Here is a 52,245-nt window from a genome sequence, read left to right on the forward strand (position 1 = left end):
ATAGAACAGGGAGGCATCGTTCAGGCTCAGTTTGCCCAGCGCATCGCGGAAGGCTTCATAATCGTCTGAGCTGATCGGGAACAGACCGGCGTAAACCTGCGGCTTCACTTTTTTAAAGCCCGGCAGCGCTTTATCGGCTGAGTTGCGCGCTAAGGTCAGCGTATCGCCAACTGGCGCACCGAGGATGTCTTTAATCGCACAAACCAGCCAGCCTACTTCGCCGCAGTTCAGTACATCGCGATCAACACGTTTCGGGGTGAAAATACCCAGACGCTCGGCGTTATACACCTGGCCGGTACTCATCACTTTGATTTTGTCGCCTTTACGCATGGTGCCGTTTTTAATACGCACCAGCGAAACAACGCCGAGATAGTTGTCGAACCAGGAGTCGATAATCAGTGCCTGCAACGGCGCGGCCGGATCACCTTCCGGCGCCGGAATATCACGCACCAGGCGCTCCAGCACTTCAGGTACGCCAACACCGGTCTTCGCTGAGCAGCGCACCGCGTCAGTGGCGTCAATGCCCACGATATCTTCGATTTCCTGCGCGGCGCGATCGGGATCGGCTGCTGGCAGGTCAATCTTATTCAGTACCGGCACCACTTCCAGATCCATTTCCATGGCGGTATAGCAGTTCGCCAGGGTTTGTGCTTCCACACCCTGCCCTGCATCAACCACCAACAGCGCACCTTCACAGGCAGCCAGCGAGCGCGAAACTTCATAAGAGAAGTCAACGTGGCCCGGGGTGTCGATAAAATTGAGCTGGTAAGTTTCACCGTTTAGCGCTTTGTAATCGAGCGTCACGCTCTGCGCTTTGATTGTAATGCCACGCTCACGTTCTAAATCCATGGAATCCAGAACCTGCGCAGCCATTTCGCGCTCGCTTAAGCCACCGCAGATTTGAATCAGACGGTCAGAGAGCGTTGATTTACCGTGGTCAATGTGTGCGATGATGGAGAAATTTCGTATGTGCTTCATTATAGAGATTTTTCTGCCTTACAAATTCTGAAACTCTCACGACAGGTGTGCCACGGAGAGCGTAATTTCACAGGCGGACTTCCGTCCGAAAGGCTGCATTCTACACTACATATCAGAGTCGTGGAATCATCCACAGCAGGCGATGAACATAAGAAAAAGTGAGTGAGGGGAATTTCAGCAGGATTAAGCAACTATTTACCGCCATAAAACGGCAGACAGCCAGCGCCAGTGCACTCTGGCGCGCCAGCGTTAGCTTTCAACACGCAGCGCTTCAGGGGGCAAAGAGACGCTTAAAATAATCGGCTGGAAAGCTTCACGATCGCCAAAACGTGCGGAAATGCCTTTTGCGACGATAAAACCACCAATACCACCGAGCAATGCGCCCACCGCGGCAGCTAAATCGCTGTTAAACAGCGACTGGAACAGCGCGGAAAACAGAAACAGGCCAGCAAGCGGGGTCATATACACCAGCAGAGCGGAACCCAGCAGGCTGCTCTCTTTGATGCCCAGCTCAATACGCTGACCCGGTTGCAGCGGCTGCTCGCTGGCAATCTGCATCACATGGGCATTTTTTGCGCCAAGTTTATTCAGCATATGACTGCCGCAGCCTTTCCGCGCTGAGCAGCTGTTGCAGGAGGTTTTAATTTCGGAGTGCAGTGTCGCCACGCCGTTTTGCCACGAAACCACCGTGGCCCATTCTCTCATCATTTGCTTGTTCCGGTATCAATACTGTCAGCAATGCGTTTACTGGTCGATGGCGGAATCTCACCCACTATCGTAATTTCGCTATTATCGCGCACTACAGTCTGCACCGTACGACGTCCTGTGCGCAATAGCTGCGCAGAACTGCTTTTATCCGCCGGACTGATATTGATCGAGAAACTAAACAGACCATCAGAGTAAAGCCGTGATTCGACAGGCTTATTCAGTGAAGGGATATTGCGACGGCTTTGCGATACCTGCTTCATACCGCTCGGCAACCAGGTCGGCTTCCAGTTAAAACTCACTTTCTCCGCAGCGGGAACCGAAAGCGATGGCGGCAGATTGGCTTTAGTCAGCCCCTGCATCATATTCCGCACGCCTTCATCGACGGCGAAACTGACCACGCGATACTGCTCTAACGTCTCACCATCGCGATCCAGCAAATCGACGCGTAGCGGCAATTTAGTATCGCTGTCGAGCCAGACGATATAGCTGTAGCGCGTACCATCACGCGCCACGATGCGAATCACTTCACACAGCTGGTCAGCGATACGCGTACGGCCAACAGAGATAAAGTCATAGTTGCTGGTGAGCTGCTGGAAGTCAGCATTTACCACTGACGGCAGCGAGTCGACAATATAGCTGCCGTTGAGCGTAAAAGGTTCGAGGCCCGGTTCAAAATAGCTGATGTCATTACCACGCTGGATAATCTCACGTCGCGGGCCATCCATCTGCAACAACTGGGCGAACACTTTGTTGTCGACGATAGCATGACGATAGCGTAACGATTCGATCCCCAGCCTGGAGACGTTGATATAGGCGAGTTCATAATTGAGAGACTGACTAGCCTGCTCCATCTGCTGTAGTAACGCCCCGGAGGTGGTCTCCGCCGGGGCGACAGATGAATACATCAGGCTGCCAGCCATAAGGCTGACGGCACACCAGAGCTGCTTCATTACTGCTGCTGAGTTCCTAAAGACTGATTGCCTGGAACCTGAACCGCCGCCTGTTGTGGCGAGTTCTGTTCAAACTGCAGTTGTTCCGAATGCAAACGACGCTGCAGTTCGTAATCCTGCAACAATGCATTGACCCGACGGCGCTGCTCCTGCACCTGCTGTGGCGCATTCGTGGCGTTGGCGTTGTCCGCTGGCACGCCTAAACTCACCGGAGAAGCCTTGCCCATCATCGGTAAGGTGTTGAATACCGGTGAATCAGACTGCTGGCCGCCATCTTGCTGAGGCTGGTTATACTGCTGCACACCGACAATCACTGCCAGTGAGACGCAGGCTGCCACGCCAACTTGCGTGATCTGTGTGGCCCATGGACGCACTTTGTGCCAGAAAGGCATTTTCTCCCAACGTTCTGGCTTTGGCTGCACTTCCGGGATTAACGTAGTCACCTTGCGAACAGGTTCATTTTCAATAGCCGCAGCAACACGCGCCGCAATATCAAAATGCACAACCTGCTCAACATCACCACGCAATGTATCGCGGATCAGATGATAGCTTTCCCAGCTTTGCTGCAATGCGGCGTCTTTAGACAATGCGGATAAAACTTCGTTATCCAAAGCCTCACCGTCCATTAAAGCGGAAAGTTTTTCTTTCTGCATGCCTTAGTACCCTTCCTGTGTCCGTTATCGCTAACGTTGGATAAGCGGTTGAACTTTATTATCGATAGCTTCGCGAGCACGGAAGATACGTGAACGCACGGTACCAACGGGGCAATCCATAATGGCTGCTATCTCTTCATAGCTCAGGCCATCCAACTCACGCAGGGTAATCGCCATACGCAGGTCTTCAGGGAGTGACTCAATGGTACGAAAAACTATCTGTTTCAATTCTTCAGACAACATTAAGTTCTCAGGGTTCGAAATTTCTTTCAGCGCGCCTGCGCTTTCAAAATTTTCCGCATCGATCGCATCCACATCACTGGCAGGCGGACGACGCCCCTGAGCAACCAGGTAATTCTTTGCTGTATTCACCGCAATGCGGTACAGCCAGGTATAAAATGCGCTATCGCCACGGAATGATTCCAGTGCGCGGTAGGCTTTGATAAACGATTCTTGTACCACATCAGGCACGTCACCTGACGGAACGTAGCGCGAAACCAGACTTGCCACTTTATGCTGGTAACGAATAACCAGTAAATTGAATGACTTCTGATCTCCTTTCTGCACCCGCTCAACGAGAACCTGATCCGTTAACTGCTCGCTCATCCGAGGTAATGTCTCCCCAAATCTGTTTCCACGCGTAATTGAATAACCAGCAATGACTCAACTTTCTGAGCAAGCACTCGCTTAGAGGGGTCATTCTGTCGTTAGTTCAGTTACGCCATTATTTTTGTCTTAACGCCGGGCTGTTTTTACACTTCACATGGTTATTTTGCTTTCTGATAAAGTGTATGCCACCACCTTTCTTTCATATTCGCTTGCGATATGAATCCCGACGGACGCCCGCAGAGTAACGCAAGGAGCCGCGCTTTTCATCTCTAAAAGCCGTTTATTCGCTAAAGTTCGCAATATTAAACTTAGCATGACAAAAACCAACGCTAAGCCAATGATTTTCGGTTATCCCCCTGACAGAAACATGACAACATTGTGAGATCAGCGCAGAAAAAAGGCTTTTTCCCGGCAGAAATTGGCGCTATGCTCAGCAAACAACCTGTTTAGTATATTAAACATCATGACCCATTCGACCGATTACAGCTGTGACGTGTTGATTATTGGCAGCGGCGCCGCAGGACTCTCACTGGCGCTGCGACTGGCGGAGACCCAGCAGGTCACGGTTTTAAGCAAAGGGCCGGTGAGTGAAGGCTCGACATTCTATGCGCAGGGCGGCATCGCCGCGGTGTTTGATGAAACCGACAGCATTGAATCACATATCGAAGATACGCTGATTGCCGGCGATGGTCTTTGCGAGCGTGAAGCGGTATCGTTTATTGCCAGTAACGCCCGCCAGTGCGTGCAATGGTTGATCGACAATGGCGTACTTTTCGATAAAGAAACGCGCGCTAACGGCGAAGAGCACTATCACCTGACGCGCGAAGGCGGTCACAGCCATCGCCGCATTTTGCACAGCGCCGACGCCACCGGCCGAGCGGTCGAAACTACACTGGTCAGCCAGGCGCTCAGCCATCCGAATATCCGCATTATCGAGCGCAGCAACGCCATCGATCTGATTGTCTCGGACAAAATCGGTATTGCCGGCGCGCGTCGCGTGGTCGGTGCTTATATCTGGAACCGTAAACGCGAAAAAGTCGAAACCTGTAGCGCGCGCTCAATTGTGCTGGCCACCGGCGGTGCGGCGAAGGTCTATCAGTACACAACCAACCCGGATGTCGCTTCTGGCGACGGCATTGCCATGGCGTGGCGCGCCGGATGCCGGGTCGCCAATCTTGAATTTAACCAGTTCCACCCCACCTGCCTGTTCCATCCGCAAGCGCGTAACTTTTTGCTGACGGAAGCGCTGCGCGGCGAAGGCGCATATCTTAAACGCCCGGATGGCACGCGCTTTATGCCCGATTTCGATGCTCGTGGCGAACTGGCACCGCGTGATATCGTTGCCCGCGCGATCGATCACGAGATGAAACGCCTCGGCGCAGACTGCATGTATCTGGATATCAGCCATCAGCCCGCCGACTTTGTGCGCAGCCATTTCCCGATGATTTATGACAAATTGCTCAGCTTCGGTTTTGACCTGACGAAAGAGCCAATCCCCATCGTGCCGGCCGCCCACTACACCTGCGGCGGCGTGATGGTCGATCAGCATGGCCGCACCGATCTGGACGGACTGTATGCGATTGGTGAAGTGAGTTATACCGGCCTGCACGGCGCCAACCGTATGGCGTCTAATTCGCTGCTGGAGTGCCTGGTGTATGGCTGGTCAGCCGCCGAAGATATCAGCCAGCGCCTGCCGCAGCGTGAGATTGTCACGCAGCTGCCGGCATGGGATGAGAGCCGCGTAGATGATTCCGACGAGCGGGTAGTGATTCAGCATAACTGGCACGAACTGCGGCTGTTTATGTGGGACTATGTCGGCATCGTGCGCACCACGAAACGCCTGGAGCGCGCACTACGCCGCATCAGCATGCTGCAACAGGAGATCGACGAATATTATGCCAATTTCCGCATCTCCAACAATCTGCTGGAGCTGCGTAATCTGGTTCAGGTGGCGGAGCTGATTGTACGCTGCGCCATGCAGCGCAAAGAGAGTCGCGGACTGCACTTCACCCTCGACTATCCCGAACAGCTGCCGCAGGCGTTGCCGACTATCCTGCAACCAGGCGTTATCTGAATAAGTAGAAATCGCGGGTCAGACTGCAATGCGCTTCGGAATATTGCTGGTCTGGCCCGCGAATCACCATGCTGTCGACAAATTGCTCGCCCGCTTGTGGCGAAAGCGCCAGCATCACCCGATTGGGTGGGCGAGTTTCATTATCCGCCACATCCGTGCGATAACGTAAGAACCAGCCACGACTAATTGCCATCCCGGCAAAACGGTTGCCGACATCGGCCGGCAGCACCACGCAGAAAAAACCTTCTTCGTCGATAAGTTGCTCAGCGCAGCTCAACAGTGTCTGGTGATCGAGCGTATCGGTATAGCGGGCGGCCGCACGTTGCGGCGAAGCACAGGCGGAACCGGCGGCAAAGTACGGCGGATTACTGACAATCAGCGAATAGCGCGCCTGCGACTGTGCCGCAAACTGACGAATATCCTGCTGATGGATCGCCAGACGCGCTGCCCATGGCGACGCCGCGCAATTCTCTTGCGCCTGCGCGGCCGCTTCGGCATCCAGTTCGACGCCGTCCACCCGCACGCTGGCATCGGTGCGCTGCGCCAGCATCAGCGCAATCAGGCCGCTACCGCAACCGATATCCAGCACCCGGTTAATTCGCGCCACTGGCGCCCAGGCACCGAGTAGCACCCCGTCCGTCCCCACCTTCATCGCACAGCGATCGTGGGCAACAAAAAATTGTTTAAACGTAAATCCGTTGGCGCGCAAATTGGCCTTTTGTTGTGACATTACACTGACCTGAAAGGGAAACGGCGCTAGCATAGGACAAACTGAGACTTGAGAAAAGTCATCAACTGAACACAAACAGATGAAGATCGCGCTCAATCTGTCTATAATCAGCGCCCCAAACTGAGGTAGACCATGACTGTAACCACTTTTTCCGAACTCGAACTTGATGAAAGCCTGCTGGATGCCCTGCAGGAAAAAGGCTTCACTCGCCCAACCGCGATCCAGGCTGCAGCTATTCCGGCCGCGTTGGAGGGCCGTGACGTATTGGGTTCGGCGCCAACCGGTACAGGAAAAACGGCTGCCTTCTTGCTGCCGGCACTGCAGCATCTGATCGACTTTCCGCGTAAAAAATCGGGGCCACCGCGTATTTTGATCCTGACCCCAACGCGTGAACTGGCGATGCAGGTTGCCGACCAGGCGCGTGAACTGGCAAAAAATACGCATCTGGATATCGCCACTATTACCGGCGGCGTGGCCTTTATGAACCACGCTGAAGTATTTAGCGAGAACCAGGATGTGGTGGTCGCCACCACCGGTCGCCTGCTGCAATATATTAAAGAAGAAAATTTTGATTGCCGTGCGGTAGAGACGCTGATCCTTGATGAAGCCGACCGTATGCTGGACATGGGTTTCGCGCAGGATATCGAGACCATCGCGGCGGAAACCCGCTGGCGCAAACAGACCATGCTGTTCTCGGCGACGCTGGAAAGCGAAGCGGTTGCCGAATTCGCCAAGCGCATTCTGAATGAGCCGGTGGAAGTTGAAGCCGACCCGGCGCGCCGTGAACGTAAAAAAATCCTGCAATGGTACTATCGCGCTGACGATATCAAACATAAAACCGCCCTGCTGATTCACCTGCTGCAACAGGAAGAAGTGACACGCTCTATCGTCTTTGTGCGTAAACGTGAGCGTGTACATGAGCTGTGCGGCTGGTTGCGTGAAGCCGGCATCAACACCAGTTTCCTTGAAGGGGAGATGGTGCAGGCCAAGCGTAATGAAGCGTTTAAACGCCTGAGTGAAGGCCGGGTGAATGTGCTGGTTGCTACCGATATCGCCTCGCGCGGGATTGATATCGATAATATCAGCCACGTCTTTAACTTTGATATGCCGCGCACGGCTGATACTTATCTGCACCGCATTGGCCGTACCGGCCGTGCCGGTAAGAAAGGGACCGCCCTGTCGCTGGTTGAAGCGCATGACCATCTGCTGCTGGGGAAAATCGCCCGCTATATCGATGAACCGCTGAAATCTCGCACAATCGATGAGTTACGTCCGACCACGCGCGCTCCAAGTGAGAAGCTGAAAGGCAAACCATCGAAAAAAGCGTTAGAGAAGCGTAAAGAGAAAAAAGATAAAGAGAGCGAAGAGACCAAACCGCGGATTAAGAAGCGTCATCGCGACGCTAAAAATATCGGTAAACGTCGTAAGCCAAGCAGTGAAGTGAAAAAAGAGAGTACTGAATAATTACACTCACTGACCAAAAAAAGGAGCCATCAGGCTCCTTTTTTACTGCCGTAAATGTTACAGGCTTTCAGTAAACGTACGCGCAATCACATCACGCTGCTGTTCAGGCGTCAGTGAGTTAAAGCGCACCGCATAGCCGGAGACGCGAATCGTCAGCTGTGGATAATTTTCCGGGTGCTCAACGGCATCCATTAAGGTTTCACGACGCAGCACATTCACATTAAGATGCTGGCCACCTTCCACCCGCACTTCTGGTTTAGTTTCCAGGGGTACTTCGCGATACTCGATCTGTCCCAGATCGCTCAGATTAACCACCTGATCTTCACTGTAACCCGCTTTAGCACAGACGCAGCGCGCCTGCGCCTTATCCTCATCCAGCAACCAGAATGAGTTCAGCAGTCCGCTGTCACTGGCTTTGGTGATTTGAATTCCGGTAATCATATAATGCCTCCCAGGCTTGTGAAAAAGGGTGTTGCTCAGGTTTATATACCAACCCTGCCAACGGGAAGCTTTGATATATATCAATTATCCGCCCAGCCCCTCATGCAGCCAGTCCACAAGGTAATGATTTATATCAATATTCCCTGCCAATTTATTTGCGGTTATTTTTGTAAATTTCAATTATTTTTTAATGTTTTTCCTGCTGGCGATAAACGCTAAACTACGCCATTACACTGGACAGGCCCTGAAGGGAGAATGGAATGGTCAACACATTAACCTGGCACGACGTGCTGGCAGAGGAAAAACAGAAACCTTACTTTATCGAAACGCTCAACGCTGTCGCCAGTGAGCGGGCCGCAGGCAAGACCATCTATCCGCCGCAGAAAGATGTGTTTAATGCCTTTCGTCTCACCGAACTGGGGGCGATTAAAGTGGTGATCCTTGGCCAGGATCCGTATCACGGCCCGAATCAGGCGCACGGTCTGGCATTCTCGGTGCTGCCGGGTGTGGCGGTTCCGCCTTCGCTGGTGAATATGTACAAAGAGCTGGTCAGCGATATTGCGGGCTTTGAGCGGCCCGGTCACGGCTTTCTTGAGAGCTGGGCAAAACAGGGCGTAATGTTACTGAACACCGTACTGACGGTTGAAGGCGGCAAAGCCCATTCCCATGCGCGTTTTGGCTGGGAAACCTTTACTGATAATGTGATTGCGGCGATTAACCAGCACCGCGAAGGCGTGGTGTTTTTACTCTGGGGTTCGCACGCCCAGAAGAAAGGCAGCATTATCGATCGTCAGCGCCATCATGTATTACAGGCGCCGCATCCCTCGCCGTTATCCGCTCATCGCGGTTTCCTCGGCTGCGGGCACTTTTCCAAAACCAACGCTTACCTGAGTGAGCGCGGTGAAACACCCATCGACTGGACGCCTCACCTGCCCTGAGACAGCACCGGGAGCCATTATCGGCTCCCGGTCAGGTCATCAGTACGGGCGACGAAAACGCCGCTCCTGCGTACGCCCTGATTAGCCTTTAGCTTTCGCCACTGCCACCATCGCTGGACGCAACAGACGGCCGTTAAGGGTGTAGCCACTCTGCATCACCAGCATCACGTGATTCGGCGCTACATCCTCAGATTCCATCATCGACATCGCCTGATGGACATCCGGGTTAAACGGTACGTTAGTCTCGTTCACCACTTCAACACCGTATTTGCGCACCGCATCGAGCAGCGATTTCAGGGTCAGTTCGATACCCTCAATCATTGCGGTCAGTTCCGGATTCGCTTTATCAGCCAGTTCAAGTGCACGCTCCAGGCTGTCGATCACTGGCAGCAATTCGTTAGCAAATTTTTCCAGAGCAAACTTGTGCGCTTTCTCGACGTCCAGTTCGGTACGACGACGAATGTTCTCAATTTCCGCTTGCGCACGAAGCTGTGCTTCACGTACGCCGCCCTGAGACTGCGCCAGTTCGGCCTCCAGCTGAGCAATACGCTCATCACGCGGATCCACCTCGTTTGCTGTCTCCGCGTCCTGGTTTTGCCCTTGCTCCATCTCAATTTCGTCTGAGACTTGCTCGTTTGGTGTGTTCTGTTCTTTACTACTCATGAATTTCTCCGCGTTTTTGCACATTCATCTCGCTGGTTCGCTTATTATGGGGATCAGAATCGAGGTTTCAAGGGAAGCCAGTCACATTGTCGGGGCAGATTATCCCCAGGGGGAACACCAGCATAATGAACAATCATTTCAACTGCATTGGAATTGTCGGCCATCCGCGCCATCCAACGGCTTTGACCACGCATGAAATGCTCTATCGCTGGCTGACGGCAAAAGGCTACGAAGTCATTATCGAACAGCAGATCGCCCGCGAGCTGGGGCTGCATGATGTGGCAACCGGTACACTGGCGGATATCGGTCAGCGTGCCGATCTGGCGGTAGTGGTTGGCGGTGATGGCAATATGCTGGGTGCGGCGCGCGTGCTGGCGCGTTATGACATCAAAGTCATCGGCATCAACCGCGGCAACTTAGGCTTTCTGACCGATCTCGACCCTGACAATGCCCAGCAACAGCTGGCGGACGTACTGGAAGGCAAGTATCTGGTTGAAAGTCGCTTTCTGCTGGAAGCGCAGGTTTGCAAAAAAGCCTGCTCCCCGCGGATCGGCACGGCGATCAATGAGGTGGTGCTGCACCCCGGAAAAGTCGCACATATGATTGAGTTTGAAGTTTACATTGATGAAAACTTCGCCTTCTCCCAGCGTTCGGATGGCCTGATTATCTCCACGCCAACCGGCTCCACCGCCTACTCCCTCTCCGCCGGCGGGCCGATTCTGACCCCTTCGCTGGACGCCATCGCGCTGGTGCCGATGTTCCCCCACACTCTGTCGGCTCGCCCGCTGGTGATTAACAGCAGCAGTACCATTCGCCTGCGCTTCTCGCATATGCGCGGCGACCTCGAGATCAGCTGTGACAGCCAGATCGCGCTGCCGATCCAGGAAGGCGAGGATGTACTGATTCGGCGCAGCGACTATCACCTCAATCTGATACATCCACAGAATTACAACTATTTCAATACATTAAGCTCAAAATTAGGCTGGTCAAAAAAATTGTTCTAAAAATCTTCACCAGCTACTTTACTGTATATAAAACCAGTTTATACTGTATGAAAAACCATATCTGTGTATTCATACAGGAAATAATTATGCTGGCACAACTGACCATCAGTAACTTTGCTATCGTTCGCGAGCTGGAAATTGATTTTCAACGAGGCATGACGGCGATTACCGGCGAGACCGGTGCGGGTAAATCGATTGCTATCGACGCGCTTGGCCTCTGTCTCGGCGGTCGTGCCGAAGCAGATATGGTTCGCCAGGATGCGGCGCGCGCCGATATCTGCGCGCGTTTTGCGTTAAAAGACACCCCCTCCGCCCAGCGCTGGCTGGAACAGAACCAACTGGACGACGGCAATGAATGTCTGCTACGTCGCGTTATCAGCAGTGATGGCCGTTCACGTGGTTTTATTAACGGTACTTCAGTTCCTCTCTCTCAGCTACGTGATTTAGGCCAGTTGCTGATTCAGATCCATGGTCAGCACGCCCATCAGTTGCTACTGAAACCCGACCACCAAAAACATCTGCTGGATGCGTATGCCGATGAGAGCCAGCTGACTCAGGAGATGGCCGCAGGCTATCGCCTCTGGCACCACAGCTGTCGTGAACTGGCGCGCCATCAGCAACTGGCGCAGGAGCGTGAAGCGCGCAGTGAACTGCTGCAATATCAGCTGAAAGAGCTGAATGAATTTGCGCCGCAGCCTAATGAATTTGAAAGTATTGATGAAGAGTACAAGCGCTTAGCCAATAGCGGCCAGCTGCTATCTACCAGCCAGCAGGCTTTACAACTGCTGGCCGATGGCGACGACAGTAACCTGCAGAGTTTGTTATATCGCACACGTCAGATGATGAGCGAGCTGATTACCATGGATGACAAACTGAGCGGCGTATTCAGCATGCTGGAAGAAGCCGCGATTCAGATCAGCGAAGCCAGCGACGAGTTACGTCACTATTGTGATCGGCTGGATCTCGATCCAAATCGCCTGTTTGAACTGGAACAGCGCCTGTCGCGCCAGATCAATCTGGCGCGCAAGCACCATATCTCACCGGAAGAGCTGCCAGCCTTTCATCAGCAGTTGCTGGATGAACAGGAGCAGTTATCGCAGCAGGAAAGCGATCAGGAAACGCTGAGCAGTGCGGTCAATGCCCATTATCAGGCGGCGCTGGCCACCGCGCAGCAACTGCATCAGCGCCGCGCGCACTACGCCAGCGAGCTGAGCCAGTTAATCAGCACCAGTATGCAGGCGCTGTCGATGCCGCACGGAAAACTGGCGATTGATGTTCAGTTCAACCCGGATCAGCTCACCGCCGATGGCGCCGACCGTATCGATTTTCGAGTCAGCACCAACCCGGGTCAGCCGTTGCAGGCGCTGGCGAAAGTGGCGTCTGGCGGCGAACTTTCCCGTATTGCACTGGCCATTCAGGTAATTACCGCGCAGAAGATGGATACACCGGCGCTGATTTTCGATGAAGTGGATGTCGGTATCAGTGGACCTACCGCTGCAGTGGTCGGCAAGATGCTGCGCCAGCTGGGTGAATCAACCCAGGTAATGTGCGTGACCCACTTGCCACAGGTTGCCGGTTGCGGCCACTATCATTTCTATGTCAGTAAAGAAACTGATGGTGCAGTGACAGAAACCCATATGCAGCCGCTGGATAAGCGTGCACGTCTGCAAGAACTGGCGCGATTACTGGGCGGAAGCGAGGTCACACGTAACACCCTGGCCAACGCAAAAGAGCTTTTAGCAGCGTGATCCAGCACTTTTTTACATTCCTGTGGTCATATGCTTGCTCTGTAAAGGTTTCAAACTGCGGTAAGGTTGATTATCATCGGCAGTTGTTGCCATCGCCGCGGGCAGTTTGGCATGGCCAGCACAATTCGTCGCAGGGAGCCCGGCTCTTCTTATCGATGTGCGCAACCAGAGCTTAAAAAAGGCTTAGTGACCCGGGTGAAGTCGCCTCATACAAGGCGTCGAGCCCCAATAAGGAATCAATTAATGCGCTGTAAAACGCTGACTGCTGCTGCAGTGGTACTTCTTATGATGACCGCTGGCTGTTCCACTCTGGAGCGAGTGGTTTACCGTCCAGACATCAACCAGGGCAACTACCTGGTGGCTAACGATGTGGCAAAAATTCATACCGGTATGACGCAACAACAGGTTGCTTACACGCTGGGTACACCGATGATGCACGATCCGTTTGGTAACAACACCTGGTACTACGTGTTCCGTGAACAACCGGGCCATGAGCCGGTGAAACAGCAAACGCTGACGCTGACTTTCGACAGCAACGGCACGCTGACCAACATCGATAACAAGCCTAAGCTCACTACCACGAAAAAGTGAGTGTGAACTGCAGGTATAAAAAAGGCGCTCAACCGGCGCCTTTATTTTTTTGCAGCACGTTCTGCCCGCTGACGGCGTAGCTCTTTGGGGTCAGCAATCAACGGACGGTAGATCTCCACGCGATCGCCATCATGCACTTCGTCAGCCAGCTTTACCGGACGACTAAATACCCCAACTTTGTTTTCATCAAGATCGATTTCGCGGCGCAGCTCAAGAATACCTGACGCTTTGATGGTCTGCTCAACGGTACTGCCTTCAGCCAGTTTTACACTGAGCAGATACTGTTTATGCGGCAATGCATACACCACTTCCACGGCAATATCAGGCACGATAGACCTCTTTTGCCCGCAGGGTAAAGGCCTGCACCATGCTGCTGGCCAGTTCTTTAAATATGCGGCCAAAAGCCAGCTCGACCAGCATATTGGTGAACTCAAAATCAAGATTCAGTTCAACTTTACAAGCTTCTTCGCTAAGCGGGGTGAAATGCCAGCCACCGGTTAACTTACGAAACGGCCCATCAACCAGTTGCATATGAATACTTTGATTGTCGGTCAACGTATTGCGGGTAACAAACGTCTTACTGATGCCCGCTTTAGAAACATCGACCGATGCTGTCATCTGATTTTCCGCGAACTCCAGTACGCGGCTGCCGGTACAACCTGGCAGAAACTCGGGATACGCGTCGACATCGTTCACTAACTGATACATCTGTTCGGCGCTGTAGGGCACAAGCGCTGAACGGCTAATCTGGGCCATATCGATTCCTGTTATATCTCAAAACACATAAATAATATCATCCCCGGCGATCAAACAAAATTCTCTGGCGGCAATGGCGTGCTAAAATAGCGCATTTCCCCGCCAGGTATTGGTCAGGGGATGCCATTATTCACTGCTTGATGTAGACTAAGCCGCACTATGACAAAGAAAAAAGCACATAAACCCGGTTCCGCTACCATTGCCATGAACAAACGCGCCCGTCACGAATACTTCATTGAAGAAGAGTTCGAGGCAGGACTTTCGTTACAAGGATGGGAAGTAAAATCACTCCGCGCCGGTAAGGCTAACATCAGCGACAGCTATATCCTGCTGCGCGATGGCGAGGCTTATCTGTTTGGCTCAACATTCCAGGCGCTAAGCGTGGCTTCGTCGCATGTCGTTTGCGATCCGACCCGTAGCCGTAAGCTGCTGCTGAAAAAGCGCGAACTGGATTCACTGTACGGTCGTGCCAATCGCGATGGTTACACCATTGTGGCACTGTCCATGTACTGGAAAAATGCCTGGGCCAAACTGAAAATCGGCGTGGCGAAAGGTAAGAAAGAGCACGACAAACGCGATAGCGTCAAAGATCGCGAATGGCAGCAAGACAAAGCCCGTATCATGAAACATGCAAATCGCTAAGCTACTGGCATAGCGCAGGGTTTTTCTGATATACTGCTTAACAGTACTTGGGGCTGATTCTGGACTCGACGGGATTGTGTAGCCTTAGGAGCATGCCGAGGGACGGTTTGCCTCGTAAAAAGCCGTAAAAAAATAGTCGCAAACGACGAAAACTTTGCACCTGCTGCTTTAGCAGCGTAATCAGCCTAAGAAACTGAAGGTGTCCTCTCTCCCTAGCCTCCGCTCTTAGGACGGGGATCAAGAGAGGTCAAACCCAAAAGAGATCGCGTGGATACCTTGCCTGGGGTTGAAGCGTTAAATCCAATCAGGCTAGTTTGTTAGTGGCGTGTCCATCCGCAGCTGACCGGCGAATGTAAAGATTGGACTAAGCATGTAGTGCCGACGGTGTAGTAATTTCGGACGCGGGTTCAACTCCCGCCAGCTCCACCAAAATTCTTCAGCGGCGATACCAGAATCGTCCGCAGAAGTCCTGAAAGCCCGCACGGCGCAAGCCCTGCGGGCTTTTTTGTATCTTTAGTCTTACGGGACGATTCACCTGAATCCAGTGATTGCTGGCAGGCGAATGGGTAATTAAAATTTTATTCAGACTCTGCCATTTTTTCCAGTACCGCCGTCTTTGTTATTGATACGAAAAGCGGCTGAAATAAGGTATAAAGCCGCATGAAAATCCCAAACAGAATCCAGCCTCTGGTCGATGATGGCCTGATAGACGAAGTGCTTCAACGACTGAAAAGCGGCAAAGAAGCCGATGTTTACACCGTTTTATGCGGTGACAAGATCCATTGCGCCAAGGTTTACAAGGAAGCAACACAACGTAGCTTTAAGCAGGCTGTGCAGTACCAGGAAGGGCGCAAAGTCCGCAATAGTCGTAATACCCGTGCGATGCAAAAAGGCTCAAAATTCGGACGCAAGCAACAAGAAGAGTCCTGGCAAATGGCGGAGGTCGATGCGCTGTTCCGTCTGGCTAATGCCGGGGTTCGCGTACCCCAGCCCTATATTTGCATTGACGGTGTGTTATTGATGGAGCTGGTCACTGATGCTGAAGGTGCGGTTGCGCCACGCCTCAGCGATGTGACCCTGACGGAAGAAATCGCAGTGGCTGATTTCGCTACAATGATCCGCAATATCGTACGCATGTTGTGTGCTGGTATTGTACATGGTGATTTATCGGAGTTTAACGTGCTGCTTGATGCGCAAGGACCGGTAATTATCGACTTGCCACAAGCTGTCGATGCCGCTGCGAACAACCTTGCTGAATCGATGTTTGAACGTGATGTGAATAATATCACCGCTTACTATGGTCAGTTCGCCCCGCAACTATTGCAAACCCGTTATGCGAAAGAAATCTGGATGTTGTATGAAGACGGAAAATTAACGCCAGAAACACCGCTAACCGGTCTGTTCGTCGAAGAGTCTCATGAAGTGGATGTGGATTCTCTGATGGATGAAATCATTGCAGCCGAAGATGAATTTTACGAACGCCAGCGGGCAGCCAAAGAGCGCGACGATGAATAATGATGGTGCACGCCGGCACTCCAGACACAGGCCCCAAAACGGCCTGTGTCACCCGCTCTTTCATCCCGACCTTAAGCGCTAACGGCATCCGCCGGTATACGGGCAATCACCTTAATTTCAAAATCAAAACCTGCCAGCCAGGTTACGCCGATAGCCGTCCAGTTCGGGTAAGGCGGCTGGCTGAACACCTCTTTTTTAACCTCCAATATCGTCGCAAACTGATTTTCCGGATCGGTATGGAATGATGTCACGTCAATGATATCGTCAAAAGTACAGCCTGCGGCCGCCAGCGTGGCTTTCAGGTTATCGAATGCAAGCCTGACCTGACGGGCAAAATCTGGCTCAGCGGAACCGTCACTACGGCTACCGACCTGACCGGAAACAAACAGCAAATCCCCGGATCGAATGGCGGCAGAATAACCATGCTGTTCATACAGTGCATGGCGGTCTGCGGGAAATACAGCATCACGTTGCGTCATCGTGTTGTCCTCTTTATGGCAAAAAGTTCGATTGTGATTTCACTGGTTGCGTCGCAATTCGATATACTCTGCGTATGTCAATTAAACTCATATACGCCACGCATGTCAATTGAGATACGTAGTGTATATGAAAAAGGAGAGCACAGTAGTGGTAAAACGTCGGGCTGAAACGATGGAAGAGAATCGTAAAAAATTGATCTCTGCGGGGCGTAAAGCCTTTGCTGACAAGGGATTCGCAGCCGCGTCGATGGATGAACTGACTGCACATGCAGGGCTAACCCGAGGAGCTCTTTATCACAATTTTGGTGATAAAAAAGGATTACTGGCTGCCGTCGTTGCTCAGGTTGATGGCGAGATGGCCGCTCGGGCGCAAGACGCTGCAGTCCGGTACGAAGATGGCTGGGAAAAACTGCTTGCTCAGGGGGCCGCTTACATCGAACTGGCTACCGACCCTGAAATTCAACGGATTGTACTGTTGGATGGACCGGCATTTCTCGGCGATCCCTCGCAGTGGCCCAGTCAGAACGTCTGTCTGCATGAAACTAAACTGGCGCTTACCGCCCTCGCCTCCGACAATATTCTGCAGCCCGTCGATGTGGAAGCTGCAGCCCGGCTGCTCAATGGAGCTGCTCTCAATGCTGCCCAGTGGGTTGCCGCAAGTGCAGATCCGCAAACAACCTTACCAAAAGCGATTGCAGCGTTTAAATATCTGGCGGCAGGTATATTGAAGGTAAAACCGACGGCACTATAGCGCGTATTACGGCAGGCTGAGGACTACACTATCAGCCTGTCACTGGTGCTTGCGATATCAAAATAGTATCGCCCTGACGACCAGACAACATTAAATTCATTCAGTAAACTTATGGCGTGCAGTGTTAATTTTATTGATACCACTGACTTAAATAGCCGCGACCATAATGAGTACCTGTCGGGCATTTTTATAGCGAAATGCGATAATCAAACACGCCAGAAATTAAAAATAGCAATAAAATACGGGATAGATCGCAGCCCTGATGTTGTCTGTGCCAGAAAAATAAATAACCAACCGGACGATGCAGTAATTACCAGCCGTGATTCTTTCCGTCCAGCTCCCTCGCAAAACCAGAGACAGACCTCATTTTATTATCGATATCGGGAATAGTGTATGGACATCTTCCAAGAGGACATCACGATGAAAAGGTTACTGATATGTTGCATATATGGTAATACAGCGACTACGCTGGCAAAAAAATGCAAAAAGTGGCTAATGAGCGAGGTTATCAAATTCAGATAAGCGCAGTTGGCATTGATAACTTTGCCAGCGTAGCGCCGGCATTTGATTCCTTCCTGGTGGCCCCCCATATTCAATATAAAATGGCGGAGTTAAAAAGCGCCATCAAAGAAGGACAACCCATTGAGTTCATTGAAGGCTACCTTTACGCTTATATTGATGCGGAAAAAATACTGACATTTGCTGTTGAGCATATGGCGGAACTCACCGCATAGATCTGATTAACACCGCAGCGGAACAATGGCATCAACAGATGCCATTGTTATATACGCGCCAGCTAGCTGAGTTCTTCACCATTCGAAGCAATCACCCGCTGGTACCAGCTAAATGACTTCTTCTTATAGCGGTTGCCGGTGCCGGAAATGGTGTCATCCAGGTCGACATAAATAAAACCGTAGCGCTTGGACATCTCGCCGGTAGACATACTGACCAGATCAATACAGCCCCACGGCGTATACCCCATCAGATCAACACCATCAGCAATCGCATCGGCCATCGCTTCAATATGTTTGCGCAGATAATTAATCCGGTAATCGTCAGCGATAACGAAGTTTTCATCCGGCTTATCAATGGCACCCAGGCCATTTTCCACAATAAACAGCGGCTTCTGATAACGGTCATACAGCTGGTTCAGCGCAATGCGCAGGCCAACCGGATCAATCTCCCAGCCCCAGTCGCTGGCTTCCAGGAACGGATTACGCACGCCACCCAGCAGGTTACCTTCAGTGCTGCCAGCATCCGGGTTGGTTTCATTAACGGTGGAAGACATGTAATAGCTGAAGCCAATGTAGTCCACCGGATGTTCGGCAAACAGCGCCAAATCGCCTGGTTCGATAGCCAGTTCCACCCCGAGCTTCTGCCACAGGCTTTTTGCGTAGTAGGGATACTTCCCGCCCACCTGCACATCGGCGCAATAGAGGTTAAACGACTGATTATCCTGCAATGCTTTCAGCTGATTTAACGGGTTACAATCATAGCCATAGGTAGTGGCGTAAATGATCATGCAACCAATCTGGATCTGCGGATTAAACTCATGCGCGATTTTAACCGCAGTGCTGCTGGCGACAAACTGGTTATGCCAGGCCTGAAATTTAGCCTGTGGATCGAGCGCGCCGGTTTTTACCGTTAAACCCTGGCTCATAATCGGAAAATGAACCGCGCTGTTAATTTCGTTAAAGGTCATCCAGTATCTGACCTGCTTACCGAAACGTTCAATCACCGTGCGGGCAAAACGCTCAAAAAAACCAACCAGTTCGCGGTTTTTCCAGCCGCCATATTCGGTCGCCAGCTTAAGCGGCATCTCATAGTGAGAGAGGGTAATCACCGGCTCAATGCCGTGCGCCAGACACTCGTCGATCACCTGCTGATAGTGCGCCAGCCCTGCCTCATTGGCCGTCTGTTCAACACCGTTCGGGTAAATACGCGTCCAGGCGATGGAGAAGCGGTAACATTTAAAGCCCATTTCAGCGAACAGCGCGATGTCTTGTTTAAAACGGTGGTAGTGGTCAATGCCTTTATGATTCGGGTAGGTAAACTGGCTCGGGTCGACAGAGAAATCGAAGTCAGGTGATGCGACAATCTTTAAGCGCTGCTTACCACCAGGAAAGGCATCGGCAATCGACAACCCTTTACCCTCTGCGTTATACGCCCCTTCGACCTGGTTGGCGGCAGTTGCCCCACCCCATAAGAAATGCTGCGGAAACTTGTTACTCATTGACCTTACTCCTGTTGTAAACAATCAAAAGCTCGCTTGCAGAAGTGTATGCGATAACGCCAGCCAGAGACAATCAGAAGCGTGGATAATCAACCCTCTGTTTTTTAATGAAAAAAATAACCTTCCGTGAGTATCAATGAGCAAGCCTTTATAGAGAATATTATTAATTTAAATTAAAAATATTTAATAAATAATAAATCAATATGTTTTATCTATATTAATATGCTGACTAATTAAAAAGCGTTCGCTACTATATAAAAAGATTTTTCGCTTCGGGTTTAACTCATGAATCTCATCTATATACAACTTTTTATCGCCATCCTGTTTGAAGTGGTCGGTACTACATTACTTAAGTACTCAGAGGGGTTTACCCGTCCCGCTTATGGCGTCGCTACGCTGGCATGTTATGCCGTCGCGTTCTACTGCCTGTCGCTGACGTTGCAACATATCCCGACTGGTATCGCTTACGCTATCTGGTCAGGCGTCGGTATTGTGCTGATTTCGCTGGCAGCCTGGTTATTACAGGGGCAGAGAATTGATTTTGCGGGCATTATTGGTCTGGCTTTTATTATTATCGGCGTAATTATCGTCAATGTATTCTCTAAGACCATTCCGCACTAAGCCGACGCGCGCGAATTAATCTTTGCGGCTATCTGCAGCATTCAGCGTCGCAAGCACCGCCTGAACATATCGTAATTCATTGATTAAGAAAGTAAATTTAATTATACCGGGCGTCCCTTCCCTGCATTGCAGGGGCTGGATCCTGTGCTGGTCGTCTGTGAGATCCTGTTCCCGCCACAGCGTCTGGGCTACGCCATTGTACCCGCTCCGCTGGTTGGCACTTTTTGTGGCGCCAGACTACTGATGGACCATCACCCGCCGATCGACGCGAGGTGATCATTAATGCCATTAACCGCACTCTTCCACCGCAACTTCTGCTGGCGATACTCGCTGCACATCGGGGAACGTAACCATCAGGACGGCAAGACAAACCCTGAGGGTAAATTGCAACCCGAGTAATTATTACCTAATAAAATTCCGACGATACATTTTATGTTTGATGCGCTTTATTAAAAATTAATACAACAGTATTAAAATTGAAAGACAGCATGCAATTCTGCCATGAGCGGAAAATATAACACCAAAATAACAAAACAATCCTCAGTGGATTGAGAATTATATTTATATTGAAACTCATTACCGATCAGCATTATTTGAAAAAATTAACATTCATGCTACCCTTTAGCAAAATCAATATTTATTAAAGTGTTAAACATGTCGAAAAAAAAAGAGACTATCATCAACACCGCCACCACCTTATTTAACCGGGAGGGATTTCACTCGGTAGGCGTGGATAAAATAGCCGCTGCCGCCGGCGTATCTAAATTAACACTCTACCGCAACTTCCCCTCTAAAGAACGGCTTATCATTGAGGTACTTCACCGGTGCAAAGAAGATTTCCTGAACGACATCCGTCTCATTACGGAAAATCAGCCAACGCCTAAGGATAAGCTATTTTCTTTTTTTAACTATTATCATTACTGGTTTAAGAGCGTTAATTTCCGCGGCTGTATGCTGAGCCACTCGGTTGCGGAGTTGGGTTATAAATCCAATGCGATTATCGAAATGAACCAAAGCATGAAGAACAGTCTGATCCAGATATTATTGACGATACTATATCCCGTAGTAAAAGGTGAAAGAGCACAACGTATTGCTTATACCTTTATCATATTAGTTGATGGCTCAATTAGCGCCGAACTCACGTGGCGCCATCAGAATGAATACTCCCCTGCGTTAATTGCCTGGTCAACGGCGAAGACTATTCTGGAGTCTGAAGGGATCCCCCTTTAGCTGCCGGCACGGCGCTGACACTGGTGAATCGGCCCCCTCTCCCTGCTGTCACTCATGGTTTTCAGCTGGTTAACCAGCGTCACAAAAAACATTATTATTATTTATCAGATATCTGCCATTTTGACTTTGCGTCAGCAAACCAGCCAGTATCGCTAACAATAACAATTGTGACAGGAATCAAAAAACATACTTCATCAGATCAGACCCAATCAATACAAATCAACAAGATAGACTGGAAACTAACAAAATATCAATATTTCCATTGAAAAACAGATCTGTTTACTTTAATTTGTTTTTCAATCATAGCTTCAGGAATTGAATCATGGAAAGTTTAGTTAAACTTAATGCTATACGTTTTCCCGCATGCCATTATGCAATCAGTTCCGATAAATATAATTGCAAACTTCCCTATATTTCAACTGTTATTTCTGATGATGGCCGTGGCAACATGCATGCTGCAGAGCGCAGGCCTTGCCAGTTTTTTCCTCCGGCCCGAGGCAGAAAAATATCATACCACCTATTATCGACACGCCAACCGATTCAGGATTGATGCAAACCCGGTAATTAATTGCGTAAAAAGTTACCGCAACCACTTGCTAAGTAAACCATTAAAAATAGAATAATATTCAATGAATTTATTTTATTCACATCATAATAATTGAAGCTATTTTATATCACCCAGGGTTATGACTTTAGTCTTGCTCCAAAGGATCGGTGCGTTACGAATTGCGCGGCTATTGTTAATTAATACTGCGATCTCATTCGGGCGACACACATCAAAGCAGGAATATTGCTCTGCGGTATAAACCGTAGCTATTTTTCAGGTTTTCGCAAGAAATCCCTTTTTCGGCAACAATACAACTGAGAACGGACTCATGAATATTCAGGGACATCCCCAACAGAGTAATCTCAACAGTGCTTTAAACAGCAAACAACATTGTGCGCAACCTGCAACCACAGTTAGCGCATTTTCCACACAGCAGGATCTGGCGAAAACCCTGAGTATCCAGTTGCGTAAAGCCGTACTGGAGATCGCGGGTTGTAACAATCAATGGAGTGCTATCCCTTTGCAGGGCAGTGGCATCTTTGCGGTAGAAGCGATGCTATGTTCGCTACTTTCCCCGACCGACCATCTGTTAATTGTGGAGAATGGCGTTTCCGCCAGTCGGATGGCGGAAATTTGTTATATCCATCATATCCGTTACTCCATACTAAAGCTTGATACGCTCAGAGGTATCGAGCTGGCACAGGTCGCCGCGGTACTCGATCAGGATAGCTCCATCACACATCTCGCCGCTGCCCACTTCGAGGCTTCTCTCGGAGTGAAGAACGATATTGATGGCCTCGCCCGTCTGGCGGTGCAGTATGGCTGTCGGCTGCTGGTGGATGTGATCAGCACCTTCGGCGTTTTACCGCTGAACTTCGCCTCTCCGGCGCTGGCGGCAGTGGCTCTGTCCGCCAGTCAGTGTCTGCATGGCGTTCCGGGAATGGCATTTGTACTGGTATGTAAAAATGAACTGACGCAAAAAACGCCGCCGCGCACCTTTAGCCTTGATTTAAAAGCACAATATCGGGCGCTAAAATCCGATGGTCAGTGGCGTTTCACACCCCCGTTACAGGTCATGCTGGCGTTAAAACAGGCGATTGATGACTATCGCCTGCAGGGAGGGCGGGAAGCGCGCTTTCAGCTCTATTGTCAGCGCATGATCCATTTGCTGAAGGGGATGGCGGCTTTAGGGTTTCAGCCGCTGATTGAGCCACAGTACTGTGCGCCCCTGTTTGTTACGCTTGTCGGATGCCGCGGCCAGCACTTTGCCACCAGCAAACTCAGCGAATGTCTGCTGCCACGCCAGCTGGCTCTCAGCATCATCAGCAATGGCGTCGACACTTTTCGTATCGGTGTTCAGGGAGAAGTTAGCCTGAATGATATTGACGATCTGCTGACTGCCGTACGGGATTGTACCAGTCAGCAACAGCTTAATCACCTGAGTCAAATGCCGTCCGGCTGACCGCAATAAAAACAGCAATAATCGGCTACCATTTTTAACTCGAGCGCGTTGAAAAGGAGATCACCAATGCGCCTTGCTTGTCTTATGGCGGGTTCCGGCCATCGCCTTTTACCGTTAACAACGTCACTGCATACAAACTGTCTGATGTCCGGCAGATATCGCATGATTGACTATCAGCTCACGACTTTTGAACGTGCCGGTATTGGTCATAAAACCTTTGTTCTCGGCCATGGCGCGGCCGAGTACGCGAGTATCCTGTTTGATTCGCTACCACACAGCCATTTTGTCCTGCTGAATAATCCGTTGTATCAAACATTAAATCTCGACTGGAGCGCCTGGCTGGTGCTCAGCATGCATGACGAGCCGATCATCTATTATGAGAGCAATCTGCTGCTTCCGCCTTCCCTGCTGAAAGAAGTCAAAAACCACCCGGCAGAGATTTGTGTGGCGGTTGACTCTGCCCGCAAGCCAGCGGCCAGCAATCTGCGAAAACTTCCCTCTGCGCAACCGGCTGAAATAATAACAGAGGTGAGATTTCTGACCGACGATGCACCAGGAGAGTTTATTGCGCTGGTTAAGATGAATGCCGCGGCGCGCCGTTTTGTCGTCGAGCAATTGTCGACGCAATCCTATGAAGGCGAAGTTCAACTTTATACTATCCTGGGCCGCGCCTGCAGGCTGTTCTCCACCGCCTGGATTGATATGGCGGGTCGTCCGTGGCTCAGGGTCGATAATCCACAGGCGTTGCAACACGCCAGTTTACTGGCCGAGGAGATAGTTAACGCCTGAGAGCTGTTTCACCTGCGACACACCTCGCTTTGCGGGTGTGTTGTCTGCACTAATTTGTGGAACTCACCCTCAGGGATGATTTGTATCAATACCCGCCACACATCAGCACGTTAATGTTTATGCAGAGTCGATATCAGATCAAAAATGATGCCGACCGCTGACATATCATGCTGTATATGCGACGGGAAAGAGATGATGGCAATTTTTAGAACGCGTCTGGGGAAACTGTTACTTATTTTGTTAATTGGCGCCGGGATTTGGCTCAGTCCGGTTCCGCAAGGGGTAAAACCTGAAGCCTGGCATCTGCTGGCTATCTTCACCGCCACGGTGGTCGGACTGATCCTTTCGCCTTACCCACTGGGCGCAATGGCGATTTTCAGTTTAACGATGGTAGCCGCCTGCGGTTTACTGAGTGTTGATGCCGTACTGGCTGGTTTCGCCGACTCCACTATCTGGATGATTGCCTGCGCGTTCTTTATTTCACGCGGCTTTATCAAAACCGGTTTTGGTAAACGTGTCGGTTATTTGTTTATTCGCCTGCTGGGACATAACACGCTCGGTCTGGCTTATGGTCTGGTGCTAACTGACCTGATTTTCGCCCCGGCGATGCCCTCTACTTCCGCACGCTGCGGCGGCATTATTACCCCGCTGTTTCGCTCTATTGCCGAAGCCTATGAATCGACGCCGGAACGCGGCACTGAACGCAAAATTGGCGCATTTTTAGTCCAGTGCGTGTTCCAGTGTAACGCCATCACCTGTGCGATGTTCCTCACTTCGATGGCCGGTAATCCGATGGTGGCTAAACTGGCGGGCGGTATGGGCTTAACCATTACCTGGACCGACTGGGCGATTGCCGCCATCGTTCCCGGCCTGATCTCGCTGGCGGTGATCCCGTTACTGCTGTATCGCTTTTATCCGCCAGAATTAAAACGTACGCCGGAAATGCGCCAGATTGCTGCCGAAAAGCTGCGTGAAATGGGCAAACTGAGCCGTAACGAGTGGATTGTACTGTGTGTCTTCCTCGGCCTGGTGGGACTGTGGGTGCTGGGTTCTTCATTGCAGATTAACGCCACCCTGACCGCCTTCCTCGGCCTGAGCGTGTTGTTGCTCACCGGCGCGTTAACCTGGGATGATGTGATTGGCGAGAAAGAGGCGTGGCATACCGTGGTATGGTTCGCGGTGCTGCTGACGCTGGCCAATCAGCTGAATAAACTGGGCTTTATCTCATGGTTTGGCGGTCTGATCGCTGGCTATGTGCAGGGCATGCACTGGCTGCCGATGCTCGGTATCCTGCTGCTGGCTTACTACTACACCCACTATATGATGGCCAGCGCCATTGCGCATATCAGCGCCATGTACGCCATTTTTGTCTCGATTGCGATTGCGGCTGGCGCGCCGCCAATGTTAACCGTGCTGGTGTTTGGCATGTTCAGTAATCTGTATATGGCGACCACCCACTACTCTGGCGGCCCGGCACCGATTCTGTTTGGTTGTAACTACATTCCGCTGGCCACCTGGTGGAAAATTGGTTTCCTGCTGAGCCTGGTGGTGATCCCAATCTGGCTAATTATCGGCAGCAGCTGGTGGAAAGTGCTCGGCTTCTGGTAAACCGTGATTGCAGGGGGAGTGCAGTCAGTTGGCGGCAACTCTGGTTCAGACGGGAGCCGAAAACGGCTCCCCTACACTGTTTCAGATATTAGCCGCCCACAAAGGCTAACCGCGCGCACCCACCGGATTCATAATCACCTGCAGACCTTCCGGTTCGATGTAATACATACCGCCATAGAAAGGATCGACAATCAACCAGCCGATAAAGCCGCCAAGCGGGATATTACCGAGGCTGTACCACAGGCTGACGCGCTCTTCCAGCGCCAGCGTCTGCGGCACATAGCCCGGCGCTTCCAGCATCACACGAAAGTGTTTTTTACCGAAGTAACTGCCGTCAGATTTCTCCAGCGTCACCGTCAGTGGCGTATGTCCCTGCGCGACTGCGCGACCGGTTTCATCCTGCACGACCACGCTGGCGCCCTGCGGACGCGAGTCAATGCGCACTGCCTGGGTTTTATCACCAACAATGGTGGCGCAACCGCTCAGCATCACCAGAGAAATCAGTGCCAGTAAAATCGCTTTCATAAACCATCCCAAATCAACAAATGTTGTTGATAGTCTAAGCGCTGAGCGGCGGCTTTTCATTAATCATGCCCGATATAGCCGGGCGTAATAAGGCAAATTTTTAGTGGGTTATTGATGCTGGCAACATTTTACAATGGCCGCAATATCCCGCGGCGTGGTGCGGCAGCAGCCGCCAATCAGTTTTGCTCCTGCCGCCTGCCACTGCGGCAGCTTATCGCTAAGTGAACAGCCCGCTGCGGCATGACTCCAGCTTTTAGTGGTCGCATCATACTGTTCACCAGAATTGGGGTAGACCACCAGCGGCTTCGCACTCAGTGTCGCCAGCGTTTGCAGCGCGGCGGTGACATCTTCCAGCGCAATACAGTTGATCCCCAACGCCACGACTTGCGGACTCTGCTCCAGCAGCGCAATCACTGCCGACAACGATGTACCATCGCTCAGGTGCGTGCTGTCGCGCAGGGTAAAGGAGAACCAGGCTGGCGTCGCCGGGAATTCAGCCAGTAGCGTAACCAGCGCCTGAATCTCGGCAAAAGATGGCAGGGTTTCACATGCCAGCAGATCAACGCCCGCCGCCACCAGTGCGGCGATACGCGGACGGTGAAAATCCATCATCGCCGCTGGCGCTAACTGGTAGTCGCCGCGGTACTCGGAGCCATCGGCAAGATAAGCGCCGTAAGGACCGACCGAGCCGGCCACCAGCAACTTGCCGGCTTGCGGATGCTGCGCCAGATAGTCGGCACGCGCACTGCAGGCCAGCTTAACGCTGGTGGCGATCAACGCTTCTGCCTGCGCCGCATCCAGCCCACGCGCGGCAAAGCCCTGCGGCGTAGCCTGATAGCTGGCGGTAATCGCGCACTGCGCGCCAGCGTTAAAGTAATCATAATGCACCTGATAAATCAGCTCAGGATTTTCCATTAACACTTTCGCCGACCACAGGCTGTCGGCCAGATTGCAGCCACGCGCTTCCAGTTCGGTAGCCAGTGCGCCATCCAGCACCAGCGTGCCGCTCTGGTTCAGGATCTCAGCAACGGGATTATTCAGCGACATGTTCAGCATCCTTAGTGAGTTCGCGTCTCTTCAGCAGTTGCGTGACATAGTAAGCGCCATAGCAGATGGCGACAAATGGCAAACCGCACCACAGCGCAATACGCTGCCCGGCATCAAATGCCAGTCCGACGCAGGCCAGCAGGCAGAGTAAAAAGCCGAGGATCGGCGTCAGCGGGAACCATGGCGCGCGGTATTTCAGTTCAGACAGCGATCGACCAGACCGCAGATGATGACGACGGAAAGCGTAGTGCGAGGCGCAGATACTCAGCCATACCGCCACCACCGCAAAACCGGAAATCGCCGATAACGCGACAAATACCGTATCCGGCGCAATCACACTGGAGAACAGCGCCAGCAGCCCACCGAGCATACTGACTGAAATCGCCACCAGTGGAATACCGCGCCGGGTCATATGGGCGAAACAGCGTGGCAGCGTGCGCTGATTAGCCAGCGACCACAGCATACGGCCCGAGGCATAGAGGCCGGAGTTAGCCGCCGAAAGAATCGCCGTCAGAATGACAAAGTTAAAAATATCGGCGGCATAAGGAATACCGATTTTTTCAAACACCAGTACAAACGGACTTTTGACAATCCCGGCTTCATTCATCGGGATCAGCGCCGCCAGCACCACCACTGTGCCAATAAAGAAAATTACCAGCCGCGCTACCGTGGTACGAATCGCCATCGGTACCACCCGCTGCGGGTTTTCAGTTTCGCCAGCGGCAATACCAATCAGTTCGGTGCCGGAAAAGGCAAAGTTCACCGCGACCATGGTCATCAGAATCGGCAGCCCGCCATGCGGCAGCCAGCCTGATGCGGTCAGATTATGGAAAAACGGCGCGCTGGATCCATCTTTCAGCGGAATAAAACCAAAGATCGCACCGGCGCCCAGCAGAATAAACGCCAGGATAGTGACCACTTTGATAATGGAGAACCAGAACTCGCCTTCGGCAAAAAAGCGTGAGGAGATGACGTTTAACAGAAAGATCAGGGTGCAGAACAGCAGGCACCACAGCCACACCGGTGTTTGCGGGAACCAGTACTGCATACAGAAACCTGCGGCGGTGAGACTGGAGCCGAGCGCAACCGTCCAGGTCAGCCAGTAGAGCCAGGCGACGGTATAGCCGGTAGCCGGACTCAGATAGCGCGCCGCATAAACATGAAACGCGCCGGTCTCCGGCATCGCCACTGACAATTCGCCAAGACACATCATCACCAGCCACACCACCAGTGCGCCAATCAGATAGGCCAGCAGCGTTCCGGCCGCGCCGGTCGTGGAGATAATATAACCGGTATTAAAGAACAGGCCGGTGCCAATTACACCGCCCAGCGACAGCATCACCAGATGGCGTGCTTTCATGGTGCGTTTAAACTGCTCGGGAGGAGTGTTGTGCTCAGATGAGTGCATCGCGTTTAACCATATGGACGTCTAAACTTCTATATGGGAAAAACGTTATACAGGGCGTAGTGGCAGAAAGCAACGCTATAAAGCGTGGGCCATGAAGGCAAAAAAGCGGAGAATCGGTGGGATCGCGGTCACAGAAGCCCTTCCCCACCAGATAAGCGCATCCGTTGGGGAATCTCAGCTGGCTAATGTTTAGTCAAACAGGCGCTGCAGATACCGTTCCAGCGCCACGCGCGAACTAAAGCCGTGCGGAATACCGTAGTGATCCTGATTATCACCGACCAGGTACATCGGGAACTGCACATAATCATCGCAGGTTTTAATCTCCGATGACGGATAAGTAATATGCTGACTTTTCTCTTTCAGTGTCGGATGAATAATCAATGCGGTACGACCCATACGCGCTTCGCGATTGACATAAACATAGTTCTCACCGCGACGGTAACCGTAGATCTTGGGCGTCACCGCGTCCATCTCAAACCCGGCTTTTTCCAGTACGCGTGCTACCTCATCAGGTCGTAAATACATGCTCGATCCTCTTAGTCTTCTAAAGCACCGCAACCTTACAACAGGCCGGACGCTCAGGGCTTTCGGAATTATCCATAAAGGTACCGATCCTGCGTCATAACCACTGCGTTACGTGATGATGGTCTATGCTTAGTATTAGTTATTAACGCGAAGGGAGCGAAAAATGTTTAACAAAACGACGAAAAACGATGATGTGGATATCAATCAGGATGTTTCCCTGTTGGCAGATACCCTTGACGACCTGCTGAAATCTTACGGCAGCAAAACCAAGGATGAGATCGACTCCGCACGCGGTAAAGCAGAATCACTGTTAAAAGAGACGCGCGCTAAACTGCATGGTCGCAATCGCGTGACCCAGGTGGCGAAAGATGCCGGTGTGCAGGTTGATAGCTATGTACAAGACAATCCATGGCACGGTGTCGGTATTGGTACCGCAGTTGGTATTGTGATTGGTGCGCTACTGGCGTATCGCCGTTAAGCCTGGCCCTGAAGTTTAGATCGATCCCTGCCCTGCTGGCGGGGATTTTTTTGCCCTTTAGGAAATTTCTGACGCCCGCAAAAAAAAATATCTCCGTCGTAAAGCCCGTCAGATAAGGCTTTGCACTGCTGCGCCTTAAGAAATACAAAAACACTATATCTGGTACGGTTGATTTAATTAACCACTACATCTAGTATTAACCCCATCACCCCAACACAACATCTGGCGTACCGGCTGGCGCGAATCAGGAGTAAACGGTTCGTATAAAGCGGCGTTTCCAACAACAGAGGTAAATACGAATCATGCGCATTATTATTTACACTAAAGACAACTGTGTCCAGTGCAATGCAACAAAAAATGCCATGGATAAAAAAGGTATCGACTATCAGCTGATCAATCTTGATAGCGAACCGGCTGCCGTAGAAACCCTGAAATCCCTTGGTTACCGTCAGGTACCGGTGGTGATGGCCGCCGATGAACACTGGAGCGGCTTCCGCCCGGACAAAATTTCCGCGCTGGGTCAGTTAGCGATGGCACAGGGCTAATATCATGTTTCCACTGGTCTATTTTTCCAGCCAGTCGGAGAACACGCACCGATTTATCAGCCGTTTGGGCTTACCGGCGCGGCGTATCCCTCTGGACAACGCGCAGCGTTTACAGATCGATCGCCCCTATATTCTGGTGGTGCCAAGCTACGGCGGCGGCACCGCGCGCGGTGCGGTGCCCAAACAGGTGATTCAGTTTCTTAATGATGAAGCCAATCGCCGCCTGATCCGCGGCGTGATTGCGGCCGGTAACCGGAATTTCGGTACTGCGTTCTGCATGGCGGGCGACATTATCGCGCAAAAATGTCAGGTTCCTTATCTCTACCGCTTTGAGTTGCTGGGGACCGCCGACGATATTGCTAACGTAAAAGCGGGAGTAACCCAATTTTGGCAACAACAGACAGCACTCTCATAAAACCAGCTGCCAGTACGCTGGACTACCATGCGCTTAACGCGATGCTTAATCTTTATGATGCTGAGGGCAATATTCAGTTTGAAAAAGACCATGAAGCGACGCGTCAGTTCTTTCTGCAGCATGTTATCCCCAACAGCGTGCCCTTCGATTCGCTGGCCGATCGCCTGCAATACCTGGTGGCGGAAGGTTATTACGAGGCCGAAGTGCTTAACAGCTGGTCGTTTGATTTTGTCTGTGGTCTGTTTGCCCAGGCTTATCAGCGGCGTTTCCGTTTTAAAACTTTCCTCGGCGCCTGGAAGTTCTATACCAGCTATGCGCTGAAAACTTTTGATGGCAAACGCTATCTGGAGAACTTCGAAGATCGCGTCTGTATGCTGGCACTGACGCTGGCGCAGGGCGACGAGAAGCTGGCTACCGCGCTGATGGAAGAGGTGCTCTCCGGACGTTTCCAGCCTGCCACCCCGACATTCCTTAACTGCGGCAAACAGCAACGCGGCGAGCTGGTCTCCTGCTTCCTGCTGCGTATTGAAGATAATATGGAGTCGATTGGACGCGCGGTGAACTCTGCGTTGCAGCTGTCAAAACGCGGCGGCGGCGTGGCGTTTCTGCTCTCCAACCTGCGTGAAGCGGGTGCGCCGATTAAGCGTATTGAGAACCAGTCCTCCGGGGTGATCCCGGTGATGAAGATGCTGGAAGATGCATTCTCGTATGCCAATCAGCTGGGCGCACGCCAGGGCGCGGGGGCGGTCTATCTGCATGCCCATCATCCGGATATTTTGCGCTTCCTTGATACCAAGCGCGAAAACGCCGACGAGAAGATCCGCATTAAAACCCTGTCGCTGGGCGTAGTGATCCCGGATATCACTTTCCAGCTGGCGCGTGATAACCAGCAGATGGCGCTGTTCTCGCCGTACGACGTGGAACGCATCTACGGTCTGCCGTTTGGCGATATCAGCATCAGCGAAAAATATGCCGAGATGCTGGCCGACGACCGTATTCGTAAAACCTGGATCAATCCGCGCGAGTTTTTCCAGACGCTGGCGGAAATTCAGTTTGAATCCGGCTATCCCTACATTATGTATGAAGACACGGTTAATCGCGCCAACCCGATTAAGGGGCGCATTAATATGAGCAATCTCTGCTCCGAGATTTTGCAGGTGAATACGCCGACCGAATATAACGACGACCTCAGCTATCGTCAGATCGGCAAAGATATCTCCTGCAACCTCGGTTCGCTGAATATTGCCCATGCCATGGACTCGGAAGATTTTGCCCGCACCGTGGAGATCGCCATTCGCGGCCTGACGGCGGTGTCGGAAATGAGCCATATCGGTTCGGTGCCCTCAATTGCCGAAGGCAATGCACAGTCGCACGCTATCGGTCTTGGTCAGATGAATCTGCACGGCTACCTGGCGCGCGAAGGCATTATGTATGGTTCGGAAGAGGGCCTGGATTTCACCAACCTCTATTTTTACTGCATCACGTATCATGCGCTGCGCACCTCTAACCAGCTGGCGCGCGAACGTCAGCAGAGTTTCGCCGGCTTTAGCGAATCCCGTTACGCCAGCGGTGAATACTTTAACCAGTATGTGGAGCAGAGCTGGCAGCCACGTACCGCGCGCGTCGCCCGGCTGTTTGCTGACGCCGGTATCCCGTTACCGACGCAGGATGACTGGCGTGCGCTGCGTGAAGCGGTGATGACCAGCGGATTGTATAACCAGAACCTGCAGGCAATCCCGCCAACCGGTTCTATCTCCTATATCAATCACGCCACCTCCAGTATTCATCCGATCGTCTCGCGGATTGAGATTCGTAAAGAGGGGAAAACCGGTCGCGTCTACTATCCGGCGCCCTTTATGAATAATCAGAATCAGGCGATGTACCAGGATGCCTACGATATCGGCCCGGAAGCGATTATCGATACCTATGCTGAAGCGACGCGCCATGTCGATCAGGGGCTGTCGTTAACGCTGTTCTTCCGCGATACCGCCACCACCCGCGACATTAATAAGGCGCAGATTTACGCATGGAAGAAAGGCATCAAAACCCTTTACTACATCCGCCTGCGTCAGATGGCGCTGGAAGGCACCGAGGTGCAGGGCTGCGTATCCTGTTCTCTTTAATAGCAAAGGGAGCCGAAAACGGCTCCCCTGCATTGTAATTGTAGGGGCGGCGTTCTCGCCGTCCGCATGGCGATAAAGAAAAAATTATGACCAGACTAAAACGCGTACAAGCCATTAACTGGAACCATATCGAGGATGATAAAGATCTCGAAGTGTGGAACCGTCTGACCGCCAACTTCTGGCTGCCGGAAAAGCTGCCGCTCTCCAACGATCTGCCATCGTGGAACAGCCTGAATGCGCTGGAGCAACAGCTGACCATCCGGGTATTTACCGGACTGACGCTGCTCGACACCATCCAGAATACCCTTGGCGCCCCGGCGCTGATGGCCGATGCCCTGACGCCACACGAAGAAGCGGTGATGTCGAATATCAGCTTTATGGAAGCGGTGCATGCACGCTCCTACAGCTCGATCTTCTCAACGCTGTGTCATACCAGCGATGTCGATGCCGCCTATCAGTGGAGCGAAGAGAATCAGGCGCTGCAACGCAAGGCCGATATTATTTTGCAGCATTACCATAATGACGATCCGCTGAAGAAGAAAATCGCCAGCGTATTTCTCGAATCCTTCCTGTTCTATTCCGGCTTTTATTTGCCAATGTACTGGTCAAGCCGTGGCAAGCTGACCAATACCGCCGATCTGATCCGCCTGATTATTCGCGATGAAGCGGTGCATGGTTATTATATTGGTTATAAGTATCAGAAGGCGCTGGAAAAAGTCGACGATGCGCGCCGTGAAGAGCTGCAGCTATTTGCCTGTGATTTGATGCTGGCGCTGTATGAGAATGAACTGGCCTACACCGAAGATCTCTACGATGAGGTGGGCTGGAGTGAAGAGGTAAAAGCCTTCCTGCATTACAATGCCAACAAGGCGCTAATGAATCTGGGTTATGAGGCGCTGTTCCCGGCGGAAATGGCCAGCGTTAACCCGGCGATCCTGTCGGCGCTGTCGCCAAATGCCGATGAAAACCATGACTTCTTCTCTGGTTCCGGCTCTTCCTATGTGATGGGAAAAGCGGTCGATACCGAGGATGATGACTGGAACTTTTAACCGCTACAGAAGTGGCGCCGACCGGGTGCCACCTATTTCAAATTAATGCTGTTTTATTCCCTTAATTTCAGCCGATAAGCCAGACGATTTCACGATAATAAATTCGTCACATTCCCCCTTTCACATTAAATATCGTTACCTTTTGGCGTCAATATTTCCCGACCGGATGAGAAGATTCTGTAAGAAATATTCACTAATTTTCATCTTTTTTCATCCGCCGCAATCCCTTATGGACTCTGGCATTATCAGAGATTAGTGTCTCGCGGAATTCCCCCGCCGCGCCCGCCCAGGGTTGTCAGATAATCTCAGTGTGATAGGGTATATGCCGCATTTATTTAACCTGGGCAAAAGAAGAAATATAAGATAATTAACCACTAAACGGGAATTTAATTATTGCATGGCAATTAAACTAGAAGTTAAAAATTTATATAAAGTATTCGGGGAAAATCCTGATCGTGCGTTTAAGCACATCGAGAAAGGCATCAGCAAAGAAGCGTTGCTGGAGAAAACCGGCCTTTCCCTCGGGGTTAAAGACGCCAGTCTGGCCATTGAAGAAGGCGAGATATTTGTCATCATGGGATTATCCGGCTCCGGTAAATCCACCATGGTTCGCCTTCTCAATCGTCTGATAGAACCTACTCGCGGGCAGGTCATAATTGATGGTGTCGACATCGCGAAAATATCTGACAGCGAACTGCGTCAGGTACGTCGAAATAAAATCAGTATGGTATTCCAGTCCTTTGCGCTGATGCCGCATATGACGGTATTAAATAATGCCGCCTTTGGTATGGAATTAGCCGGTGTCCCGGTGGCCGAACGTCAGGAAAAAGCGCTGGATGCGCTGCGTCAGGTCGGACTGGATAATTATGCCCATGCTTATCCTGATGAGCTTTCCGGTGGTATGCGTCAACGCGTCGGTTTAGCTCGTGCGCTGGCAATTAACCCGGATATCCTGCTGATGGATGAAGCCTTCTCCGCACTCGATCCCCTGATTCGCACCGAGATGCAGGATGAGCTGGTGAAGCTGCAATCCAGACATCAGCGCACCATCGTGTTTATCTCCCATGACCTTGATGAAGCGATGCGTATTGGCGACCGTATTGCCATTATGCAGGGCGGCGAAGTGATCCAGGTCGGCACGCCAGATGAAATCCTGAATAACCCTGCCAATGATTATGTGCGCACCTTCTTCCGCGGTGTGGATATCAGTCATGTGTTTAGCGCCAAAGATATCGCGCGCCGCAGCGCCAGCGCCCTGATCCGCAAAGCACCCGGCTTTGGCCCACGCTCAGCGATCAAACTGCTGCAGGATGCGGACCGCGAATATGGTTACGTGCTGGAGCGGCAGAAATTTGTCGGTATCGTTTCCGTCGATTCACTGAAAGCCGCGCTGGCTGCCGGTGAAGGACTGGATGCGGCCCTGCTTGAATCACCTGCTGCGGTACAGGGTGATACCTCACTCAATGAACTGCTGTCCCATGTGGCGCAGGCGCCGTGCGCGGTGCCGATCGTCGGCGAGGAAAATCAGTACATCGGTATCATTTCCAAAGGCACGTTATTACAGGCATTAGATCGCGAGGGGGCAAACAATGAGTAAGCAAACCGCAAACCCGTGGGAAACCGCGCCAGCGCAAACCGAATCAGCACCCGCTCCCGCCGCTGACAGCACCAGCAGTGCAGCCAGCAGCAGCGATCCCTGGGGTACGCCTGCGGACAGCTCCGCTAATGCTGCGCCAGCCGATGGTGGCGCCAGCAGCAGTGGCGGCGCGGATGCCTGGGGCGCACCCGCCCAGTCCACCAGCGGTGGCCATGATGCGGCGGCCAGCAGTTCTGACTGGCTGAACAGCGCGCCAGCACCACAGGCGGAACACTTTAATATTCTCGATCCTTTCCACAAGACGCTGATCCCGCTGGACAGCTGGGTGACGGAAGGTATCGACTGGGTCGTTTCCCATTTCCGCCCGCTGTTCCAGGGCATTCGCGTGCCGGTGGATTATATTCTTAGCGCTTTCCAGCAGCTGTTGCTGGGTATGCCGGCGCCGGTGGCGATTATTCTCTTCGCCCTGATTGCCTGGCAGCTCTCCAGCGTAGGTATGGGCATCGCCACGCTGGTATCGCTGATTATTATTGGCGCGATTGGCGCCTGGTCGCAGGCGATGGTCACGCTGGCGTTGGTGCTGACCGCGTTGCTGTTCTGTATTGTCATCGGGCTGCCGCTCGGCATCTGGCTGGCGCGCAGCGAACGGGCAGCGAAAATTATCCGTCCGCTGCTGGATGCAATGCAGACCACGCCGGCGTTTGTCTATCTGGTGCCAATTGTGATGCTGTTTGGTATCGGTAACGTACCTGGCGTGGTGGTCACCATTATCTTTGCCCTGCCGCCGATTGTGCGTCTGACCATTCTTGGCATTAAGCAGGTACCGGCCGATCTGATCGAAGCCGCCGAGTCGTTTGGCGCCAACCCGCGCCAGATGCTGTTTAAAGTTCAGCTGCCGCTGGCGATGCCAACCATTATGGCCGGTGTGAACCAGACGCTGATGCTGGCGCTGTCGATGGTGGTTATCGCCTCGATGATTGCTGTCGGTGGTCTGGGACAGATGGTTCTGCGCGGCATTGGTCGCCTTGATATGGGCCTCGCCACCGTTGGCGGCGTCGGTATCGTTATCCTCGCGATTATCCTTGACCGTCTGACGCAGTCACTCGGCCGCGACAGCCGCACCCGTGGCACCCGCAGCTGGTATGCCAGTGGCCCAATCGGCCTGCTGACCCGTCCGTTTATCAAAAAGTAATTTTTCAGGCGGTGCGCCAGATGCACCGCCTGCTAATACTCACAAGAAAAGGAATCACTATGCGCAAGACAGCAATTTTGGCAGCCGCCTTAGCCACTCTGGCCGCGACACAGGTTTCCGCAGCGGAAATGCCGGGTAAAGGCGTTACCGTTACTCCAGTACAAAGCTCGATTGCAGAAGAGACTTTCCAGACGCTGCTGGTCAGCCGCGCGCTGGAGAAGCTCGGTTATACCGTCAATACCACCAGCGAAGTGGATTACAACGTCGGCTACACCACCATTGCGGCTGGCGATGCCACTTTTGTCGCCGCTAACTGGCAGCCACTGCATGACGATATGTATAAAGCCGCAGGCGGTGATAAGAAGCTTTATCGTCAGGGAACCTACGTTGAAGGCGCCGCTCAGGGTTATCTGATCGATAAGAAAACCGCTGAGAAATACAAAATTACCAATATCGAACAGCTGAAAGATCCGAAGATCGCCAAACTGTTTGATACCAATGGTGATGGCAAAGCCGATCTGACTGGCTGTACGCCAGGCTGGGGCTGTGAAACGGTGATTAACCACCAGATGCCCGCTTACGGCCTGACTAAAACGGTTGAAGCGAATATGGGTAACTACTCAGCGATGATCGCCGATGTAATGGCGCGCTTTAAGCAGGGTAAACCGGTGATCTACTACACCTGGACCCCTTACTGGCTGAGCGACGTACTGGTTCCGGGCAAAGATGTGGTCTGGCTGCAGGTGCCATTCTCTTCACTGCCGGGCGAACAGAAAGATGTGGATACCAAGTTGCCAAACGGCGCTAACTATGGTTTCCCGGTGAATACCATGCACATCGTCGCCAACAAAGCGTGGGTTGAGAAAAACCCGGCGGCAGGCAAGCTGTTTGCTGAGATGAAGTTGCCTATCGCGGATATCAATGCGCAGAATGCACGTATGCATGCTGGTGAAGCCTCTGAAGCGGATATCAACCGTCATGTCGATGGCTGGATCAAAGGTCACCAGGCACAGTTTGATAAGTGGGTTTCTGACGCTGCAGCCGCAGCGAAGTAACCCCATACACGGACGGCGAGAACGCCGTCCCTGCGAAAAAGCGGCCTATGGCCGCTTTTTTTACTGGTTTGTCCTGTTAACTATAACAACATTGAAATAGTTATTTGAGTTACTATTAGCTTATCCCTGTTATCAACGTTGTTAACTGATTATGAAATCTGCCCCTCAAGGACTGAATACACCGCTGGTAGCCCTTATGTCACTGGCAACCGGTCTCTCCGTTGCCTGTAATTACTATGTCCAGCCGTTGCTGGAAACCATCGCCCGCAGCTTCGATCTCTCCATTAACCAGGCCGGTTTTATCGTCACCACGGCACAGCTGGGTTATGCCGCAGGTTTACTGTTGCTGGTGCCGCTTGGCGATATGCTGGAACGACGCGGCCTGATCGTGGTGATGAGCCTGCTGGCGGCGGGCGGAATGGTGGTCACCGCCCTGTCATCCAGTCTGGCGATGATGCTGGCGGGTACCGTGTTAACCGGTCTGTTTTCGGTGGTGGCGCAAATTCTGGTGCCGCTGGCTGCCACGCTGGCCGCCCCGGAAAAGCGCGGTAAAGTGGTTGGCACCGTGATGAGCGGCCTGCTGCTGGGCATCCTGCTGGCGCGTACCGTCGCCGGTGGTTTGGCGCAGCTGGGCGGCTGGCGCACGGTGTACTGGGTCGCCAGTGTGCTGATGGTGCTGATGTCACTGGCGCTGTGGCGCTACCTGCCGCGCTACCGCCAGACTACCGCACTCAACTATCCGCAACTGCTGGCGTCCATTTTCCAGCTGTATGCCGGTAACCGCGTAATTCGTACCCGCGCCATTATTGGCTGCCTGTCATTTGCTAACTTTAGTGTGTTGTGGACCTCAATGGCCTTTCTGCTGGCCTCACCGCCCTATAACTACTCTGAAGGGATGATTGGCCTGCTGGGACTGGTTGGTGCGGCGGGCGCGCTGGCAGCGCGTCAGGCGGGTAGTCTGGCGGATAAAGGCAAAGCACGTCTCACCACCACGGCCGGACTGCTGATTATGCTGGTCTCCTGGGCCATCACCGCAGTTGGCGCTCACTCACTTATTGCGCTGATCGTCGGGATTATCCTGCTTGATCTGGCGGTACAGGGAGTGCATATCACCAACCAGAGCGTGATTTATCGGCGGATGCCGGAAGCGCGGAACCGTCTGACATCAGGCTATATGACCAGCTATTTTATCGGTGGCGCGGTCGGTTCGCTGGTCTCGGCCAGCGCTTTTCAGCATGCGGGCTGGTATGGCGTATGTGGCGCCGGTGCGGTGCTGACATTACTCAATTTGCTGAGCTGGTGGTGGGGATTCCGTCACGAAGACCGCAGCAATTAGCCTGCAAATAGTAAATTGAGGGATTTTCACCGGCTGCGGGGTATTAAGCCCTTACGCAGTCTGGTATTGTTTAACGTTACTTATTCAGGCTGGTTATTTTTACGCATGCAACTAATAAGCAATCGGAAAGGAATAGCGTCCAGCAGTGTGATCCACACCACACTGGCGCAACCTGCCCCCTGCCTGCCTGCCAGAGATAACCGCCGCCAGACCGTTTCCCGGTCTTCCCATTTTGCCACGGTAATCTGCAGCCGCCGTCAGTATTCCTCCGGCACAGTTACGCGTAGCCCAAACGCTGCTCATTTATTGCCTTGTTACGCCAGGCCTTGCCGTTCCGGGCCGTTTACAAAGTACCTTTTAACAGACCAGCAGCACCGGACTTTCCACGCTGTTGCGTATCCTGGGTTATGGACTGACCTGGACATTGTTGATGATGATTTTGTGAGCCTGAAAACAATCCCTGCTCCAAAAGTACCTATACTTTATAAGTCACCATCGTTACTATACCAGTTGCAACTAATGAGGTTCCCCCAAGATGGAAAGTTCGTTTACTCCCATTGAACAGATGCTAAATTTTCGCGCCAATCGCCAGAAAGATTTCCCTTTGCAGGAAATTATGCTGACGCGCTTGTGTATGCATATGCAGAGCAAGCTGCTGGAAAATCGCAATAAGATGCTGAAAGCTCAGGGGATTAACGAGACACTGTTTATGGCGTTGATCACACTGGATGCGCAGGAAAACCACAGCATTCAGCCGTCAGAACTGAGCTCTGCACTTGGCTCATCGCGCACCAATGCCACGCGTATCGCGGATGAGCTGGAAAAACGCGGCTGGATTGAGCGTCGTGAAAGCGACAACGACCGTCGTTGCCTGTACCTGACCCTGACCGAGAAAGGCAATGAATTCCTGCGCCAGCTGCTGCCACCGCAGCATCAGAGTTTGCAGCATTTATGGTCTTCACTCAGCACCTCAGAGAAAAGTCAGCTGGAAGGCATCACCCGTAAGCTGCTGAATCGCCTCGATCAGATGGATGAGGAACAAGTTATCTCGTCCCTGTCGCGTTAATAGCAATATCTGCGACACAATCACGCTTAGAAACCGCTATTTTAATCCCCCATTTATCCATGCCAGCGCTTACCCCGCTGGCATTTTAGGCTCGGGACCTTGCGTACAAGGATGCACGCAACCCCGTAATACGTGAAAAACGTGGAGAACACCATGAGTGCAAATGCGGAGATGCAACCGCAGCAGCCAAACAATAAAAAGAAAAAGCGCAAAACCGCGCTTATTTTTTTGGCTGTCGTGTTTATCGTGATTGGAATCGCATATCTGACTTACTGGTTTTTAGTGCTGCGTCACTATCAGGAGACCGACGACGCTTATGTCGCCGGTAACCAGGTACAGGTGATGGCGCAAGTGTCGGGCAGCGTGAATAAAGTATGGTTCGATAATACTGACTTTGTGAAAAAAGGGGATGTGCTAATCACCCTCGACAAGACCGATGCTGAACAGGCGTTCGAAAAAGCCCAGACCGCACTGGCCACCAGCGTGCGTCAGACGCATCAGCTGATGATTAACGGTAAACAGTATCAGGCATCTATCGATCTGCAGAAAACCGCGCTTACCCAGGCAGAAGCGGATCTTAAACGTCGTGAGCCGCTGGGCAGCGCCAATCTGATTGGTCGCGAAGAGTTACAGCACTCGCGTGATGCGGTGGTTACCGCTAAAGCCCAGCTGGATGTCGCTATCCAGCAGTACAACGCCAATCAGGCGATGATTCTGAATACCGCGCTGGAAAATCAGCCAGCGGTGAAACAGAACGCCGCCGCACTGCGCGATGCCTGGCTGGCGCTGCAGCGTACCGAAGTCGTCAGCCCAATAGACGGTTTTGTCTCGCGCCGCAGTGTACAGCCGGGTTCGCAGATCACCTCCACTACCCCACTGCTGGCGGTGGTGCCGGCAAAAAATCTGTGGATCGACGCCAACTTTAAAGAGACTCAGCTCGCCGGTGTGCGTATTGGTCAACCGGCAACGGTGATCAGCGATATTTATGGCGATGATGTCGAATATCACGGCAAAGTGGTCGGCCTCGATATGGGCACCGGCGGCGCGTTCTCACTGCTTCCGGCGCAGAATGCCACCGGTAACTGGATTAAAGTGGTGCAGCGTCTGCCGGTACGTATCGAACTGGATGCCGCTGAAGTGGAAAAACATCCACTGCGTATTGGTCTTTCAACGCTGGTGAAAGTCGACACCCAGAATAAAGACGGGATGGTGCTGGCTAACAGCGTGCGTCAGTCGCCGGCTTATGAAACCAATGCGCTGGCACTGGATTTAGCGCCGGTTAATCAGCTGATTGCCGATATTATTCGCGCCAATGCGGGCTAAGAAAGCGGGAGGCTGTTATGGCACAAAAACCGCTTGAGGGAGCCCCGTTAGTCCTGATGACTATCGCCCTGTCGCTGGCGACATTTATGCAGGTGCTGGACTCCACTATCGCTAACGTGGCAATCCCGACGATTGCCGGTAACCTCGGTTCCTCGACCTCACAGGGCACCTGGGTTATCACCTCGTTTGGCGTGGCCAATGCGATCTCGATTCCGATCACCGGCTGGCTGGCGAAACGGGTCGGCGAAGTGCGGCTGTTTCTCGGCTCAACCATTGCCTTTGTGATCGCTTCCTGGCTGTGCGGCATGTCCAACAGCCTGAGCATGCTGATCTTCTTCCGCGTGATTCAGGGCGTGGTCGCCGGGCCGCTGATTCCGTTATCACAGAGTCTGTTGCTGAATAACTATCCGCCTGCCAAACGCAGTGTCGCCCTGTCGTTATGGGCGATGACGATCATTGTTGCGCCGATTTTAGGCCCAATCCTCGGTGGCTGGATCAGCGATAACTATCACTGGGGGTGGATCTTCTTTATCAACGTGCCAATTGGTGCGGTGGTAGTGATGCTGACGCTACAGACGCTGCGCACGCGCGAAACCAAAACCGAAATCAAGCCGATTGATACCGTCGGTCTGGTACTGCTGGTGGTGGGGATCGGTTCCCTGCAGATTATGCTGGATCAGGGTAAAGAGCTGGACTGGTTTAACTCGACGGAAATTATTGTGCTAACGGTGGTCGCCGTCACGTCGCTACTGGTATTACTGGTATGGGAGCTGACCGACGACCATCCGATAGTCGATCTGTCGCTGTTTAAGTCGCGCAACTTTACCATCGGCTGCCTGTCGATCAGCCTTGCCTATATGCTCTACTTCGGCTCGATAGTGCTGTTGCCGCAGTTGTTGCAGGAGGTGTATGGCTATACCGCCACCTGGGCAGGTCTGGCCTCGGCGCCGGTGGGGATTATTCCGGTGATCCTGTCGCCGATTATTGGTCGCTTTGCCCATAAACTTGATATGCGTAAGCTGGTGACCTTCAGCTTTATTATGTATGCAGTCTGTTTCTACTGGCGTGCTTATACCTTTGAACCGGGAATGGACTTTGCCGCGTCGGCCTGGCCGCAGTTTATCCAGGGCTTTGCTATCGCCTGCTTCTTTATGCCACTGACCACCATTACCCTGTCGGGCTTACCGCCGGAGCGAATGGCGGCAGCATCCAGCTTGTCCAACTTTACGCGTACCCTCGCGGGTTCGATTGGCACCTCGATCACTACCACCATGTGGGTCAATCGCGAGTCGATGCATCACAGTTATCTCAGCGAGTCGGTGACGCCCTTTAATGTCAACTCGCAGGAGATGTACCGTCAGCTGGAGCAGGCAGGTATGACTCAGCAGCAGGCCTCGGCGTATATCGCGCAGCAGATCACCAATCAGGGGCTGATTATTTCCGCCAATGAGATCTTCTGGCTTTCCGCCGGTGTGTTCCTGGTGCTGCTGGTACTGCTGTGGTTTGCCCGCCCGCCATTTGGCGCTGGCGGTGGCGGTGGCGGTGCCCATTAAAAAAGGCGGCGAAAACGCCGCCCCTGGATTAATTTCACCCAGGGGCGGCGTTCTCGCCGCCCGTCACTTTTTAACGATTAACTATTCTGACGCCACCATTCGGCTAACAGTACGCCGGTCGCCACCGATACGTTCAGGCTTTCAACCTTACCCGTACCGCCAATCGACACGCTCAGATCGCCCTTTTGCCAGGCGCTGTCTGACAGACCATCGCGTTCCTGTCCCAGTACCAGTACCACTTTCGCTGGCAGCTCAACGCGCGCCAGTGGGGTACCTTTATGACTGGAAGTGGTGACAATGGTATAGCCTGCTTTACGGAATGCATCCAGACCGGCGACAAAGCTCTCGCCGCTAATTGCCTGTACATGTTCCGCGCCGCCTTCAGCGGTACGCACTGCTGCACCGGACTCCAGCAGTGAAGCATCGTCAACCAGTAAACCTTTAGCACCAAAGTGCGCACAGCTGCGCATAATGCCGCCAAGGTTATGCGGGTTGCCGATATCTTCCAGCGCCAGCACACAATCTTTCTCGCCCGCGTCAGCAAGCCATTCACTGACTGGCATCCCTGAACGCTTCTTAATCAGGAAGCAAACACCACCGTGGTGCTCAGTGCCCGAGGCTTTGGCCAGTTCAGCTTCATCGACTACATGATAGGCCTTACGATTAGCCGCCATCCAGCGCAACGCTTCACGAAAACGTGGCGTAACCTCCTGCACAAACCATGCGCGGACAATACATTCCGGACGGCTCTGAAACAGTGCCTGACAGGCATTTTCGCCGTAGACACGTGTTTCTTCCAGGCGCTGACGACGCAGCTGCTCTGGATCGATATAACTTTTCCCGCTGATACCACCGTGATCGGGTTTGCTGTCATCTGCTGCTGCAGCTGGAGCACGTGAAACCGTACGCCATGGCGAGTCACTATGACCGCTATCGCGCCCGCCGCGAGGCTTATCATCAGCATTTCGGGAAGGACGACGATTGCCATCCTGACGAGCTGCGGCCGGACGGCCACCTTTACCGGTACGTGGATTTTGTCCACGCTTGTCATTCTCGTCATCACCGCGGACATACATCACTTTGACTTTGCCGCTTTTACCTTTAAATTCGTCGTTCATCTTTTCCTCCACCTGGCTGAGCGCGAAGCGCGCAGATTACCTGATGTGACCACGCTAAGCTATTAACTTCCACCAAAAGCTATTAACTATTATACCCATTGGGGATTCCACGTTGTTGATGTGGCAAGGTCGTCCGATAATTAGCCTCAGGAAATGCGCCGGGCGGTAAGTAAACGCTCACCAATAACCCAGATTTTGAGGTGAACAATGAATACGGTTTGTGCATCATGTCAGGCGACGAATCGCGTTCCGGAAGATCGTATTACTGACAGTGCGAAATGCGGTCGTTGCGGCAGCCAGCTATTTGACGGCGACGTGATCAATGCCACTACGGCAACCTTTGATAAATATCTGCAGGATGATCTGCCGGTAGTGGTGGACTTCTGGGCGCCATGGTGCGGCCCTTGCGTTAACTTTGCGCCGGTTTATAAAGATGTGGCGGAAGAGCGCAGCGGCAAAGTGCGCTTTATCAAGGTTAACACAGAAGCGGAACCAGAGCTGAGCGCGCGCTTCCGTATCCGCAGTATCCCTACCATTATGCTGTTTAAGCAGGGCCAGATGGTCGATATGCTGAGTGGCGCGATGCCTAAAGCGCCATTTTCTGAATGGCTGGATGAATCAATATAAGCAAGATGTCCCCGGTCAATCAGATAATATCACCGCAGGCAACCCAATACGCCTGATTGAGGGGAAACATCACGATGGCTCCGCAGCAGCTTGTCTGCGGAGGACCTCGTGATGGTCGCCCCGGCTATCTCGATCCGCCAGACGACTTCCCCGATGATTTCCGCTAATATGGCGTTTTCATTTTAATAGCCTTTTATGATCGAAAATGCTGTTCTTCGTCTGCGCGCAGAGCGCCTTGCCCGCGCCACCCGTCCGTTTCTGGCGCGCGGAAATCGTACCATTCGTTGTCAGCGCTGCCTGCTGCCAGAGAAAAACTGCCTGTGCGTGACAATATCACCGCAGCTGGCGCGCAGCCGTTTCCTTCTGGTGATGTTTGATACCGAGCCAATGAAGCCAAGCAATACCGGCCGCCTGATTGCCGATATTCTGCCGGATACCCGGGCTTTTGGCTGGTCGCGCACCGAACCCGATGCGGCGCTGCTGGCGGCGGTGCAGGATCCCGCAGTGCAGCCGATGGTGGTGTTTCCCGAATCCTATGCCGATGCCGGCCGGCCAGTGCTGAACACGCCGCCGCTCAGTGGTAAGCCGCCGCTGTTTATTATGCTGGATGGTACCTGGACCGAAGCACGCAAAATGTTTCGCAAAAGCCCGTGGCTTGACGCGCTGCCGGTGATGTCGCTGTCGCTGACCACCGTATCTGAGTATACCCTGCGCGAATCGCATGGCGCCGGACAGCATTGCACCGCGGAAGTGGCCGCCGAGCTACTGGCCCAGGCCGGTGACAGTGCCGCCGCCGGGGCGCTGACGCAGCATTTCAGCCTGTTCCGCCAGCGTTATCTGGCGGGAAAACCTCATCATCCAATCCATCTCACGGCAGAAGTCGCAGAAAGCGTTTAGAATCAGGCTTATCACTTTCTACGGGAGCCGGAAATGAGCCAACGCGGCCTGGAAGCACTGTTACGTCCTAAATCGATTGCGGTGATAGGTGCATCGGTAAAACCTCAGCGCGCAGGTTATCTGATGATGCGCAATCTGCTGGACGGCAACTTCAATGGCCCGATACTCCCGGTCACGCCGCAATATAAGGCGGTGTGCGGTGTACTGGCCTTCCCGGATGTCGCCAGTCTGCCACTGGCTCCCGACCTGGCGATAATCTGCACCAATGCCAGCCGCAATCTTAGTTTACTGCAACAGCTGGGCGAACGCGGCTGTAAAGCCTGTATTATCCTCTCCGCACCTGACAACCAGCTGGCTGAACTGAAAGCCTGCGCCAGTCAGTGGCAGATCCGTCTGCTCGGTCCCAACAGTCTCGGGCTGCTGGCGCCGTGGCAGGGGCTGAACGCCAGCTTTTCACCGGTGCCGATTGAGAAAGGCAAACTGGCGTTTATTTCGCAATCGGCCGCAGTATCCAATACCATCCTCGACTGGGCGCAGCAGCGACAGCTGGGGTTCTCATGGTTTATCGCCCTCGGTGACAGCCTCGATATCGACGCCGATGACCTGCTTGATTTCCTTGCGCGCGATGGCAAGACCAGCGCTATTCTGCTGTATCTCGAGCATCTGAGCGATGCGCGGCGTTTTGTCTCCGCCGCGCGTAGCGCTTCGCGTAATAAACCGATTCTGGTGATCAAAAGCGGTCGCAGCAGTCAGGCGCAGGCGCTGTTAAAAACCCACCCCGGCCTTGATGCCGCCTGGGACGCCGCCATCCAGCGCGCCGGTTTGCTGCGCGTACAGGATACCCATGAACTGTTTTCGGCGGTAGAAACCTTAAGCCATATGCGCCCGCTGCGCGGTGAGCGTCTGATGATTATCAGTAATGGCGCGGCACCGGCGGCGCTGGCGCTGGATGCGCTCGACGCGCGCAATGGCAAACTGGCTACGCTCAGTGAAAACACCATTAACGCTTTGCGCGCGGCGCTGCCGTCGACCGTGACTCCCGGTAACCCACTGGACTTAAAAGATGATGCCTCACCCGAGCACTATCTGACTGCGGTCAGGCTGTTGCTGGACAGCCATGATTTCGATGCGCTGATGATTGTCCATGCCCCGAGCGCAGTAGCGCCGGCGAGCGCCACCGCACAGCAGCTGATTGCCGCGATTAAACAGCATCCGCGCGGCCAGGCGGTTACCATGCTGACGAACTGGTGCGGCGAATTCTCCTCTCCCGAAGCCCGTCGCGCCTTTAGCGATGCCGGTATTCCGACCTATCGCACGCCGGAAGGCACCATAACCGCTTTTATGCATATGGTGGAGTATCGTCGTAATCAGAAACAGCTGCGCGAGACGCCTGCCCTGCCAGCGGATTTGCAACAGGATACCGCACACGCGCATCTGCTGATCCAGCAGGCGCTGAGCGCCGGACCAACCAGCCTTGATACTCACGAAGTGCAGGCGATTCTGCAAGCCTACGGTCTTAATACCCTGCCGACTTGGATTGCCAATGACAGCGTCGAAGCGATGCATATCGCCGGACAAATTGGCTATCCGGTGGCGCTGAAGCTACGCTCGCCGGATATCCCGCATAAATCGGAAGTTCAGGGGGTGATGCTCTATCTGCGCACCGCCAGTGAGGTGCAGCAGGCGGCCGATGCCATTATTGACCGCGTTAAGCTGGCCTGGCCGCAGGCGCGCATTCATGGCCTGCTGGTGCAGAGCATGGCTAACCGCGCCGGGGCGCAGGAATTACGCATTGTTGTTGAACAGGACCCGCTGTTTGGCCCGATTATTATGCTGGGGGAAGGCGGCATCGAGTGGCATGCCGACCGCCAGGCAGTGGTCGCCTTACCGCCGCTGAATATGACGCTGGCGCGCTATCTGGTGATCCAGGCGATTAAAAGCGGCAAGATCCGTGGCCGCAGCGCCTTGCGTCCGCTGGATATTGCCGGTATCAGCCAGGTGCTGGTGAAAGTTTCTAACCTGATTGTCGATTGCCCCGATATCCGGCGCCTCGATATTCATCCGCTGTTAGCGGTCGGTGACGAGTTTACCCTGCTGGATGTCACCATGGAGCTGTCGCCCTTTAGCGGCGATGCGGAAGCACGGCTGGCGATCCGCCCCTACCCGCATCAGCTGGAAGAGCGGGTCGGGCTGAAAGATGGTCAGCACTGCCTGTTCCGGCCAATCCTGCCTGAAGATGAACCGTTGCTGCAGCGTTTTATTGCTCAGGTGACCAAAGAGGATCTTTACTATCGCTATTTCAGTGAGATCAATGAGTTCACCCACGATGACTTAGCGAATATGACGCAGATCGACTACGATCGGGAAATGGCGATCGTCGCGGTACGCCAGTATCAGGGAGAGAGCGAGATTATTGGCGTCACACGCGCCATCTCGGATGCCGACAATATTGATGCGGAATTCTCGGTACTGGTGCGCTCTGACCTGAAAGGGCTGGGCTTAGGCCGCCGTTTACTGGAAAAAATGATCGTCTATACGCGTGAGCATGGTCTGCAACAACTTAACGGCATCACCATGCCGGGTAATCGTGGCATGATCACGCTGGCGCGCAAACTGGGGTTTGCCATCGATATTCAGCTGGAAGACGGCATTGTCGCTCTGGCGTTACCCCTTGCCGCAACCAGCAGCTAACCTTGTAGAGAAAGGTAAAATTAACGCCTTCCGCTGCAGTTGATGTTAATATTGTTGGTTACAGTCATGATTTAATGGCAAAAGGCCATTCAATGAACAGAGAAGAAGCGCACTGTGATGTTGTCCAAATTTAAGCGCAATAAACACCAACAACACCTTGCACAACTGCCAAAACTGTCTCAGTCAGTAGCTGATGTGACAACGCTGTTTTCACCGAACGATTTTCGCGAGACATTGCTGGAAAAAATCGCCGGTGCGACACGTCGCATCTGTATTGTGGCACTCTATCTGGAAAATGATGATGCCGGTCGCGGCATTATGTCAGCGCTGTATGCGGCGAAGCGCGCCCGTCCGGAAGTTGAGATTAGCGTACTGGTTGACTGGCATCGTGCTCAGCGTGGGCGTATTGGCGCCGCAGCAGCGGCCACCAATGCGGACTGGTATTGTGAGATGGCGGCGAATAATCCCGAGATCGCCATTCCGGTGTACGGCATTCCGGTCAACACCCGCGAAGCGCTTGGCGTATTGCATCTGAAAGGCTTTATTATTGATGACTGCGTGCTGTATAGCGGTGCCAGCATCAATGATGTCTATCTGCATCAGCATGATAAATACCGTTATGACCGCTATCAGCTGATCCGCAATCCGCAGCTGGCGGACACCATGCTGACATGGATCGATAATAATCTGAAGGCGGCCGAAGCGGTTCATCGTCTCGATCGCCTTGAGCGACCAAAAAGCCCTGAAATCAAAAATGAAACCCGTCAGTTCCGCCAGGATCTGCGCGGCTTTGATTATCAGTTTACCGGTAATGCCAACAATGAAGAGCTGGCGGTAACGCCGTTGGTCGGTCTCGGCAAACGCAGCCTGCTGAATAAAACCATCTACCATCTGATGCCTTGTGCCGAGCAGAAGCTGACGATCTGTACGCCATACTTCAACCTGCCTGCTCTGCTGGCGCGCAATATTATTTATTTGCTGCGTCAGGGCAAAGAGGTGGAGATTATCATCGGCGATAAGACCGCCAATGACTTCTATATCCCGGAAGATCAGCCATTTAAGATTATTGGCGCACTGCCCTATTTGTATGAGATTAACCTGCGCCGTTTCCTTAGCCGCCTGCAATACTATGTCACCAGCGGACAGCTGACGGTCAGATTGTGGAAAGATGGCGAAAACAGTTATCACCTGAAAGGTATGTGGGTGGATGACGAATGGATGCTGATTACCGGTAATAACCTCAATCCACGTGCATGGCGGCTGGATCTGGAAAATGCTGTATTGATCCACGATCCGCTGCAGCAGCTGGCAGAGCAACGCGAACGCGAACTGGCGTTGATCCGTACCCATACTTCCGTGGTAAAACATTTCCGTGACTTAGACAGTATTGCCGATTATCCGGTTAAAGTTCGCAAGCTGATCCGACGCTTACGCCGTATTCGTATCGATAAGTTGATCAGCCGTATTCTTTGATCCATTCCCCTCCCCCCTCTGTGGGGGAGGGTCGGAGCGGTTAATCTTATGGTGAAATACCTGCTGCTGCTGCCGCTGCTGCTCTGTTCTGGTTGTACTCATATGGCGCAGGATAACTGGACCGGCGAGGACAAAGCACAGCACTTTATCGCCTCTGCAGTGTTTTCTGCGGCGGGTAATGAGTATGGGCAAAAACAGCACTGGAGCGATACGCGCAGTAACAGCTTTGGGCTGATGTTCGCTATTAGCCTCGGCGCGGCGAAAGAGTTATATGACAGTCGCGCCGCAGGCACTGGCTGGAGCTGGAAGGATTTTAGCTGGGATATAGCCGGTGCTGCCACCGGCTACGCATTATGGAATATCGGCCAGTAATCAGAGCTTGATCCCTTTCCCCCGACGGTGCAGCAGCAACGAAACAATAAATGCCACCGCCGCCATCACCGAGACATACCAGAAGAAGCTGGTTTCATGCCCTGCCGCCTTCAGTGATAACGCCACATACTCCGCAGAACCACCAAAAATCGCATTCGCTACCGCATAGGACAGTCCGACACCCAGCGCACGTACTTCCGGTGGAAACATCTCTGCTTTCAGAATACCGCTGATCGAGGTGTAAAAACTGGTGATCAACAGTGCGACCATTACCAGCGCAAAGGCGATCCAGCTATTATCAACACTTTGCAGGATCGTCAGGATCGGCACCGTCAGCACCGCGGCAAAACCGCCAAAGATCAGCATTGAACTGCGACGGCCAATTTTATCGGACAGCGCACCAATTAACGGCTGCACCAGCATAAACACAAACAATGCACCGGTCATCAGCGCGCTGGCACTTTTCGCATCCATACCTGAGGTATTCACCAGATATTTCTGCATATAGGTGGTGAAAGTGTAGAAACTTAGCGAACCACCGGCGGTAAAGCCCAGCACCATAATAAACGCCCGACGATGTTTCCACAGGCCACGCAGGCTGCCAGCATCTTTATGTGCGCGGGTTTTATTGTCGGAAGTTTCATCCAGTGAACGTCGCAGAAAAAGCGCGACTACCGCCAGTACCGCTCCCAGGGCAAACGGAATACGCCAGCCCCAGCTATGCAGATCTTCATCCGACAGGATCTGTTGCAGGATCACCACCGTTAACAGCGCCAGTAACTGCCCGCCAATTAAGGTGACATACTGGAACGAGGCATAGAAACCTTTGCGCCCTTCCACCGCCACTTCACTCATATAGGTGGCGCTGGTGCCATATTCGCCCCCGACCGACAGCCCCTGGAACAGACGCGCCAGCAACAGCAATACCGGCGCCCAGATACCCAGCGTGGCATAACCTGGCAGGCAGGCGATCACCAGCGAGCCAAAGCACATCATGCAGACAGAGATCAGCATCGATGTTTTACGACCATGTTTATCCGCGATATAACCGAACAACCAGCCGCCAATCGGACGCATCAGAAAGCCGGCGGCAAATACCCCGGCCGTTTGTACCAGCTGGGTAGTGCTGTTGCCTGTAGGGAAGAAGATATGGGCAAAATAGAGTGAGCAAAAAGAATAGACATAGAAATCGAACCACTCCACCAGATTTCCAGAAGAGGCGCCAACGATGGCCCAAATACGTTTCCTGGTCTGTTGCGCGGTTTCAGCCTGCGGTTGATCTTGTTCTGTTATCAGGTCGGCCATTAAATACCCTCTTTTCCTTGCTGATAAAATCAGCACCAAAGAGATCAGTAAAGCACTTCGGCGATCACTAAATCAAATTTTTTGCATTATGATTGCAACAATATGATTTAGGTAACGTTTTGACGAATTTTAGCGAATAAATGGCGGCTATTTTCAGGGGTTATTGCTGATTTTTGACAATATCAAGACGCAAAAAACCCTCATGCTTTCGCATGAGGGTTATCGCAATTTGATGCCTGGCAGTTCCCTACTCTCGCATGGGGAGACCCCACACTACCATCGGCGCTACGGCGTTTCACTTCTGAGTTCGGCATGGGGTCAGGTGGGACCACCGCGCTAAA

At 52.7% G+C, this 52,245-nt stretch carries 49 protein-coding genes, 1 rRNA gene, 1 other RNA gene and 2 pseudogenes (1 of these 53 running past the window's edge); 34 read left to right on the plus strand and 19 right to left on the minus strand.

Annotated features, from left to right (window positions below):
- The 5 genes from lepA to rpoE all read right to left on the minus strand — a co-directional run.
- On the minus strand, positions 1–978 hold the 5' portion of the coding sequence (gene lepA / locus N5923_RS07555) for a translation elongation factor 4 (protein ID WP_267143239.1). It extends 822 nt beyond the left edge of the window; the window shows 978 of its 1,800 coding nt (coding positions 1–978); the start codon lies at positions 976–978; its stop codon lies beyond the left edge, outside the window.
- A gap of 249 nt (positions 979–1,227) precedes the next feature.
- Positions 1,228–1,686: a SoxR-reducing system protein RseC gene (gene rseC / locus N5923_RS07560; protein WP_267143238.1), complete on the minus strand. Its 459-nt coding sequence runs from the start codon at positions 1,684–1,686 to the stop codon at positions 1,228–1,230.
- Complete coding sequence (gene rseB, locus N5923_RS07565) at positions 1,683–2,636, minus strand: sigma-E factor regulatory protein RseB (protein WP_267143237.1); 954 nt, start codon at positions 2,634–2,636, stop codon at positions 1,683–1,685. Before rseB ends, rseC begins: the two co-directional genes overlap by 4 nt.
- Positions 2,636–3,289, minus strand: a complete 654-nt coding sequence (rseA, locus tag N5923_RS07570; RefSeq protein ID WP_267143236.1) for an anti-sigma-E factor RseA — start codon at positions 3,287–3,289, stop codon at positions 2,636–2,638. Before rseA ends, rseB begins: the two co-directional genes overlap by 1 nt.
- Positions 3,290–3,319: 30 nt before the next feature.
- Positions 3,320–3,895 carry an RNA polymerase sigma factor RpoE gene (rpoE, locus tag N5923_RS07575; protein WP_267143235.1) on the minus strand — a complete coding sequence of 192 codons (576 nt, stop codon included), beginning with the start codon at positions 3,893–3,895 and terminating at the stop codon, positions 3,320–3,322.
- Positions 3,896–4,361: 466 nt separating this feature from the next.
- Here rpoE and nadB point away from each other — a divergent pair, with 466 nt between their 5' ends.
- Positions 4,362–5,972: an L-aspartate oxidase gene (nadB, locus tag N5923_RS07580; protein WP_267143234.1), complete on the plus strand. Its 1,611-nt coding sequence runs from the start codon at positions 4,362–4,364 to the stop codon at positions 5,970–5,972.
- Here nadB and trmN read toward each other — a convergent pair.
- Positions 5,965–6,702 carry a tRNA(1)(Val) (adenine(37)-N(6))-methyltransferase TrmN gene (gene trmN, locus N5923_RS07585; protein ID WP_267143233.1) on the minus strand — a complete coding sequence of 246 codons (738 nt, stop codon included), beginning with the start codon at positions 6,700–6,702 and terminating at the stop codon, positions 5,965–5,967. The two genes, nadB and trmN, sit on opposite strands and share 8 nt — an antisense overlap.
- Before the next feature lie 132 nt (positions 6,703–6,834).
- Here trmN and srmB point away from each other — a divergent pair, with 132 nt between their 5' ends.
- Positions 6,835–8,166: an ATP-dependent RNA helicase SrmB gene (gene srmB / locus N5923_RS07590; protein ID WP_267143232.1), complete on the plus strand. Its 1,332-nt coding sequence runs from the start codon at positions 6,835–6,837 to the stop codon at positions 8,164–8,166.
- A 57-nt stretch (positions 8,167–8,223) separates the two neighbouring features.
- Here srmB and grcA read toward each other — a convergent pair whose 3' ends face one another.
- Positions 8,224–8,607, minus strand: a complete 384-nt coding sequence (grcA, locus tag N5923_RS07595) for an autonomous glycyl radical cofactor GrcA (protein WP_267143231.1) — start codon at positions 8,605–8,607, stop codon at positions 8,224–8,226.
- Between the two features lie 260 nt (positions 8,608–8,867).
- Here grcA and ung point away from each other — a divergent pair, with 260 nt between their 5' ends.
- On the plus strand, positions 8,868–9,545 hold the full coding sequence (ung, locus tag N5923_RS07600; protein ID WP_267143230.1) for a uracil-DNA glycosylase: 678 nt from the start codon (positions 8,868–8,870) through the stop codon (positions 9,543–9,545).
- 81 nt (positions 9,546–9,626) lie between these two features.
- Here ung and grpE read toward each other — a convergent pair whose 3' ends face one another.
- A complete protein-coding gene (gene grpE, locus N5923_RS07605) occupies positions 9,627–10,208 on the minus strand; it encodes a nucleotide exchange factor GrpE (protein WP_267143229.1) in 582 nt (193 codons plus the stop codon).
- Between the two features lie 125 nt (positions 10,209–10,333).
- On the opposite strand from grpE, the gene nadK reads away from it, so the two are divergent.
- The 3 genes from nadK to bamE all read left to right on the plus strand — a co-directional run bounded on the left by nadK (position 10,334) and on the right by bamE (position 13,551).
- A complete protein-coding gene (nadK, locus tag N5923_RS07610; RefSeq protein ID WP_017803129.1) occupies positions 10,334–11,212 on the plus strand; it encodes an NAD(+) kinase in 879 nt (292 codons plus the stop codon).
- Positions 11,213–11,298: 86 nt separating this feature from the next.
- A complete protein-coding gene (gene recN / locus N5923_RS07615; RefSeq protein WP_267143228.1) occupies positions 11,299–12,960 on the plus strand; it encodes a DNA repair protein RecN in 1,662 nt (553 codons plus the stop codon).
- A gap of 243 nt (positions 12,961–13,203) precedes the next feature.
- Positions 13,204–13,551 (plus strand): outer membrane protein assembly factor BamE, encoded by a 348-nt coding sequence (bamE, locus tag N5923_RS07620; RefSeq protein WP_267143227.1) that lies wholly within the window; start codon positions 13,204–13,206, stop codon positions 13,549–13,551.
- A 41-nt stretch (positions 13,552–13,592) separates the two neighbouring features.
- Here the strand turns inward: bamE and N5923_RS07625 are convergent, their stop codons facing one another.
- Both N5923_RS07625 and N5923_RS07630 read right to left on the minus strand, forming a co-directional pair.
- On the minus strand, positions 13,593–13,880 hold the full coding sequence (locus tag N5923_RS07625; protein ID WP_267143226.1) for an RnfH family protein: 288 nt from the start codon (positions 13,878–13,880) through the stop codon (positions 13,593–13,595).
- Entirely contained in the window at positions 13,873–14,307 is a 435-nt protein-coding gene (locus tag N5923_RS07630) for a type II toxin-antitoxin system RatA family toxin (RefSeq protein WP_267143225.1), read from the minus strand. The genes N5923_RS07625 and N5923_RS07630 overlap by 8 nt, the downstream gene beginning before the upstream one ends.
- 159 nt (positions 14,308–14,466) lie before the next feature.
- Here N5923_RS07630 and smpB point away from each other — a divergent pair, with 159 nt between their 5' ends.
- The 3 genes from smpB to N5923_RS07645 all read left to right on the plus strand — a co-directional run bounded on the left by smpB (position 14,467) and on the right by N5923_RS07645 (position 16,464).
- Positions 14,467–14,949: an SsrA-binding protein SmpB gene (smpB, locus tag N5923_RS07635; protein ID WP_267143224.1), complete on the plus strand. Its 483-nt coding sequence runs from the start codon at positions 14,467–14,469 to the stop codon at positions 14,947–14,949.
- 49 nt (positions 14,950–14,998) lie between these two features.
- Positions 14,999–15,378: a transfer-messenger RNA gene (gene ssrA, locus N5923_RS07640) on the plus strand.
- A 231-nt stretch (positions 15,379–15,609) separates the two neighbouring features.
- Complete coding sequence (locus N5923_RS07645; RefSeq protein WP_267143223.1) at positions 15,610–16,464, plus strand: PA4780 family RIO1-like protein kinase; 855 nt, start codon at positions 15,610–15,612, stop codon at positions 16,462–16,464.
- Positions 16,465–16,535: 71 nt separating this feature from the next.
- On the opposite strand, the gene N5923_RS07650 is transcribed toward N5923_RS07645, so the two are convergent.
- Positions 16,536–16,943 carry a RidA family protein gene (locus tag N5923_RS07650; RefSeq protein ID WP_267143222.1) on the minus strand — a complete coding sequence of 136 codons (408 nt, stop codon included), beginning with the start codon at positions 16,941–16,943 and terminating at the stop codon, positions 16,536–16,538.
- A gap of 127 nt (positions 16,944–17,070) precedes the next feature.
- Between N5923_RS07650 and N5923_RS07655 the strand changes: the two genes are divergently transcribed.
- Both N5923_RS07655 and N5923_RS07660 read left to right on the plus strand, forming a co-directional pair.
- Positions 17,071–17,694, plus strand: coding sequence for a TetR/AcrR family transcriptional regulator (locus N5923_RS07655; RefSeq protein ID WP_267143221.1), 624 nt, complete (start codon positions 17,071–17,073; stop codon positions 17,692–17,694).
- 420 nt (positions 17,695–18,114) lie between these two features.
- Positions 18,115–18,428: pseudogene (locus N5923_RS07660) on the plus strand (PTS sugar transporter subunit IIB).
- A gap of 62 nt (positions 18,429–18,490) precedes the next feature.
- On the opposite strand, the gene N5923_RS07665 reads toward N5923_RS07660, so the two are convergent.
- Positions 18,491–19,927: a glycoside hydrolase family 1 protein gene (locus N5923_RS07665; protein ID WP_267143220.1), complete on the minus strand. Its 1,437-nt coding sequence runs from the start codon at positions 19,925–19,927 to the stop codon at positions 18,491–18,493.
- 285 nt (positions 19,928–20,212) lie between these two features.
- Here N5923_RS07665 and N5923_RS07670 point away from each other — a divergent pair, with 285 nt between their 5' ends.
- The 6 genes and pseudogenes from N5923_RS07670 to N5923_RS07695 all read left to right on the plus strand — a co-directional run bounded on the left by N5923_RS07670 (position 20,213) and on the right by N5923_RS07695 (position 26,184).
- Positions 20,213–20,548 (plus strand): SMR family transporter, encoded by a 336-nt coding sequence (locus N5923_RS07670; RefSeq protein ID WP_267143219.1) that lies wholly within the window; start codon positions 20,213–20,215, stop codon positions 20,546–20,548.
- An 87-nt stretch (positions 20,549–20,635) separates the two neighbouring features.
- Positions 20,636–20,809 (plus strand): annotated as a pseudogene (locus N5923_RS07675) (PLP-dependent aminotransferase family protein); the annotation flags it as partial.
- Positions 20,810–21,202: 393 nt separating this feature from the next.
- Entirely contained in the window at positions 21,203–21,778 is a 576-nt protein-coding gene (locus tag N5923_RS07680) for a TetR/AcrR family transcriptional regulator (protein WP_267143218.1), read from the plus strand.
- An 875-nt stretch (positions 21,779–22,653) separates the two neighbouring features.
- Positions 22,654–23,787, plus strand: a complete 1,134-nt coding sequence (locus tag N5923_RS07685; protein WP_267143217.1) for an aminotransferase class V-fold PLP-dependent enzyme — start codon at positions 22,654–22,656, stop codon at positions 23,785–23,787.
- 84 nt (positions 23,788–23,871) lie between these two features.
- On the plus strand, positions 23,872–24,576 hold the full coding sequence (locus tag N5923_RS07690; protein WP_267145226.1) for a glycosyltransferase family protein: 705 nt from the start codon (positions 23,872–23,874) through the stop codon (positions 24,574–24,576).
- 195 nt (positions 24,577–24,771) lie between these two features.
- Positions 24,772–26,184 carry an anion permease gene (locus tag N5923_RS07695; RefSeq protein WP_267143215.1) on the plus strand — a complete coding sequence of 471 codons (1,413 nt, stop codon included), beginning with the start codon at positions 24,772–24,774 and terminating at the stop codon, positions 26,182–26,184.
- A gap of 105 nt (positions 26,185–26,289) precedes the next feature.
- Here the strand turns inward: N5923_RS07695 and N5923_RS07700 are convergent, their stop codons facing one another.
- The 4 genes from N5923_RS07700 to N5923_RS07715 all read right to left on the minus strand — a co-directional run bounded on the left by N5923_RS07700 (position 26,290) and on the right by N5923_RS07715 (position 29,689).
- The gene (locus N5923_RS07700; protein WP_267143214.1) at positions 26,290–26,709 is read right to left on the minus strand and encodes a putative periplasmic lipoprotein; all 420 of its coding nucleotides are present in this window, start codon (positions 26,707–26,709) and stop codon (positions 26,290–26,292) included.
- A gap of 108 nt (positions 26,710–26,817) precedes the next feature.
- A complete protein-coding gene (gene mmuM / locus N5923_RS07705) occupies positions 26,818–27,756 on the minus strand; it encodes a homocysteine S-methyltransferase (RefSeq protein ID WP_267143213.1) in 939 nt (312 codons plus the stop codon).
- On the minus strand, positions 27,743–29,164 hold the full coding sequence (gene mmuP / locus N5923_RS07710; RefSeq protein WP_267143212.1) for an S-methylmethionine permease: 1,422 nt from the start codon (positions 29,162–29,164) through the stop codon (positions 27,743–27,745). The genes mmuM and mmuP overlap by 14 nt, the downstream gene beginning before the upstream one ends.
- Before the next feature lie 189 nt (positions 29,165–29,353).
- A complete protein-coding gene (locus N5923_RS07715; protein ID WP_267143211.1) occupies positions 29,354–29,689 on the minus strand; it encodes a DUF2002 family protein in 336 nt (111 codons plus the stop codon).
- Positions 29,690–29,852: 163 nt separating this feature from the next.
- On the opposite strand from N5923_RS07715, the gene N5923_RS07720 reads away from it, so the two are divergent.
- The 12 genes from N5923_RS07720 (at position 29,853) to emrB (ending at position 43,421) form a co-directional block, all read left to right on the plus strand.
- Positions 29,853–30,167, plus strand: coding sequence for a DUF883 family protein (locus N5923_RS07720; protein WP_267143210.1), 315 nt, complete (start codon positions 29,853–29,855; stop codon positions 30,165–30,167).
- Positions 30,168–30,469: 302 nt separating this feature from the next.
- On the plus strand, positions 30,470–30,712 hold the full coding sequence (gene nrdH, locus N5923_RS07725) for a glutaredoxin-like protein NrdH (RefSeq protein WP_267143209.1): 243 nt from the start codon (positions 30,470–30,472) through the stop codon (positions 30,710–30,712).
- 4 nt (positions 30,713–30,716) lie between these two features.
- Complete coding sequence (gene nrdI / locus N5923_RS07730; protein WP_267143208.1) at positions 30,717–31,127, plus strand: class Ib ribonucleoside-diphosphate reductase assembly flavoprotein NrdI; 411 nt, start codon at positions 30,717–30,719, stop codon at positions 31,125–31,127.
- Positions 31,100–33,250, plus strand: a complete 2,151-nt coding sequence (nrdE, locus tag N5923_RS07735; RefSeq protein WP_267143207.1) for a class 1b ribonucleoside-diphosphate reductase subunit alpha — start codon at positions 31,100–31,102, stop codon at positions 33,248–33,250. The genes nrdI and nrdE overlap by 28 nt, the downstream gene beginning before the upstream one ends.
- An 86-nt stretch (positions 33,251–33,336) precedes the next feature.
- Positions 33,337–34,299, plus strand: coding sequence for a class 1b ribonucleoside-diphosphate reductase subunit beta (gene nrdF, locus N5923_RS07740; protein WP_267143206.1), 963 nt, complete (start codon positions 33,337–33,339; stop codon positions 34,297–34,299).
- Positions 34,300–34,696: 397 nt separating this feature from the next.
- The gene (gene proV, locus N5923_RS07745; RefSeq protein ID WP_267143205.1) at positions 34,697–35,896 is read left to right on the plus strand and encodes a glycine betaine/L-proline ABC transporter ATP-binding protein ProV; all 1,200 of its coding nucleotides are present in this window, start codon (positions 34,697–34,699) and stop codon (positions 35,894–35,896) included.
- A complete protein-coding gene (proW, locus tag N5923_RS07750) occupies positions 35,889–37,088 on the plus strand; it encodes a glycine betaine/L-proline ABC transporter permease ProW (RefSeq protein ID WP_267143204.1) in 1,200 nt (399 codons plus the stop codon). Before proV ends, proW begins: the two co-directional genes overlap by 8 nt.
- Before the next feature lie 59 nt (positions 37,089–37,147).
- Positions 37,148–38,143 (plus strand): glycine betaine/L-proline ABC transporter substrate-binding protein ProX, encoded by a 996-nt coding sequence (proX, locus tag N5923_RS07755; protein ID WP_267143203.1) that lies wholly within the window; start codon positions 37,148–37,150, stop codon positions 38,141–38,143.
- Positions 38,144–38,294: 151 nt separating this feature from the next.
- Positions 38,295–39,479, plus strand: a complete 1,185-nt coding sequence (locus N5923_RS07760; RefSeq protein ID WP_407704408.1) for an MFS transporter — start codon at positions 38,295–38,297, stop codon at positions 39,477–39,479.
- Positions 39,480–40,014: 535 nt separating this feature from the next.
- The gene (gene mprA / locus N5923_RS07765; protein ID WP_267143201.1) at positions 40,015–40,545 is read left to right on the plus strand and encodes a transcriptional repressor MprA; all 531 of its coding nucleotides are present in this window, start codon (positions 40,015–40,017) and stop codon (positions 40,543–40,545) included.
- A 153-nt stretch (positions 40,546–40,698) separates the two neighbouring features.
- Positions 40,699–41,868: a multidrug efflux MFS transporter periplasmic adaptor subunit EmrA gene (gene emrA, locus N5923_RS07770; protein WP_267143200.1), complete on the plus strand. Its 1,170-nt coding sequence runs from the start codon at positions 40,699–40,701 to the stop codon at positions 41,866–41,868.
- Between the two features lie 17 nt (positions 41,869–41,885).
- Positions 41,886–43,421 carry a multidrug efflux MFS transporter permease subunit EmrB gene (gene emrB, locus N5923_RS07775; RefSeq protein ID WP_267143199.1) on the plus strand — a complete coding sequence of 512 codons (1,536 nt, stop codon included), beginning with the start codon at positions 41,886–41,888 and terminating at the stop codon, positions 43,419–43,421.
- A 77-nt stretch (positions 43,422–43,498) separates the two neighbouring features.
- Here emrB and N5923_RS07780 read toward each other — a convergent pair whose 3' ends face one another.
- The gene (locus N5923_RS07780; RefSeq protein ID WP_267143198.1) at positions 43,499–44,539 is read right to left on the minus strand and encodes a tRNA/rRNA methyltransferase; all 1,041 of its coding nucleotides are present in this window, start codon (positions 44,537–44,539) and stop codon (positions 43,499–43,501) included.
- 207 nt (positions 44,540–44,746) lie between these two features.
- Between N5923_RS07780 and trxC the strand changes: the two genes are divergently transcribed.
- The 5 genes from trxC (at position 44,747) to N5923_RS07810 (ending at position 50,599) form a co-directional block, all read left to right on the plus strand.
- On the plus strand, positions 44,747–45,166 hold the full coding sequence (gene trxC / locus N5923_RS07785; protein ID WP_267143197.1) for a thioredoxin TrxC: 420 nt from the start codon (positions 44,747–44,749) through the stop codon (positions 45,164–45,166).
- Positions 45,167–45,361: 195 nt separating this feature from the next.
- Complete coding sequence (locus tag N5923_RS07790) at positions 45,362–46,063, plus strand: tRNA-uridine aminocarboxypropyltransferase (protein ID WP_267143196.1); 702 nt, start codon at positions 45,362–45,364, stop codon at positions 46,061–46,063.
- 33 nt (positions 46,064–46,096) lie between these two features.
- A complete protein-coding gene (locus tag N5923_RS07795; RefSeq protein ID WP_267143195.1) occupies positions 46,097–48,754 on the plus strand; it encodes a bifunctional acetate--CoA ligase family protein/GNAT family N-acetyltransferase in 2,658 nt (885 codons plus the stop codon).
- Between the two features lie 117 nt (positions 48,755–48,871).
- Positions 48,872–50,227, plus strand: a complete 1,356-nt coding sequence (gene pssA / locus N5923_RS07805) for a CDP-diacylglycerol--serine O-phosphatidyltransferase (RefSeq protein ID WP_267143338.1) — start codon at positions 48,872–48,874, stop codon at positions 50,225–50,227.
- 48 nt (positions 50,228–50,275) lie between these two features.
- The gene (locus tag N5923_RS07810) at positions 50,276–50,599 is read left to right on the plus strand and encodes a YfiM family lipoprotein (RefSeq protein ID WP_267143194.1); all 324 of its coding nucleotides are present in this window, start codon (positions 50,276–50,278) and stop codon (positions 50,597–50,599) included.
- Here the strand turns inward: N5923_RS07810 and N5923_RS07815 are convergent, their stop codons facing one another.
- Positions 50,600–51,904: an MFS transporter gene (locus tag N5923_RS07815; RefSeq protein WP_267143193.1), complete on the minus strand. Its 1,305-nt coding sequence runs from the start codon at positions 51,902–51,904 to the stop codon at positions 50,600–50,602.
- Between the two features lie 234 nt (positions 51,905–52,138).
- Positions 52,139–52,245, minus strand: a 5S ribosomal RNA gene (rrf, locus tag N5923_RS07820); the annotation flags it as partial.

Source organism: Winslowiella arboricola (assembly GCF_025527015.1).
Taxonomy (GTDB): Bacteria; Pseudomonadota; Gammaproteobacteria; order Enterobacterales; family Enterobacteriaceae; genus Erwinia; species Erwinia arboricola.

Coding starts and splice junctions, on each gene's coding strand:
- rseC (WP_267143238.1), bottom strand. CDS start 1,686: ATGATGAGAGAATGGGCCACGGTGGTTTCGTGGCAAAACGGCGTGGCG.
- rseB (WP_267143237.1), bottom strand. CDS start 2,636: ATGAAGCAGCTCTGGTGTGCCGTCAGCCTTATGGCTGGCAGCCTGATG.
- rseA (WP_267143236.1), bottom strand. CDS start 3,289: ATGCAGAAAGAAAAACTTTCCGCTTTAATGGACGGTGAGGCTTTGGAT.
- rpoE (WP_267143235.1), bottom strand. CDS start 3,895: ATGAGCGAGCAGTTAACGGATCAGGTTCTCGTTGAGCGGGTGCAGAAA.
- nadB (WP_267143234.1), top strand. CDS start 4,362: ATGACCCATTCGACCGATTACAGCTGTGACGTGTTGATTATTGGCAGC.
- trmN (WP_267143233.1), bottom strand. CDS start 6,702: ATGTCACAACAAAAGGCCAATTTGCGCGCCAACGGATTTACGTTTAAA.
- srmB (WP_267143232.1), top strand. CDS start 6,835: ATGACTGTAACCACTTTTTCCGAACTCGAACTTGATGAAAGCCTGCTG.
- grcA (WP_267143231.1), bottom strand. CDS start 8,607: ATGATTACCGGAATTCAAATCACCAAAGCCAGTGACAGCGGACTGCTG.
- ung (WP_267143230.1), top strand. CDS start 8,868: ATGGTCAACACATTAACCTGGCACGACGTGCTGGCAGAGGAAAAACAG.
- grpE (WP_267143229.1), bottom strand. CDS start 10,208: ATGAGTAGTAAAGAACAGAACACACCAAACGAGCAAGTCTCAGACGAA.
- nadK (WP_017803129.1), top strand. CDS start 10,334: ATGAACAATCATTTCAACTGCATTGGAATTGTCGGCCATCCGCGCCAT.
- recN (WP_267143228.1), top strand. CDS start 11,299: ATGCTGGCACAACTGACCATCAGTAACTTTGCTATCGTTCGCGAGCTG.
- bamE (WP_267143227.1), top strand. CDS start 13,204: ATGCGCTGTAAAACGCTGACTGCTGCTGCAGTGGTACTTCTTATGATG.
- N5923_RS07630 (WP_267143225.1), bottom strand. CDS start 14,307: ATGGCCCAGATTAGCCGTTCAGCGCTTGTGCCCTACAGCGCCGAACAG.
- smpB (WP_267143224.1), top strand. CDS start 14,467: ATGACAAAGAAAAAAGCACATAAACCCGGTTCCGCTACCATTGCCATG.
- N5923_RS07645 (WP_267143223.1), top strand. CDS start 15,610: ATGAAAATCCCAAACAGAATCCAGCCTCTGGTCGATGATGGCCTGATA.
- N5923_RS07650 (WP_267143222.1), bottom strand. CDS start 16,943: ATGACGCAACGTGATGCTGTATTTCCCGCAGACCGCCATGCACTGTAT.
- N5923_RS07655 (WP_267143221.1), top strand. CDS start 17,071: ATGAAAAAGGAGAGCACAGTAGTGGTAAAACGTCGGGCTGAAACGATG.
- N5923_RS07665 (WP_267143220.1), bottom strand. CDS start 19,927: ATGAGTAACAAGTTTCCGCAGCATTTCTTATGGGGTGGGGCAACTGCC.
- N5923_RS07670 (WP_267143219.1), top strand. CDS start 20,213: ATGAATCTCATCTATATACAACTTTTTATCGCCATCCTGTTTGAAGTG.
- N5923_RS07680 (WP_267143218.1), top strand. CDS start 21,203: ATGTCGAAAAAAAAAGAGACTATCATCAACACCGCCACCACCTTATTT.
- N5923_RS07685 (WP_267143217.1), top strand. CDS start 22,654: ATGAATATTCAGGGACATCCCCAACAGAGTAATCTCAACAGTGCTTTA.
- N5923_RS07690 (WP_267145226.1), top strand. CDS start 23,872: ATGGCGGGTTCCGGCCATCGCCTTTTACCGTTAACAACGTCACTGCAT.
- N5923_RS07695 (WP_267143215.1), top strand. CDS start 24,772: ATGGCAATTTTTAGAACGCGTCTGGGGAAACTGTTACTTATTTTGTTA.
- N5923_RS07700 (WP_267143214.1), bottom strand. CDS start 26,709: ATGAAAGCGATTTTACTGGCACTGATTTCTCTGGTGATGCTGAGCGGT.
- mmuM (WP_267143213.1), bottom strand. CDS start 27,756: ATGTCGCTGAATAATCCCGTTGCTGAGATCCTGAACCAGAGCGGCACG.
- mmuP (WP_267143212.1), bottom strand. CDS start 29,164: ATGCACTCATCTGAGCACAACACTCCTCCCGAGCAGTTTAAACGCACC.
- N5923_RS07715 (WP_267143211.1), bottom strand. CDS start 29,689: ATGTATTTACGACCTGATGAGGTAGCACGCGTACTGGAAAAAGCCGGG.
- N5923_RS07720 (WP_267143210.1), top strand. CDS start 29,853: ATGTTTAACAAAACGACGAAAAACGATGATGTGGATATCAATCAGGAT.
- nrdH (WP_267143209.1), top strand. CDS start 30,470: ATGCGCATTATTATTTACACTAAAGACAACTGTGTCCAGTGCAATGCA.
- nrdI (WP_267143208.1), top strand. CDS start 30,717: ATGTTTCCACTGGTCTATTTTTCCAGCCAGTCGGAGAACACGCACCGA.
- nrdF (WP_267143206.1), top strand. CDS start 33,337: ATGACCAGACTAAAACGCGTACAAGCCATTAACTGGAACCATATCGAG.
- proV (WP_267143205.1), top strand. CDS start 34,697: ATGGCAATTAAACTAGAAGTTAAAAATTTATATAAAGTATTCGGGGAA.
- proW (WP_267143204.1), top strand. CDS start 35,889: ATGAGTAAGCAAACCGCAAACCCGTGGGAAACCGCGCCAGCGCAAACC.
- proX (WP_267143203.1), top strand. CDS start 37,148: ATGCGCAAGACAGCAATTTTGGCAGCCGCCTTAGCCACTCTGGCCGCG.
- N5923_RS07760 (WP_407704408.1), top strand. CDS start 38,295: ATGAAATCTGCCCCTCAAGGACTGAATACACCGCTGGTAGCCCTTATG.
- mprA (WP_267143201.1), top strand. CDS start 40,015: ATGGAAAGTTCGTTTACTCCCATTGAACAGATGCTAAATTTTCGCGCC.
- emrA (WP_267143200.1), top strand. CDS start 40,699: ATGAGTGCAAATGCGGAGATGCAACCGCAGCAGCCAAACAATAAAAAG.
- emrB (WP_267143199.1), top strand. CDS start 41,886: ATGGCACAAAAACCGCTTGAGGGAGCCCCGTTAGTCCTGATGACTATC.
- N5923_RS07780 (WP_267143198.1), bottom strand. CDS start 44,539: ATGAACGACGAATTTAAAGGTAAAAGCGGCAAAGTCAAAGTGATGTAT.
- trxC (WP_267143197.1), top strand. CDS start 44,747: ATGAATACGGTTTGTGCATCATGTCAGGCGACGAATCGCGTTCCGGAA.
- N5923_RS07790 (WP_267143196.1), top strand. CDS start 45,362: ATGATCGAAAATGCTGTTCTTCGTCTGCGCGCAGAGCGCCTTGCCCGC.
- N5923_RS07795 (WP_267143195.1), top strand. CDS start 46,097: ATGAGCCAACGCGGCCTGGAAGCACTGTTACGTCCTAAATCGATTGCG.
- pssA (WP_267143338.1), top strand. CDS start 48,872: ATGTTGTCCAAATTTAAGCGCAATAAACACCAACAACACCTTGCACAA.
- N5923_RS07810 (WP_267143194.1), top strand. CDS start 50,276: ATGGTGAAATACCTGCTGCTGCTGCCGCTGCTGCTCTGTTCTGGTTGT.
- N5923_RS07815 (WP_267143193.1), bottom strand. CDS start 51,904: ATGGCCGACCTGATAACAGAACAAGATCAACCGCAGGCTGAAACCGCG.